At 72.7% G+C, this 56306-nt stretch carries 56 protein-coding genes (2 of these 56 only partly in view); 45 read left to right on the top strand and 11 right to left on the bottom strand.

Going from position 1 to position 56306, the window contains the following annotated elements:
• Window positions 1-945, bottom strand: partial view of a PAC2 family protein gene (locus ABT048_RS25770; RefSeq protein WP_350523859.1) — the 5' portion only. Its footprint begins 9 nt before the window's first position; the window shows 945 of its 954 coding nt (coding positions 1-945); its start codon is at window positions 943-945; its stop codon lies off the left edge, out of view.
• A gap of 356 nt (window positions 946-1301) precedes the next feature.
• Here ABT048_RS25770 and ABT048_RS25765 point away from each other — a divergent pair, with 356 nt between their 5' ends.
• Window positions 1302-1823: an SRPBCC family protein gene (locus ABT048_RS25765; RefSeq protein ID WP_350523858.1), complete on the top strand. Its 522-nt coding sequence runs from the start codon at window positions 1302-1304 to the stop codon at window positions 1821-1823.
• Between the two features lie 108 nt (window positions 1824-1931).
• On the opposite strand, the gene ABT048_RS25760 is transcribed toward ABT048_RS25765, so the two are convergent.
• Window positions 1932-3023 carry a glycoside hydrolase family 18 protein gene (locus ABT048_RS25760; RefSeq protein ID WP_402809498.1) on the bottom strand — a complete coding sequence of 364 codons (1092 nt, stop codon included), beginning with the start codon at window positions 3021-3023 and terminating at the stop codon, window positions 1932-1934.
• A 142-nt stretch (window positions 3024-3165) separates the two neighbouring features.
• Between ABT048_RS25760 and metH the strand changes: the two genes are divergently transcribed.
• The 3 genes from metH to ABT048_RS25745 all read left to right on the top strand — a co-directional run bounded on the left by metH (window position 3166) and on the right by ABT048_RS25745 (window position 9379).
• Window positions 3166-6678 (top strand): methionine synthase, encoded by a 3513-nt coding sequence (metH, locus tag ABT048_RS25755; RefSeq protein ID WP_350523857.1) that lies wholly within the window; start codon window positions 3166-3168, stop codon window positions 6676-6678.
• Between the two features lie 140 nt (window positions 6679-6818).
• Entirely contained in the window at window positions 6819-7523 is a 705-nt protein-coding gene (locus ABT048_RS25750) for an HAD family hydrolase (protein WP_350523856.1), read from the top strand.
• Window positions 7524-7780: 257 nt separating this feature from the next.
• The gene (locus tag ABT048_RS25745; RefSeq protein WP_350523855.1) at window positions 7781-9379 is read left to right on the top strand and encodes an ABC transporter substrate-binding protein; all 1599 of its coding nucleotides are present in this window, start codon (window positions 7781-7783) and stop codon (window positions 9377-9379) included.
• A gap of 97 nt (window positions 9380-9476) precedes the next feature.
• On the opposite strand, the gene ABT048_RS25740 is transcribed toward ABT048_RS25745, so the two are convergent.
• Together ABT048_RS25740 and ABT048_RS25735 are read right to left on the bottom strand one after the other, a co-directional pair.
• Complete coding sequence (locus ABT048_RS25740) at window positions 9477-10148, bottom strand: response regulator (protein WP_350523854.1); 672 nt, start codon at window positions 10146-10148, stop codon at window positions 9477-9479.
• The gene (locus tag ABT048_RS25735) at window positions 10148-11056 is read right to left on the bottom strand and encodes a RecB family exonuclease (RefSeq protein WP_350523853.1); all 909 of its coding nucleotides are present in this window, start codon (window positions 11054-11056) and stop codon (window positions 10148-10150) included. The genes ABT048_RS25740 and ABT048_RS25735 overlap by 1 nt, the downstream gene beginning before the upstream one ends.
• A 162-nt stretch (window positions 11057-11218) precedes the next feature.
• Between ABT048_RS25735 and ABT048_RS25730 the strand changes: the two genes are divergently transcribed.
• The 3 genes from ABT048_RS25730 (at window position 11219) to ABT048_RS25720 (ending at window position 14225) form a co-directional block, all read left to right on the top strand.
• On the top strand, window positions 11219-12436 hold the full coding sequence (locus ABT048_RS25730) for a site-2 protease family protein (protein WP_396553440.1): 1218 nt from the start codon (window positions 11219-11221) through the stop codon (window positions 12434-12436).
• A 57-nt stretch (window positions 12437-12493) separates the two neighbouring features.
• Complete coding sequence (locus ABT048_RS25725; RefSeq protein WP_350523851.1) at window positions 12494-13453, top strand: tRNA (adenine-N1)-methyltransferase; 960 nt, start codon at window positions 12494-12496, stop codon at window positions 13451-13453.
• Between the two features lie 160 nt (window positions 13454-13613).
• Complete coding sequence (locus ABT048_RS25720; protein WP_350523850.1) at window positions 13614-14225, top strand: hypothetical protein; 612 nt, start codon at window positions 13614-13616, stop codon at window positions 14223-14225.
• 13 nt (window positions 14226-14238) lie between these two features.
• On the opposite strand, the gene ABT048_RS25715 is transcribed toward ABT048_RS25720, so the two are convergent.
• Window positions 14239-14544, bottom strand: a complete 306-nt coding sequence (locus tag ABT048_RS25715; protein ID WP_350523849.1) for a ferredoxin — start codon at window positions 14542-14544, stop codon at window positions 14239-14241.
• 285 nt (window positions 14545-14829) lie between these two features.
• Between ABT048_RS25715 and arc the strand changes: the two genes are divergently transcribed.
• The 23 genes from arc (at window position 14830) to ABT048_RS25600 (ending at window position 38150) form a co-directional block, all read left to right on the top strand.
• On the top strand, window positions 14830-16596 hold the full coding sequence (gene arc / locus ABT048_RS25710) for a proteasome ATPase (protein WP_350523848.1): 1767 nt from the start codon (window positions 14830-14832) through the stop codon (window positions 16594-16596).
• A gap of 232 nt (window positions 16597-16828) precedes the next feature.
• Window positions 16829-18340, top strand: a complete 1512-nt coding sequence (gene dop / locus ABT048_RS25705) for a depupylase/deamidase Dop (protein ID WP_350523847.1) — start codon at window positions 16829-16831, stop codon at window positions 18338-18340.
• A 184-nt stretch (window positions 18341-18524) separates the two neighbouring features.
• Window positions 18525-18743, top strand: a complete 219-nt coding sequence (locus tag ABT048_RS25700; protein WP_031069167.1) for a ubiquitin-like protein Pup — start codon at window positions 18525-18527, stop codon at window positions 18741-18743.
• A 161-nt stretch (window positions 18744-18904) separates the two neighbouring features.
• Complete coding sequence (prcB, locus tag ABT048_RS25695; protein WP_350523846.1) at window positions 18905-19747, top strand: proteasome subunit beta; 843 nt, start codon at window positions 18905-18907, stop codon at window positions 19745-19747.
• A 31-nt stretch (window positions 19748-19778) separates the two neighbouring features.
• Window positions 19779-20534, top strand: a complete 756-nt coding sequence (prcA, locus tag ABT048_RS25690; protein ID WP_350523845.1) for a proteasome subunit alpha — start codon at window positions 19779-19781, stop codon at window positions 20532-20534.
• 120 nt (window positions 20535-20654) lie between these two features.
• Window positions 20655-22016 carry a Pup--protein ligase gene (gene pafA / locus ABT048_RS25685; RefSeq protein ID WP_350523844.1) on the top strand — a complete coding sequence of 454 codons (1362 nt, stop codon included), beginning with the start codon at window positions 20655-20657 and terminating at the stop codon, window positions 22014-22016.
• Window positions 22017-22152: 136 nt separating this feature from the next.
• Window positions 22153-23139: an FKBP-type peptidyl-prolyl cis-trans isomerase gene (locus ABT048_RS25680; RefSeq protein ID WP_350523843.1), complete on the top strand. Its 987-nt coding sequence runs from the start codon at window positions 22153-22155 to the stop codon at window positions 23137-23139.
• Between the two features lie 203 nt (window positions 23140-23342).
• Window positions 23343-24656 (top strand): FKBP-type peptidyl-prolyl cis-trans isomerase, encoded by a 1314-nt coding sequence (locus ABT048_RS25675; protein ID WP_350523842.1) that lies wholly within the window; start codon window positions 23343-23345, stop codon window positions 24654-24656.
• A gap of 173 nt (window positions 24657-24829) precedes the next feature.
• Complete coding sequence (locus ABT048_RS25670; protein WP_350523841.1) at window positions 24830-25213, top strand: FKBP-type peptidyl-prolyl cis-trans isomerase; 384 nt, start codon at window positions 24830-24832, stop codon at window positions 25211-25213.
• A gap of 199 nt (window positions 25214-25412) precedes the next feature.
• A complete protein-coding gene (locus ABT048_RS25665; protein WP_350523840.1) occupies window positions 25413-26393 on the top strand; it encodes a helix-turn-helix transcriptional regulator in 981 nt (326 codons plus the stop codon).
• Window positions 26390-27346, top strand: a complete 957-nt coding sequence (locus tag ABT048_RS25660; RefSeq protein ID WP_316520336.1) for a helix-turn-helix transcriptional regulator — start codon at window positions 26390-26392, stop codon at window positions 27344-27346. Before ABT048_RS25665 ends, ABT048_RS25660 begins: the two co-directional genes overlap by 4 nt.
• Before the next feature lie 3 nt (window positions 27347-27349).
• On the top strand, window positions 27350-27580 hold the full coding sequence (locus ABT048_RS25655; protein ID WP_350523839.1) for a hypothetical protein: 231 nt from the start codon (window positions 27350-27352) through the stop codon (window positions 27578-27580).
• 30 nt (window positions 27581-27610) lie between these two features.
• Window positions 27611-27787, top strand: coding sequence for a hypothetical protein (locus ABT048_RS25650; protein ID WP_350523838.1), 177 nt, complete (start codon window positions 27611-27613; stop codon window positions 27785-27787).
• Between the two features lie 192 nt (window positions 27788-27979).
• Window positions 27980-28258 (top strand): Sec-independent protein translocase subunit TatA, encoded by a 279-nt coding sequence (gene tatA / locus ABT048_RS25645; RefSeq protein ID WP_350523837.1) that lies wholly within the window; start codon window positions 27980-27982, stop codon window positions 28256-28258.
• Window positions 28259-28417: 159 nt separating this feature from the next.
• Window positions 28418-29362 carry a twin-arginine translocase subunit TatC gene (tatC, locus tag ABT048_RS25640; RefSeq protein WP_350523836.1) on the top strand — a complete coding sequence of 315 codons (945 nt, stop codon included), beginning with the start codon at window positions 28418-28420 and terminating at the stop codon, window positions 29360-29362.
• Window positions 29363-29495: 133 nt separating this feature from the next.
• Window positions 29496-30656 carry an NAD(P)/FAD-dependent oxidoreductase gene (locus tag ABT048_RS25635; RefSeq protein ID WP_350523835.1) on the top strand — a complete coding sequence of 387 codons (1161 nt, stop codon included), beginning with the start codon at window positions 29496-29498 and terminating at the stop codon, window positions 30654-30656.
• Window positions 30657-30735: 79 nt separating this feature from the next.
• Window positions 30736-31086: a (2Fe-2S)-binding protein gene (locus ABT048_RS25630; protein WP_350523834.1), complete on the top strand. Its 351-nt coding sequence runs from the start codon at window positions 30736-30738 to the stop codon at window positions 31084-31086.
• Complete coding sequence (locus tag ABT048_RS25625; RefSeq protein ID WP_350523833.1) at window positions 31067-32485, top strand: FAD/NAD(P)-dependent oxidoreductase; 1419 nt, start codon at window positions 31067-31069, stop codon at window positions 32483-32485. Before ABT048_RS25630 ends, ABT048_RS25625 begins: the two co-directional genes overlap by 20 nt.
• A 223-nt stretch (window positions 32486-32708) precedes the next feature.
• Complete coding sequence (locus ABT048_RS25620; protein ID WP_502894079.1) at window positions 32709-33572, top strand: dihydrodipicolinate synthase family protein; 864 nt, start codon at window positions 32709-32711, stop codon at window positions 33570-33572.
• Window positions 33573-33655: 83 nt separating this feature from the next.
• Window positions 33656-34660, top strand: a complete 1005-nt coding sequence (locus ABT048_RS25615) for a proline racemase family protein (protein WP_350523831.1) — start codon at window positions 33656-33658, stop codon at window positions 34658-34660.
• Between the two features lie 156 nt (window positions 34661-34816).
• Window positions 34817-36181 carry an aldehyde dehydrogenase family protein gene (locus tag ABT048_RS25610; RefSeq protein WP_350523830.1) on the top strand — a complete coding sequence of 455 codons (1365 nt, stop codon included), beginning with the start codon at window positions 34817-34819 and terminating at the stop codon, window positions 36179-36181.
• Window positions 36181-37209, top strand: a complete 1029-nt coding sequence (locus ABT048_RS25605) for a proline racemase family protein (RefSeq protein WP_350523829.1) — start codon at window positions 36181-36183, stop codon at window positions 37207-37209. The genes ABT048_RS25610 and ABT048_RS25605 overlap by 1 nt, the downstream gene beginning before the upstream one ends.
• A complete protein-coding gene (locus ABT048_RS25600) occupies window positions 37206-38150 on the top strand; it encodes an ornithine cyclodeaminase family protein (protein ID WP_350523828.1) in 945 nt (314 codons plus the stop codon). Before ABT048_RS25605 ends, ABT048_RS25600 begins: the two co-directional genes overlap by 4 nt.
• 4 nt (window positions 38151-38154) lie before the next feature.
• Here the strand turns inward: ABT048_RS25600 and ABT048_RS25595 are convergent, their stop codons facing one another.
• Together ABT048_RS25595 and ABT048_RS25590 are read right to left on the bottom strand one after the other, a co-directional pair.
• Entirely contained in the window at window positions 38155-38481 is a 327-nt protein-coding gene (locus ABT048_RS25595; protein WP_350523827.1) for a hypothetical protein, read from the bottom strand.
• Window positions 38482-38582: 101 nt separating this feature from the next.
• Entirely contained in the window at window positions 38583-39206 is a 624-nt protein-coding gene (locus ABT048_RS25590) for a TetR/AcrR family transcriptional regulator (protein WP_350523826.1), read from the bottom strand.
• 108 nt (window positions 39207-39314) lie between these two features.
• Between ABT048_RS25590 and ABT048_RS25585 the strand changes: the two genes are divergently transcribed.
• The 4 genes from ABT048_RS25585 (at window position 39315) to ABT048_RS25570 (ending at window position 42380) form a co-directional block, all read left to right on the top strand.
• Entirely contained in the window at window positions 39315-40247 is a 933-nt protein-coding gene (locus ABT048_RS25585; RefSeq protein WP_350523825.1) for an NAD(P)-dependent oxidoreductase, read from the top strand.
• A 168-nt stretch (window positions 40248-40415) separates the two neighbouring features.
• Window positions 40416-41126, top strand: coding sequence for a GntR family transcriptional regulator (locus tag ABT048_RS25580; protein ID WP_350523824.1), 711 nt, complete (start codon window positions 40416-40418; stop codon window positions 41124-41126).
• A 100-nt stretch (window positions 41127-41226) separates the two neighbouring features.
• Window positions 41227-41823 carry a Uma2 family endonuclease gene (locus ABT048_RS25575; protein ID WP_350523823.1) on the top strand — a complete coding sequence of 199 codons (597 nt, stop codon included), beginning with the start codon at window positions 41227-41229 and terminating at the stop codon, window positions 41821-41823.
• Window positions 41820-42380, top strand: coding sequence for a Uma2 family endonuclease (locus tag ABT048_RS25570; protein ID WP_350523822.1), 561 nt, complete (start codon window positions 41820-41822; stop codon window positions 42378-42380). Before ABT048_RS25575 ends, ABT048_RS25570 begins: the two co-directional genes overlap by 4 nt.
• Here ABT048_RS25570 and ABT048_RS25565 read toward each other — a convergent pair.
• A complete protein-coding gene (locus ABT048_RS25565; RefSeq protein ID WP_350523821.1) occupies window positions 42377-43060 on the bottom strand; it encodes an ABC transporter ATP-binding protein in 684 nt (227 codons plus the stop codon). The genes ABT048_RS25570 and ABT048_RS25565 overlap by 4 nt on opposite strands.
• The gene (locus tag ABT048_RS25560; protein ID WP_350523820.1) at window positions 43057-44133 is read right to left on the bottom strand and encodes an ABC transporter permease; all 1077 of its coding nucleotides are present in this window, start codon (window positions 44131-44133) and stop codon (window positions 43057-43059) included. The genes ABT048_RS25565 and ABT048_RS25560 overlap by 4 nt, the downstream gene beginning before the upstream one ends.
• Window positions 44134-44298: 165 nt before the next feature.
• Between ABT048_RS25560 and ABT048_RS25555 the strand changes: the two genes are divergently transcribed.
• From ABT048_RS25555 to ABT048_RS25535, 5 genes are all read left to right on the top strand, one after another.
• Window positions 44299-45528, top strand: coding sequence for a sensor histidine kinase (locus ABT048_RS25555; RefSeq protein WP_350523819.1), 1230 nt, complete (start codon window positions 44299-44301; stop codon window positions 45526-45528).
• Window positions 45525-46151 (top strand): response regulator transcription factor, encoded by a 627-nt coding sequence (locus ABT048_RS25550; protein WP_350523818.1) that lies wholly within the window; start codon window positions 45525-45527, stop codon window positions 46149-46151. Before ABT048_RS25555 ends, ABT048_RS25550 begins: the two co-directional genes overlap by 4 nt.
• 115 nt (window positions 46152-46266) lie before the next feature.
• Entirely contained in the window at window positions 46267-47292 is a 1026-nt protein-coding gene (locus tag ABT048_RS25545; protein ID WP_350523817.1) for a nitronate monooxygenase, read from the top strand.
• Between the two features lie 101 nt (window positions 47293-47393).
• On the top strand, window positions 47394-47765 hold the full coding sequence (locus ABT048_RS25540; RefSeq protein WP_350523816.1) for a type II toxin-antitoxin system RelE/ParE family toxin: 372 nt from the start codon (window positions 47394-47396) through the stop codon (window positions 47763-47765).
• Window positions 47762-48091 carry a helix-turn-helix domain-containing protein gene (locus ABT048_RS25535; protein ID WP_350523815.1) on the top strand — a complete coding sequence of 110 codons (330 nt, stop codon included), beginning with the start codon at window positions 47762-47764 and terminating at the stop codon, window positions 48089-48091. The genes ABT048_RS25540 and ABT048_RS25535 overlap by 4 nt, the downstream gene beginning before the upstream one ends.
• A gap of 28 nt (window positions 48092-48119) precedes the next feature.
• Here the strand turns inward: ABT048_RS25535 and ABT048_RS25530 are convergent, their stop codons facing one another.
• Window positions 48120-49574, bottom strand: a complete 1455-nt coding sequence (locus tag ABT048_RS25530) for an aminopeptidase P family protein (protein ID WP_350523814.1) — start codon at window positions 49572-49574, stop codon at window positions 48120-48122.
• 176 nt (window positions 49575-49750) lie between these two features.
• Here ABT048_RS25530 and ABT048_RS25525 point away from each other — a divergent pair, with 176 nt between their 5' ends.
• From ABT048_RS25525 to ABT048_RS25505, 5 genes are read left to right on the top strand one after another with little or no spacing between them, the layout of a single operon-like run.
• The gene (locus ABT048_RS25525; RefSeq protein ID WP_350523813.1) at window positions 49751-51502 is read left to right on the top strand and encodes an ABC transporter substrate-binding protein; all 1752 of its coding nucleotides are present in this window, start codon (window positions 49751-49753) and stop codon (window positions 51500-51502) included.
• Window positions 51503-51515: 13 nt separating this feature from the next.
• Complete coding sequence (locus tag ABT048_RS25520; RefSeq protein ID WP_350523812.1) at window positions 51516-52478, top strand: ABC transporter permease; 963 nt, start codon at window positions 51516-51518, stop codon at window positions 52476-52478.
• Window positions 52475-53461, top strand: a complete 987-nt coding sequence (locus ABT048_RS25515) for an ABC transporter permease (RefSeq protein WP_350523811.1) — start codon at window positions 52475-52477, stop codon at window positions 53459-53461. Before ABT048_RS25520 ends, ABT048_RS25515 begins: the two co-directional genes overlap by 4 nt.
• Window positions 53461-54459: an ABC transporter ATP-binding protein gene (locus tag ABT048_RS25510; RefSeq protein WP_350523810.1), complete on the top strand. Its 999-nt coding sequence runs from the start codon at window positions 53461-53463 to the stop codon at window positions 54457-54459. The genes ABT048_RS25515 and ABT048_RS25510 overlap by 1 nt, the downstream gene beginning before the upstream one ends.
• Window positions 54459-55526 carry an ABC transporter ATP-binding protein gene (locus tag ABT048_RS25505; protein WP_350523809.1) on the top strand — a complete coding sequence of 356 codons (1068 nt, stop codon included), beginning with the start codon at window positions 54459-54461 and terminating at the stop codon, window positions 55524-55526. The genes ABT048_RS25510 and ABT048_RS25505 overlap by 1 nt, the downstream gene beginning before the upstream one ends.
• Before the next feature lie 251 nt (window positions 55527-55777).
• On the opposite strand, the gene soxR is transcribed toward ABT048_RS25505, so the two are convergent.
• Window positions 55778-56230, bottom strand: a complete 453-nt coding sequence (soxR, locus tag ABT048_RS25500) for a redox-sensitive transcriptional activator SoxR (protein ID WP_350523808.1) — start codon at window positions 56228-56230, stop codon at window positions 55778-55780.
• A 65-nt stretch (window positions 56231-56295) separates the two neighbouring features.
• Between soxR and ABT048_RS25495 the strand changes: the two genes are divergently transcribed.
• Window positions 56296-56306: the start of an MFS transporter gene (locus ABT048_RS25495; RefSeq protein ID WP_350523807.1), read on the top strand. 1441 nt of this gene lie beyond the right edge of the window; only the first 11 of its 1452 coding nucleotides appear in the window; its start codon is at window positions 56296-56298; its stop codon lies off the right edge, out of view.

Below are 56306 nucleotides of genomic sequence, written 5' to 3'. Positions count from 1 at the left end.
CTCGGAGCCGTCCTGGCTCTCCCGGGCCGGGCCCGGCGCCTCCGGCTCGGCGGGCCGCTCCGCCGTGGCGTGCCCGGACACCGGCTTCTCGCCGGTCGGCCCGACGTTCTCCCGGCGGCGCAGGTAGCGCTCGAACTCGCGGGCGATGGCGTCCCCGGAGGCCTCCGGCAGCTCCGCGGTGTCCTGCGCCTCCTCCAGCTGCTGGACGTACTCGGAGACCTCGCTGTCCTCGGCGGCCAGCTGGTCCACGCCCAGCTGCCAGGCCCGGGCGTCCTCGCCGAGCTCGCCCGGCGGGATGCGCAGGTCCAGCAGGTCCTCCAGCTTGTTGATCAGGGCCAGCGTGGCCTTGGGGTTCGGCGGCTGCGAGACGTAGTGCGGCACGGCCGCCCAGAGCGTCACGGCCGGGACCCCGGCGTGCGTGCAGGCCTCCTGGAGCACGCCGACGATGCCGGTCGGACCCTCGTAGCGGCTCTCCTCCAGGTCCAGCCGACGGGCCAGATCCGGGTCGGAGGTGACCCCGCTGACCGGCACCGGGCGGCTGTGCGGGGTGTCACCGAGCAGCGCGCCCAGGATCACCACCAGCTCGACGCCCAGCTCGTGCGCGAAGCCCAGCAGCTCGTTGCAGAACGAGCGCCAGCGCATGCTCGGCTCGATGCCGCGGACCAGCACGACGTCCCGGGTCGTCGGCTCCGTCACCCGGATCACCGAGAGCCGGGTGGTCGGCCAGGTGATCCGGCGGATGCCGCCGTCCATCCAGACGGTGGGCCGGTTGACCTGGAAGTCGTAGTAGTCCTCCGCGTCCAGGGCGGCGAACACCTTGCCGCCCCATGTCTCGTCCAGGTGCGCCAGGGCCGCGGACGCGGCGTCGCCCGCGTCGTTCCAGCCCTCGAAGGCGCAGACCATCACCGGGTCGATCAACTCGGGAACATCTTCCAACTCGATCACCCAGCGTCTCCCTCCGGTCGGCGGCGGAGTCGGCACCGCCCCGGCTGGTCTGCCGGGGCGCCGACGGGCCGGCTGCCGACTGTCGAACCTCTCGTCTCCCATGGAACGCCTCGCCCCATGGTCCCTACCTGCCCAGCCTACGGGCTTTGATGCGCACCGCGGCCGGGCACCGGGACAGTCTGGGGGAGCCGGCCGCCCCGATCCAGCGGATATCGGCACCCCGCGGGCTGACGGCCCGTCAGGCGCGGATCGGGCGCGGACCGGGCCCGCCCGGTGGCGCAGCGCGACGGGCGTGCCGCGGCGGCCCGGCGGCGCGATGATGAACAGGCGGGGACCGGGCGGAAGGGGCCGGACCGATGAACCGATGGCTGTGGATCGGCGCGGGCGCGGGCGCCGCCGCGCTGGCGGGCGCCGTGCTGCTGGCGGCGGACCGGGCCGGCCGCCGACTGCCGGTGGAGCACGTCACCGAGGGCGGACTCGAACTCTCCCAGCCGCCCGGCGCGGTCTGGGACGTGCTCACCGACATCGACCTCTACCCGGCCTGGCGCCCGGGCCTCACCCACGTCGAGCGGCTGCCCGCCGCGGCCGGCGGCCGTGTGCGCTGGCGCGAGTACGACCGGCACGGGCACACCACGTACGAGGTGGTGGCCAGCGAGGCCCCGCACCGCCTGGTCACCGGCATCGCCGACCCGGACCTGCCGTACGGCGGCACCTGGACGTACGTGCTCACCCCGGTGGGGCCGGGCTGCTCGCTGACCGTGACCGAGCGCGGCGAGGTCCGCCTGCCGCTGTACCGGGCCGTCTCGCACTACGTGACCGGCGAGGACGCGACCGTGCACCGCTACCTGGGCGCGCTGGCCCACCGGCTCGCCCCCTGAGCCGGGGCCGCCGGCCGGCCCTCGCCGGACGGGGTGGCGCCGAGCGGGTCGGCGCCGCGTGCGCCGCCGCCGGGCGGGCCGCCGCCGGGTGCGCCGCCGCCGGGCGGGCTAGACGTTCACCCAGCCGCGCCGGTACGCCGCCCAGTTCTCGGGCGTCGAGGCGAAGTCGACGTAGAGCGCGACCCCGAAGTTCGGCCGCCGCAGGTCCTGCCGGCCCAGGCCCAGCCGGACGCCGCGGACGGCCGCGTCGACGGTCTCGGCGCGGCCCCAGTGGCCCCACTTGTCGTCCCAGTAGAACGGCAGGCCGATCAGCAGGTCCACGTCGGCCGGGGTGGCCTGCAGGGCGAGTTCGGTCTGCTGGGCGACGTAGCCGCCGTAGAGCGGCTCGGTCGGCATCGAGGTGTCGTAGGTCATCACGGCGATCTGGTCGACCCGGCGGGCGGTCGCGGCGAAGTACGCCTGGTCCCACCACTTGCCGTGGTCGGTGAGCAGGATCCCGGCCGTGTGCAGGTCCGGGACCGGGTCGATCTGCGGGGCCGCCACCGAGAGCTTCGCGCCGCGCGCCGCGGTGACCGGGCGGACCTGGTCGAGCAGGGCCAGCCAGCCGGCCGAACCGGGGCGGATCGGCTCCATGTCGAAGTGCACGCCGTCGAAGCCGAGGTCCAGCACCTGGCCGGCGGAGGCGGTGACCCGGTCCCGGGTCGCGGCGTCCTCCAGGTCCATGGCGTCCTTCTCCGGCTTGACCTCGTCACCCAGCCAGCCCTGCAGCCGCACGCCGGGCAGCGCCCGGTGCACGGCGTCGGTGAACCAGCGGGCCTGCGGGTGGACGGCGGGCGGCAGCGAGCCGTCGTGCTCCAGCGGGCCGGTGTGCACGTACAGGTCGCGAATGCCGGTCCCGGCAAGTTGCCGCGCGAGGGCCTCGACGTCGGCCTCGCTCTTGCGGCCGTCCACCCAGGCGTGGCCGAGCCAGACCGCGTCCCGCCCCCGGGTGCGGGCTTCGGGGGCCGGGTCACCCGCATAGTGCAGTCGGATGGAGATGAACAACGAGCCCAGCGCGGCGACCGGCACGGCCACCACCAGCGCCAGGACCAGCAGGGCCCGGCGCCACCGGGACCACCGTCGCCAGCGGTCGCGCAGCGCCCGGAACGGGGCCGCCAGGGCCTTGCCGGTTTGCCGCAGCACCGTCCTGATCTTCGTCACGCGGTTGCTCCCCCCTTGCGGTCGAGCGCTCAGGATACGAAACGGGTCGGCGCGCCGACCGGTCGGCCGGATACGCTGGCCACGTGCGTCCCCGAGCAAGCGGGGGTGCAAAGCCGACAGCCGTCGCACAGGGAGAAGCCCCATGGCCACTGCAGCCGATCCGTCCATCACTCAGCAGAGCCGCGCGAACGCGCTGCGTGAAGCGCTCGCCACCCGGGTGGTGGTCGCCGATGGTGCGATGGGCACCATGCTCCAGGCGCAGGACCCGACGCTGGAGGACTTCCAGAACCTCGAAGGCTGCAACGAGGTCCTCAACATCACCCGGCCCGACATCGTCCGCTCCGTCCACGAGGCCTACTTCGGCGTGGGCGTGGACTGCGTGGAGACGAACACCTTCGGCGCCAACTTCTCCGCGCTCGGCGAGTACGACATCCCCGAGCGGATCTTCGAGCTGTCCGAGGCCGGTGCCCGGATCGCCCGCGAGAGCGCCGACGCGCACAGCGCCGCCGACGGCCGCGTCCGCTGGGTGCTCGGCTCGATCGGCCCCGGCACCAAGCTGCCGACCCTCGGCCACGCCCCGTACGGGACGCTGCGCGACGGCTTCCAGCAGAACGCGGCCGGGCTGATCGCCGGCGGCGCCGACGCGCTGCTGGTCGAGACCAGCCAGGACCTGCTGCAGACCAAGGCCGCCATCCTGGGCTCCAAGCGCGCCCTGGCCGAGGCCGGGCTGGACCTGCCGGTGCTGGTGCAGGTGACGGTGGAGACCACCGGCACCATGCTGCTCGGCTCCGAGATCGGCGCCGCGCTCACCGCGCTGGAGCCGCTCGGCGTGGACTACATCGGCCTCAACTGCGCCACCGGCCCGGCCGAGATGAGCGAGCACCTGCGCTACCTGGCCAAGAACGCCCGGATCGGCCTGTCCTGCATGCCGAACGCGGGCCTGCCGGTGCTCGGCAAGGACGGCGCCCACTACCCGCTCTCCCCGGCCGAACTGGCCGACGCGCACGACGTGTTCACCCGCGAGTACGGCCTCTCGCTGGTCGGCGGCTGCTGCGGCACCACGCCCGAGCACCTGCGCGCCGTGGTCGAGCGCGTCCAGGGCCGCGAGATCGCCGTGCGCGAGCCGCAGCCCGACCCGTCGGCCGCCTCGCTGTACCAGGCGGTGCCGTTCCGCCAGGACACCTCGTACCTCGCGATCGGCGAGCGCACCAACGCCAACGGCTCGAAGAAGTTCCGCGAGTCGATGCTGGCCGGCGACTGGCAGGCCTGCGTGGAGATCGCCCGCGACCAGATCCGCGACGGCTCCCACCTGCTGGACCTCTGCGTGGACTACGTCGGCCGCGACGGCGTCGCCGACATGAAGGAGATCGCGGGCCGCCTGGCCACCGCCTCCACCCTGCCGATCGTGCTGGACTCCACCGAGCCGGACGTGCTGCGGGCCGGCCTGGAGGCCCTGGGCGGCCGCGCGGTGCTCAACTCGGTGAACTACGAGGACGGCAACGCCCCCGACTCCCGCTTCGGCCGGATCGCCTCGCTGGCCCGCGAGCACGGCGCCGGCCTGATCGCGCTGACCATCGACGAGGAGGGCCAGGCCCGCACCGCCGACCTCAAGGTGGAGATCGCCGAGCGGCTGATCACCGAACTCACCACCGACTACGGCATCGACGAGGGCTCGATCCTGGTCGACTGCCTCACCTTCACCCTGGCCACCGGCCAGGAGGAGTCCCGCCGGGACGGCATCGAGACCATCGAGGCGATCCGCGAGCTCAAGCGCCGCCACCCGAAGGTGCAGACCACGCTCGGCCTGTCGAACATCTCCTTCGGCCTGAACCCGGCCGCCCGCGTGGTGCTCAACTCGGTCTTCCTGCACGAGTGCGTGGAGGCCGGCCTGGACTCGGCGATCGTGCACGCCTCCAAGATCCTGCCGATCTCCCGGATCCCCGAGGACCAGCGCGAGGCCGCCCTCGACCTCGTCTACGACCGCCGCCGGGACGGCTACGACCCGCTGAAGCGCCTGCTGGAGCTGTTCGAGGGCGTCTCCGCGGCCTCGGTCAAGGCCTCCAAGGCCGAGGAGCTGGCCGCGCTCCCGCTGGACGAGCGGCTGCAGCGCCGGATCATCGACGGCGAGCGCAACGGCCTGGAGGCCGACCTGGACGAGGCGCTGGCCGGACGTCCGGCGCTGGAGATCATCAACGACACCCTGCTGGCCGGTATGAAGGTGGTCGGCGAGCTCTTCGGCTCCGGCCAGATGCAGCTGCCGTTCGTGCTCCAGTCCGCCGAGGTGATGAAGACCGCGGTGGCCCACCTGGAGCCGCACATGGAGAAGTCCGACAGCGAGGGCAAGGGCACCATCGTGCTGGCCACCGTGAAGGGCGACGTCCACGACATCGGCAAGAACCTGGTCGACATCATCCTGTCCAACAACGGCTACAACGTCGTCAACCTGGGCATCAAGCAGCCGGTCTCGGCGATCCTGGACGCCGCGCAGGAGCACAAGGCGGACGTGATCGGCATGTCCGGCCTGCTGGTGAAGTCCACCGTGATCATGAAGGAGAACCTGGAGGAGCTCAACCAGCGCAAGCTGGCATCCAGTTACCCGGTGATCCTCGGCGGCGCCGCGCTCACCCGCGCCTACGTCGAGCAGGACCTGCACGAGATCTACGAGGGCGAGGTCCGCTACGCCCGGGACGCCTTCGAGGGCCTGCGGCTGATGGACGCGCTGATCGCGGTCAAGCGCGGCGTGCCGGGCGCGGCCCTGCCGGAGCTCAAGCAGCGCCGGCACGCCCGGGTCGAGGTGGAGGAGCCGGAGCCGGAGGTCAACCTCGGCCAGATCCGCTCCGACGTCGCCGTCGACAACACCGTGCCCACCCCGCCGTTCTGGGGCGACCGGATCGTCAAGGGCATCCCGTTCGCCGACTACGCCTCCTGGCTGGACGAGGACGCGCTGTTCAAGGGCCAGTGGGGCCTGAAGGCCGCGCGCAACGGCGACGGCCCGTCCTACGAGGAGCTGGTGGAGACCGAGGGCCGGCCGCGGCTGCGGGCCTGGCTGGACCGGCTGCAGACCGAGGGCTGGCTGGAGGCGGCCGTGGTCTACGGGTACTACCCGGCGAACTCCAAGGGCGACGACCTGATCGTCTTCCACGAGGACGGCACCGAGCGCACCCGCTTCACCTTCCCGCGCCAGCGCCGCGGCCGCCGGCTCTGCCTGGCCGACTTCTTCCGCCCGGAGGAGTCCGGGGCGCGGGACGTGGTCGGCCTGCAGGTGGTCACCATGGGCAACCGGATCTCGGAGGCGGCCAACGAGCTGTTCGCCGGGAACTCCTACCGCGACTACCTGGAGCTGCACGGCCTCTCGGTGCAGCTGGCCGAGGCGCTGGCCGAGTTCTGGCACGCCCGGGTCCGCTACGAGCTGGGCTTCTCGGGCGAGGACCCGCAGGACGTCAAGGACATGTTCGCGCTCAAGTACCGGGGCGCCCGGTTCTCGCTGGGCTACGGGGCCTGCCCCGAGCTGGAGGACCGCGCCAAGATCGCCGACCTGCTGAAGCCCGAGCGGATCGGCGTGGTGCTCTCCGAGGAGTTCCAGCTGCACCCGGAGCAGTCCACCGACGCGATCGTGATCCACCACCCGGAGGCGAAGTACTTCAACGCCCGGTAATCCGTACGTTCCGCTCCGTTCGCGCTTTCCGGACGAAGCGGGCGTATCCTTGATGATCCTGAACGGGCCGGTCCGCTCACCAGCGGGCCGGCCTGTGCCATCCCCGGGCGCGTTCCGGGGCCTGCCGGAAGGATCCCGCCATGACCACCAGCCCCACCGCCACCCGTGTCCTCGACCACGGGGACGACCGCGGCCTGCAGGCGGTGCTGCTGGACATGGACGGCACGCTGGTGGACACCGAGGACTTCTGGTGGCAGGCCGAGGTCTCGCTCTTCGCCGAGCTGGGCCACGAGCTGGACGAGGCGGACCGCGCCCACGTGGTCGGCGGACCGATGACCCGGGTGATGGACTACCTGGTCGCCCGGACCGGGGTGGACATCGCCCCGGCCGACCTGGGCGTGCTGGTCAACCAGCGCTTCGTGGACCTGCTGGGCGGCGGAGTGCCGCTCATGCCGGGCGCCGAGCGCCTGCTCAACACCCTTGCCGCGCACGGGATCCCGGCCGCGATGGTGTCCGCCTCGCACCGGCACGTGATCGACATCGTGCTGCGCTCGCTGGGTGCCCACCACTTCGCCTTCACCATCGGCGGGGACGAGGTGCCGCGCACCAAGCCGTTCCCGGACCCGTACCTGGAGGCGGCCCGCCGGCTGGGCGCGGAGCCGGCCCGCTGCGTGGTGGTCGAGGACACCCCGACCGGGGTGAGCGCGGGCGAGGCGGCCGGCTGCCCGGTGATCGCGGTGCCCTCGGTGGCGGCGATCGAGCCGGCGCCCGGCCGGCTGGTGCTGCCCTCGCTGGAACAGGTCGACCTCGACCTGCTGCGCTCGCTGGTCGCCTCGCGGGTCTGAGCGGTGCGGCCCGAGGGCGGCCACCTCGGGTGTGATTGTCATCTCATTGCGACCTGGCCCTACCGGCCGGTACGTGGCTCGACACCGCTCCGACCCGGGGGGATCGGGGGAGAAATCGGGCATTGACTGACATCTCGTCGGGCGCGCGGTGATGCCCTGAACGGCCGTGTCCCAAACGTCATCTGCGCGGGTATCGGTCGTGCGTGTTCGATATGGCACGCTACTCGGGTTTCGTGCCACCGATAAGGACGCGCCCCGTGAAGACTTCAGCTGAACGCCTCGCAGTACTCGGCTGTGCCGGTCTCGTCGCCGTGACGGTGGCCGGCTGCGGATCGGTGACCGACGCCGTGAAGGGGGACAGCGGCAAGTCGATCACCATGGGCACCGCCCAGCTGACCGGCACGCTGGACCCGGCGACCTCCTACGACTCCGGCTCGTGGCTGGTCCTGCGCAACACCTTCCAGTCGCTGCTCACCTTCCCGGCCGCCGCCAGCTCGCCGACCCCGGACGCCGCGCAGTCGTGCGAGTTCACCGGCGGCGAGGCCACCGAGTACCACTGCACCCTGCGGCCCGGGCTGAAGTTCTCGAACGGCCACCCGCTGACCGCCGCGGACGTGGTCTTCTCGATCGAGCGCACCCGGAAGATCAACGACCAGAACGGCCCGGTCTCCCTGCTCTCCTCGATCAAGTCCGTCGAGGCCAAGGGCGACAACGAGGTGCTGTTCCACCTCTCCGCGCCCGACGCCACCCTGCCGGCCAAGCTGGCCACCCCGGCCGGAGCCATCGTGGACCACCAGGTCTACCCGGCCGACAAGGCGCTGGCCAACGACAAGCAGGTCGGCTCCGGCCCGTACCGCATCGACTCCGTCGACGCCGACGGCAAGCAGGTCGGCAAGGTCGTGCTGTCCGCCAACGACAAGTACGGCGGCGACGCCAAGCTGCGGAACAGCAAGTTCACCGTCCGGTACTTCGACAAGGCGGAGGACCTGAAGGCCGCGCTGGACAAGGGCGACGTCGACCTCACTGACAACAGCCTGGAGCCGAACACCGCGGCCCAGATCCGCTCCGACCAGCAGGGCGGCAAGACCGACCTGCAGGTGACCGAGGGCGACAGCAACGACACCCGCTCGCTGGTCTTCAACACCAAGGACGCGGTCGGCGGCAACGTCGCGATCCGCCAGGCCGCCGCGCAGCTGGTGGACCGCAAGGCGCTCGCCCGCGACGTCTTCGCCCGGACCGTCCAGCCGCTGTACGCGATGGTCCCGGCCGGTGTCACCGGCCACAACACCGCGTTCTTCGACCGCTACGGCGACCAGGACGCGACCAAGGCCAAGAAGATCCTCACCGACGCCAAGGTCCAGACCCCGGTCAAGCTGACCATCACCTGGTCCCGCTCGCGGGCCGGCAGCAACGAGGCCGACACGCTGAAGAAGCAGCTGGAGGCCGGCGGCCTCTTCCAGGTCACCGTCCAGCAGGAGCCGGACTGGGAGGCCTTCAAGAAGGGCTGGGCCGACGGCAAGTACCAGGCCTACGTCATCGGTTGGTTCGCCGACTACCCGGACCCGGACAACTACATCTCCCCGCTGCTGGTCAACGGCGGTGCCTACCACCACGGTTGGGACGACCCGCGGATCAGCGGCAGGCTGGTGCCGGACGGCCTCAAGCAGGCCGACCGCAGCGCTGCCGCCGCCGGCTACGGGCAGATCCAGCAGATCGAGGCCGAGAGCGTGCCGCTGATCCCGCTGTACCAGAACAAGTCCTTCTACGCGGCCCGTTCGTACGTCACCGGCGTCGAGTCCACCGTCGACACCACCGGCTTCTTCCGCTTCTGGGAGATCAGCCGCACCGCCAAGTAGCGCCTGCAGGACGGCGGCCCGTCCGCTCCTCCGTCACCGGGGGAGCGGACGGGCCGCCGTCACGTCCGCGCGCGCCCGTACGGGCGCCGGGGGCCCGCTACAGGGTGCCCGGGCGCACCAGCCCGCTCTCGTAGGCGTACACCGCCGCCTGCACCCGGTCGCGCAGCTGCAGCTTGGTCAGCACGTGGCCGACGTGGGTCTTCACCGTGGTCTCGCTGACGAACAGCTCGGCCGCGATCTCGGCGTTCGACAGCCCGCGCGCCACCAGCTTCAGCACCTCCAGCTCCCGCTCGGTCAGCGCACTGAGCGCCTGCGGCGGCGCCTCGTCGCCCGAGGGCAGCTTGGTGGCGTACATGTCCAGCAGCCGCCGGGTGATGCTCGGCGCCAGCATCGCCGCGCCGTCCGCGACCACCCGGATCGCCTGCACCAGCTCCTCGGCCGGGACGTCCTTCAGCAGGAAGCCGCTGGCGCCCGCGCGCAGCGCCTCCACCACGTACTCGTCCAGGTCGAAGGTGGTCAGCACCAGCACCTTGGCCGGGCCGTCCCGCCCCGGGCCGGCGATCCGGCGGGTCGCCTCGACGCCGTCCATCCGCGGCATCCGGATGTCCATCAGCACCACGTCGGGCTGCAGCGCCCGCACCTGGTCCAGCGCCTGCTGACCGTCGCCGGCCTCACCGACCACCACCAGGTCGGACTCGGCCTCCAGGATCATCCGGAAACCGGTGCGCAGCAGCGGCTGGTCGTCGACCAGCAGCACTCGGATCGTCACTAGGACTCCTTGATCATCGGATCCCCCGTGGGATCGTCTTCATCAGACGTACGGGCCAGCGGCAGGGGGTACGGCGGCGGAGTACCGCCGAACTCCGGGCAGCTGGCCTGGTGGTCGCACCAGTCGCAGAGGCGGTTGCGGGTGGCCGGGAAGTCCCCGGTGGCCACGGCCAGGGCGATCCGCTCCCACAGCGCCTTCAGCTTGCGCTCCACCGCGAGCAGATCGGCCTCGTCCGGGTCGTAGCTGACCACGTCCCCGCCGCCGCCGAGGTAGACCAGCTGGAGGCGCTTGGGGATCACGCCCTTCCACCGCCACACCACCAGCGCGTAGAACTTCATCTGGAACATCGCCTTGCCCTCGAAGTCCCGCGAGGGCGCCCGGCCGGTCTTGTAGTCCACCAGCCGGACCTCGCCGGTCGGGGCGACGTCCACCCGGTCGATGTAGCCGCGCAGCAGCAGCCCCGAGTCCAGGGCCGTCTCCACGTACAGCTCCCGCTCCACCGGGTGCAGCCGGGTCGGGTCCTCCAGCCGGAACCACTGGCCGACCAGCTTCTCGGCGTCCGCCAGCCAGCGGGTGAGCGCCGCACCGTCCGGGTCGTCCGGGAACAACGACCCCAGCTCCGGCCGTTCACCGAGCAGCCGCTCCCACTGCGGGCGCAGCAGGCCCAGCGCCCGTTCCGGCGTGCGCTCGGCCGCCGGACTGTCGAACAGCCGCTCCAGCACCGCGTGCACCAGCGTGCCCCTGGTGGCCGCGGCGCTCGGCGGCTCGGGCAGCCGGTCGATCACCCGCAGCCGGTACAGCAGGGGACAGGTGAGGAAGTCCCCCGCCCGGGACGGGGACAGGCCGGTCGGCGGCGCCGCCCGGCGCTCCGCGGCCCCGGCGGCGCTGGTGGTGTCGGTCTGCTGCATGGCTACGACCCTATTGCCCTTCGCTGTCATCCCGCTGCCACCGGGCTGCCACCAGGGGGCCCGGAACGGGTATGAAGGCACCAGGAGGGGCGCGCGGCACCGGAGTGCCACGATCACGTAGCGTGGGCGCACCGGGGCACGACGGGGGCGACGACCGAAGGGATCACGGTGAGCGACAACAGGGGGCAACAGACCTCCGACCAGCCACCGCAGGACGACCGAGGGCGCCCGGCCGGGCAGCCGCCGGAGCGCCGCGGCGGCCTCCTGATGGGCCGGCCCTTCGGCGTGCCGGTCTACGTCACCCCCTCCTGGTTCGTCATCGCCGCGCTGATCACCTGGGTCTTCGGCGGACAGCTGAACGACGTGCTGCCCGACCTCGGCGGCACCCGCTACCTGGTCGCGTTCTCCTTCGCCGTCGCCTTCTACGCCTCCGTCCTGGTGCACGAACTCGCCCACACCGTGGTCGCGCTGCGCTACCGGCTCGGTGTGCGGCGGATCCAGCTGCAGTTCTTCGGCGGCGTCTCCGAGATCGAGAACGAGGCCACCACGCCCTGGCGCGAGTTCTGGCTGGCCTTTGTCGGCCCGCTGCTGTCGCTGGTGCTCGGCGGCCTGTTCTACCTCGGGGTGCGGGCCGTCGAGCTGTCCACCGTGCCCGGCGTGCTGCTCACCGGCCTGATGGTCTCCAACTTCGTGGTCGCCGCCTTCAACCTGCTGCCCGGGCTGCCGCTGGACGGCGGACGGATGCTGCGCGCCGTCGTCTGGGCGGTCACCGGCAGGCCGATGACCGGCACGGTGGCCGCCGCCTGGGTCGGCCGGGCGCTGGCGATCGTCGTGCTGTTCGGCCTGCCCCTGGTCAGCGCCGCCCGCGGGGTCGAGCGCACCACCACCGACACCCTGGTCGACGCGGTGCTGGCCGCCGTCCTCGCCGCGATCATCTGGAACGGCGCCACCGGCAGCGTGCGCAACGCCCGGCTCAAGGAGGCGCTGCCCGGCCTGCGGCTGCGCGACCTCGCCCGCCGGGCCGTCGAGGTCACCGCCGACACCCCGCTCGGCGAGGCGATGCGCCGCGCCCGCGAGGCCCAGGCCGGCGCGGTGGTCGTGGTGGACGGCCGGGGCGAGCCGATCGCCATCGTGCGCGAGTCGGCCGTCCGGGCCGTGCCCGAGCACCGCCGCCCCTGGGTGGCCGTCGGCCCGCTCTCCCGCGACCTCGAACCCGGGCTGCGGCTGGACGCCGACCTGCGCGGCGAGGACCTGCTGAGGGCCGTCCAGGCCACCCCGGCGGGCGAGTACCTGGTGGTCGAGCCGGACGGCCGGGTGTACGGCGTCGCCGCGCTCAGCGACATCGAGCAGCGCCTGACCGCGGCCGTCGCCGGCCGGTGACGGCCGCGACCGGGCCCTGGTGAGGCGGGGCGGCCCGCTTCCCTTAGGATTGTCCGCATGTCCGAACCGACCGGTGCCGCCCGCCGACGCGGGCCCTTCCAGGTCGGGGACCAGGTCCAGCTGACCGACCCCAAGGGTCGCCACTACACGTTCACGCTCCAGGCCGGGAACCAGTTCCACACCCACAAGGGTGCGTTCCCGCACGACGAGCTGATCGGCGCTCCCGAGGGCACGGTCGTGCGTACCACGGGGAACGTCCCGTACCTCGCGCTGCGCCCCCTGCTCCCCGACTACGTCCTGTCCATGCCGCGCGGCGCCGCCGTGATCTACCCCAAGGACGCGGGTCAGATCCTGGCGATGGCCGACATCTTCGCGGGTGCCCGCGTGGTCGAGGCCGGCGTCGGCTCGGGCGCGCTCAGCATGTACCTGCTGCGCGCCGTCGGCGAACAAGGCATGCTGGCCTCCTACGAGCGCCGGCAGGACTTCGCCGACATCGCCCAGGGCAACGTCGAGCGCTACTTCGGCGGGCCGCACCCGGCGTGGAAGCTCACCGTCGGCGACCTCCAGGACAACCTGGTCGAGTCCGACGTCGACCGCGTGATCCTCGACATGCTCGCCCCCTGGGAGTGCCTGGACGTCGCCTCCAAGGCGCTCGTCCCCGGCGGCCTCATCTGCTGCTACGTGGCCACCACCACGCAGATGTCCAAGACCGTCGAGGCGCTGCGCGAGCACGGCACCTTCACCGAGCCGCAGGCCTGGGAGACCATGGTCCGCACCTGGCACCTGGAGGGCCTGGCCGTCCGCCCGGACCACCGGATGATCGGCCACACCGGCTTCCTGCTCACCGCCCGCCGCCTGGCGGACGGCGTCGAGCCGCCGCTGCGCCGCCGCCGTCCGGCCAAGGGCGCGTACGGCGAGGACTACGACAACGGTTCGGCCGAGCCGACCCTGCAGGAGCGCGCCGCCGCCCGCAAGGCCGCCCGCACGACCGACGGCGACCAGCCCGACCTGGGCTGAGCCCGCACACCACGGAGGGGTGGCACGAGCGATCTCGTGCCACCCCTCCCGTCGTGCCGGCGCGCGCCCGGCTCCCCGCCCGCAGGTCCCCGGGCACCGTGTGGGACGATGCTCGCGCACGCAGACAGACCAGCTCCTGGAGCTCTGGAGGGGACGCCTGGTGGAGACCGCGGTCGGGACGACGGCGACGGCCGGACAGCAGACACCGCAGGGCCGCACCCGGCCCGGGCACGTGCGCACCGCCCCCTGGCACTGGGCCCTGGCCCTGGCCGGCTGCGGCGCGGTGGTGGGCGCCGCCCTCGCCGCGTCCCCGGCGACCGGCACCCCGGTGCCCGTCCACGGCACCCCCGAGGCCCTCGCCGCGAGCGCCGCCCCCGACCCGGCCAAGGCCCAACTCCCGATCGACTGCGGCCCGTTCCCGGTCGCGACGGTGCTCAGCGTGCCCGCCCGGCTGGCCGACGGCCGCCCCGGCACCGTGGTCGCCGCGCACTGCGCCGCCGAGAACGGCACCCCGCCGGACGCCGTCTTCCTGCTCGGCTACGGCCCCGGCGACCGCCCCGCGGTGCTGGCCACCCTGCTCACCGAGCGCGAGAACCTGACCGTGAGCCGGCTCGCGGTGCGCTCCGACGGCGCCATCACCGGCCACGCGCAGGGGTATTCGAGCGAGGACGTACCGCGCTTCCGGCCCGACATCTCACTGGACCTCACCTGGACGCCGAAGGGCGGCGGCTGGGAACGCTCCCAGACCACCGCCCCGGTCGGCCAGGCCTGACGGGCCCGCGCGGCTACTCCGCGTCCGGCCCGTACACCTCGACCCGGTCCGCGGCCCGGCGCACGTGGATGCACTCGCCGGGGCAGTCCTTCACCGAGTCCACCACGTCCTGAAGGAGCGTCAGCGGCACCGGGACGGTCTCCCCGGGCTGCTGGCGCAGCTCGTCGTCCGGCCCCTTCACGTAGGCGAGGCCGTCGATGTCGAGCTCGAAGACCTCCGGTGCGTACTGGACGCAGATCCCGTCGCCGGTGCACAGGTCCTGGTCGATCCACACCTCCAGCTCTCCGGTCGCCGCGGCCGTCTGCTCGGTCACCGACATGGTCCCCTGCCGTTTCTGTCCCGGGTCGCCCATTTCTGGGTGCAATCCCGCCATTCGTACAACGATCGGACCTCGGGTAGTGGTCGCGATCGGATATCACTTCGCTCGACGATACATCTGGCCCGCTTTGGGTGGTGCGCGGTGGGTATCCCCCTTAGCAGAGGGGAAGCACGCTGGGGCGAAGATCGGACACGCCCGTTCCATCTTTCTTGATCTAGGGGTTTACGGACCCCTGGTCCCAGGTAGGGTCTGGAAGCGTCCAGCTCCCCGGAGGAGGTGAGGACCGTGGCAGCCCACGATGACGACTACAACCGCAGCACCGGCAGGCCCGCTCGTGGTTCCGACGAGGCCGCTCAGGTCTCGTACCTTGAGCAGGAAATCGCCGTGCTGCGCCGCAAGCTCGCCGACTCGCCGCGCAATTCGAGAATCCTCGAAGAGCGGATCGTCGAGCTCCAGACCAACCTGGCCGGCGTGACCGCCCAGAACGAACGGCTCGCCTCCACCCTGCGAGAGGCCCGCGACCAGATCGTGGCCCTCAAGGAGGAAGTGGACCGGCTGGCACAGCCCCCGGCCGGTTTCGGCACCTTCCTCGAAGCCAACGAGGACGGCACCGCGGACATCTTCACCGGTGGGCGGAAGCTCCGCGTGAACGTCAGCCCCAACGTCGCCCTCGACGAGCTGCGGCGCGGCCAGGAAGTGATGCTCAACGAGGCCCTCAACATCGTGGACGCGATGGCCTTCGAGCGCATCGGCGAGATCGTCACCCTCAAGGAGGTCCTGGAGGACGGCGAACGCGCCCTGGTTCTCGGCCACACCGACGAGGAGCGGGTGGTGCGCCTCGCCGAACCGCTGCGCGAGCTCACCATCCGGGCGGGAGACGCCCTGCTGCTGGAACCGCGTTCCGGCTACGTGTACGAGGTCGTGCCGAAGGCCGAGGTCGAGGAGCTGGTCCTCGAAGAGGTCCCGGACATCGACTACCGCCAGATCGGCGGCCTGAGCAACCAGATCGAGCTGATCCGCGACGCGGTCGAGCTGCCGTACCTGCACGCCGACCTCTTCAAGGAGTACGAGCTGCGCCCGCCCAAGGGCGTGCTGCTGTACGGCCCGCCCGGCTGCGGCAAGACGCTGATCGCCAAGGCCGTCGCCAACTCGCTGGCCAAGAAGGTCGCCGAGGTCACCGGCCGCCCGCAGGGGAAGAGCTACTTCCTCAACATCAAGGGCCCCGAGCTGCTCAACAAGTACGTGGGCGAGACCGAGCGGCAGATCCGCCTGGTCTTCCAGCGGGCCCGGGAGAAGGCGGGCGAGGGCACCCCGGTCATCGTCTTCTTCGACGAGATGGAGTCGCTCTTCCGCACCCGCGGCTCCGGCGTCAGCTCGGACGTGGAGAACACCATCGTCCCCCAGCTGCTCGCCGAGATCGACGGCGTGGAGGGCCTGGAGAACGTCATCGTCATCGGCGCCTCGAACCGCGAGGACATGATCGACCCGGCGATCCTGCGGCCCGGCCGCCTGGACGTCAAGATCAAGATCGAGCGCCCGGACGCCGAGGCCGCGAAGGACATCTTCTCCAAGTACCTCAAGGACTCGCTGCCGTTCCACCCGGACGACCTCAAGGAGCACGACGGCTCCGTCGAGGCTACGGTGGCCGCGATGATCCAGTCGGTGGTGGAGCGGATGTACTCCGAGACCGAGGAGAACCGCTTCCTGGAGGTCACCTACGCCAACGGTGACAAGGAGGTCCTGTACTTCAAGGACTTCAACTCCGGTGCGATGATCCAGAACATCGTCGACCGCGCGAAGAAGATGGCCATCAAGGACTTCCTCGACCACGGTCAGCGGGGCCTGCGCGTCTCCCACCTGCTCGCCGCCTGCGTGGACGAGTTCAAGGAGAACGAGGACCTCCCGAACACCACCAACCCGGACGACTGGGCCCGCATCTCCGGCAAGAAGGGCGAGCGGATCGTCTTCATCCGCACGCTGGTCACCGGCAAGCAGGGCGCCGAGTCCGGCCGCTCCATCGACACTGTCGCCAACACGGGGCAGTACCTGTAGGGAAGCACGCGGTTACCCGGGCCCGAAGCGGTCCCCGGAGCTGTACGCACACCGTCCGGCTGTGGCGCCTCGCGGCCCCGCAGCCGGACGGCGCGTCTCGGGGCCCGCCGGTCGGCGCCGGGTTCTAGGCTCGACCCACCGTCCGCGGGCAGATGGCCGGCGCCGGTGTTGTTCAGCGGTACGTCAGCGTGTTCCGCCCGCCGGGGGCGGCGCACCGGGCAAGGAGGGCCGCATGACCGTACGGCGCGTGATGGGCATCGAGACCGAGTACGGGATCTCCGTGCCCGGGCACCCCAACGCCAACGCCATGCTCACCTCGTCCCAGATCGTCAACGCCTACGCGGCGGCGATGCACCGGGCACGGCGGGCCCGCTGGGACTTCGAGGAGGAGAATCCGCTGCGCGACGCGCGGGGCTTCGACCTGGCGCGCGAGGTGGCGGACGCCAGCCAGCTGACCGACGAGGACATCGGCCTCGCCAACGTCATCCTCACCAACGGGGCCCGGTTCTACGTGGACCACGCGCACCCCGAGTACAGCTCGCCCGAGGTGACCAACCCGCGCGACGCCGTGCTGTGGGACAAGGCCGGCGAACGGATCATGGCGGCCGCCGCACAACGCGCGCTGGAGCTGCCCAACGGGCAGAACATCCACCTGTACAAGAACAACACCGACAACAAGGGCGCCTCCTACGGCACCCACGAGAACTACCTGATGAAGCGGGCGACGCCGTTCGCCGACATCGTGCGCCACCTCACCCCGTTCTTCGTCTCCCGCCAGGTGGTCACCGGCGCCGGCCGGGTCGGCATCGGCCAGGACGGCTCGGCGCACGGCTTCCAGATCAGCCAGCGCGCGGACTACTTCGAGGTCGAGGTCGGCCTGGAGACCACGCTCAAGCGGCCGATCATCAACACCCGGGACGAACCGCACGCCGACGCCGAGAAGTACCGCCGGCTGCACGTGATCATCGGGGACGCCAACCTCTCCGAGATCTCCACCTACCTCAAGCTGGGCACCACCTCGCTGGTCCTGTCGATGATCGAGGACTCCTTCATCGCCTCCGACCTCGCGGTCGACCAGCCGGTGCGCACCCTGCACCGGGTCTCCCACGACCCGACGCTCAAGCACCTGATCACCCTGCGCAACGGGCGCAAACTCACCGCCGTCCAGCTCCAGCTGGAGTACTTCGAGCTGGCCCGCAAGTACGTCGAGGACCGCTTCGGGACGGACGCGGACGAGCAGACGGTGGACGTGCTGGCCCGCTGGGAGGACGTCCTGGGCCGGCTGGAACGCGACCCGATGTCGCTGTCCAGGCAGCTGGACTGGATCGCCAAGCGGGAGATCCTGGAGGGCTACCGCAGCCGGGACGCCCTGGAGTGGTCGAACCCGCGGCTACAGCTGGTCGACCTCCAGTACAGCGACGTGCGGGCCGAGAAGGGCCTCTACAACCGCCTGGTGGCCCGCGGGCGCTTCGAGCGGCTGCTGACCGAGGACGAGGTCGAGCGGGCCGTCTCCAAGCCCCCGGAGGACACCAGGGCCTACTTCCGCGGGCGCTGCCTGGAGCAGTACGCGGACCACGTCGCCGCGGCCTCCTGGGACTCGGTGATCTTCGACCTGCCGGGCCGGGACTCGCTGCAGCGCGTGCCCACGCTGGAGCCGCTGCGGGGCACCCGCAACCACGTCAAGGAGCTGCTGGACCGCTGCCGCACGGCGGAGGACCTGCTCCGGGTGCTGTCCGGCGGGTAACTTTTCGATCACCACGGGTGAACGTCCGCCGAATGGGAATCATCCGGGGTGGCAGCGGGTGTTGGACAGGAAGCGCCACCGGCAAACCGGGAGCGGCAGTCGCACCTTGTGTATAGGGTCGGTGCCAACCGGCAACGACCCAACCGACCAAACCGTGCCAGACGAATCGAGCGGGGTGAGGGAAATGGCGAGCAAGGACACCGGCGGCGGCCAGCAGCGGGCAAACCGCTCCTCCGAGGAGGTCGAGGAGCAGGCCGCGGAAACGCAGAATTCCGACGACCTCAAGGAACGCCAGGAAAAGCTGAGCGACGACGTCGACGCGGTGCTGGACGAAATCGACGAGGTCCTGGAGTCGAACGCGGAGGATTTCGTGAGGGGCTTCGTCCAAAAGGGCGGGCAATAGTCCGTCCCCGGTATTCGGGAATTCACGGTCGCGACCGTCGAGGGCGGTCGGGCGGCGTTCGCCGCCCGGCCGCCCGGCACCTCCCCTCCTCGCTCCGCCGGTGATCGTCGGGCGGGTAGGGTGCGGGCAGCGCGCGCTTCAAGCTACCTGGAAGGAATCGTGTGGAAGCCAACACTCGTGGCACCGGGCGTCTACCGGCTGCCTTCCTGACCCCGGGATCGTCCTCGTTCCTCGACTTCCTGGCGGAGCACCAGCCGGAGCTGATCCCCGGTCGCCGCGGGCTCCCCGAGGGCGCCGTCGTCGAGGCCCCGCACGGGACGACGATCGTGGCCGCGGTCTTCGACGGCGGCGTGGTGATCGCCGGTGACCGCCGGGCGACGATGGGCAACGTGATCGCCCAGCGCGACATCGAGAAGGTGTTCCCGGCCGACGAGTACAGCGCGGTCGGCATCGCCGGCACCGCCGGCCTCGCGGTCGAGATGGTCCGGCTGTTCCAGCTGGAGCTGGAGCACTACGAGAAGATCGAGGGCACCACGCTCTCCCTGGAGGGCAAGGCGAACCGCCTCACCACCATGATCCGGGGCAACCTGGGCATGGCGATGCAGGGGCTGGCGGTCGTGCCGATCTTCGCCGGCTACGACCTGGACCGCGGCCGCGGCCGGATCTTCAACTACGACGTCACCGGCGGGCGTTCCGAGGAGCGCGGCTTCGCCGCCACCGGTTCGGGGTCGGTCTTCGCCCGCGGCTCGATGAAGAAGCTGTACCGCGAGGACCTGACGGCCGACCAGGCCGTCACCCTGGTCGTCCAGGCGCTCTACGACGCGGCGGACGACGACTCCGCCACCGGCGGCCCGGACCTCGCCCGCAAGATCTTCCCGATCGTCTCGCTGATCACCGAGGACGGCTTCCGCCGGCTCACCGAGGCGGAGGTCACGGAGGTCGCCGTCGCCATCACCGACGAGCGCCTGACCCGCCCCAACGGTCCGCAGGCCCCGCTGATCTAGCCATCACCTCACAGGAAAGGGACGACCGCCGGTGTCGACACCGTTCTACGTCTCGCCCCAGCAGGCCATGGCGGACCGCGCGGAGTACGCCCGCAAGGGCATCGCGCGCGGCCGCAGCGTGGTCGTGCTCACCTACGCCGACGGCATCGTCTTCGTCGCGGAGAACACCTCCAGAGCGCTGCACAAGGTCTCCGAGATCTACGACAAGATCGCCTTCGCGGCGGTCGGGCGCTACAACGAGTTCGAGAACCTGCGCATCGGCGGCGTCCGCTACGCCGACCTGCGCGGCTACTCCTACGACCGGGCCGACGTCACCGCCCGCGGCCTGGCCAACGTGTACGCCCAGACCCTGGGCACCATCTTCTCCTCGGTCGGGGACAAGCCGTACGAGGTCGAGCTGATCGTGGCCGAGGTCGGCCGCACCAGCGACAACGACCAGATCTACCGGCTCACGCCGGACGGCTCGGTCGTCGACGAGAAGAACTACGTGGTGGTCGGCGGCAACGCCGACTCGATCGGCAACTACCTGGGCCAGCGCCACCGCGTCGGCCTGAGCCTCACCGAGGCGGTGAAGGTCGCGGTCGACTCGCTCGCCCGCGACCCCAACGGCGGAAGCCCGCGCAGCCTCACCCCGGAGCAGCTGGAGGTCGCGGTCCTCGACCGCCAGCGGTTCCAGCAGCGCAAGTTCAAGCGGATCCTGGGCAACCAGCTCGGCCGGCTGCTCGACGGGGACCAGTCCGCCGAGGCGGACGACGAGGACAACCCGGCGGACACCGCGCCGGAGTAGCAGTGCCTGCGGAGTCCCGTACGGCGGCCGGACCGCCGACGTGCGGGACTCCGGTGCCCCTGCGGCGGCCCAGTCGTCGTGGAGGCGGTTTCGGACAGCTCCGACCAGAATGGAGTGCTCATGGACCGCCGGATTTTCGGGCTGGAGAACGAGTACGGCGTGACCTGCACGTTCCGCGGGCAGCGACGGCTGTCGCCGGACGAGGTCGCGCGGTACCTGTTCCGCCGGGTCGTCTCCTGGGGCCGCAGCAGCAACGTCTTCCTGCGCAACGGCGCCCGGCTCTACCTCGACGTCGGATCCCACCCCGAGTACGCCACGCCCGAGTGCGACGACGTGGTCGAGCTGGTGACGCACGACAAGGCGGGCGAGCGCATCCTCGAAGGCCTCCTGGTGGACGCCGAGCGGCGGCTGCACGAGGAGGGCATCGCGGGGGACGTCTACCTCTTCAAGAACAACACCGACTCCGCCGGGAACTCCTACGGCTGCCACGAGAACTACCTGGTGGCCCGGCACGGCGAGTTCTCCCGGCTGGCCGACGTGCTGATCCCCTTCCTGGTGACCCGGCAGCTGATCTGCGGCGCGGGCAAGGTGCTGCAGACCCCGCGCGGCGCGGTGTACTGCGTCAGCCAGCGGGCCGAGCACATCTGGGAGGGCGTCAGCTCCGCCACCACCCGCTCGCGGCCGATCATCAACACCAGGGACGAGCCGCACGCGGACGCCGAGCGCTACCGCCGGCTGCACGTGATCGTCGGCGACTCCAACATGTCGGAGACGACGACGCTGCTCAAGGTCGGCGCCACCGACCTGGTGCTGCGGCTGATCGAGGCCGGCGTGGTGATGCGCGACCTCACCTTGGAGAACCCGATCCGGGCGATCCGCGAGGTGAGCCACGACCTCACCGGCACCCACCAGGTGCGGCTCGCCAACGGCCGCGAGGCCAGCGCGCTCGACATCCAGGAGGAGTACTACAGCAAGGCCCTGGAGTTCGCCGACCGCAAGGGCATCAACACCGGCACGATCGCGCGGGTCCTCGACCTGTGGGGCCGCACCCTGGAGGCCGTCCGCTCCGAGCGGCTGGACGGGGTGGCCACCGAGATCGACTGGATCATGAAGTACAAGCTCATCGAGCGCTACCGCGAGAAGCACCAGATGAGCATGTCCAACCCGCGGGTGGCGCAGATCGACCTCGCGTACCACGACATCCACCGCCGCCGGGGCCTGTTCTACCTGCTCCAGGGCAAGGGCCAGGCGCAGCGGGTGACCACCGACCTCAAGACCTTCGAGGCCAAGTCGATCCCGCCGCAGACCACCCGGGCCCGGCTGCGCGGGGACTTCATCCGCCGGGCGCAGGAGCAGCGCCGGGACTTCACGGTGGACTGGGTGCACCTGAAGCTGAACGACCAGGCGCAGCGCACGGTGCTGTGCAAGGACCCGTTCCGTTCGGTGGACGAGCGGGTGGAGAAGCTCATCGCGGGCATGTAGTCCACGGTTCGTGAGCGAGGTGCCCTGATCACGGCACCGTCCGGCCCCGGTGGTGTCTACCGGGGCCGGACGCGTGCCGGGCATACGCTGTCCGTCGAGTCAGGAGAGCCGACTTCGACCGACAGTTAGGACCACCGTGCGCCGCACCGCCGGTTTGCTTCTCACCCTGCCGCTGCTGCTGGCCGTCGCCTGCAGCAGTTCCACCAAGGCGGCCGGACCGGCGACGCCGTCCGCGGCGAGCGCTGCCCCGACGGTGCCGGCGCCGGTCAGCGAGGCGCCGCCGATGCCCACTCTTTCGGGTGGCGGATTCGGCAGCAAGGCGACCATCACCATCCCCGAGGGCCAGCCCAGCGGTCAGTTCGTGGTGAACACGGTCACCGAGGGCGAGCGCCAGACCGTCAACAAGGGCGACTGGGTGACGGTCAACTACACCGCGAAGGACTGGACGACGGGGAAGGACCTGCCCAGCTCGTACGACCCGAACGGCAAGCCGCAGCTCTACCAGGCGGGCAGCGGGCAGCTGGTGCCGGCGCTGGACCAGAGCGTGATCGGCAAGAAGGTGGGCAGCCGGCTGCTGGTGGTGGCCCCGCCGGCGGCGGCCTTCGGCGAGCAGGGCTCCACCCAGCTGGGCGTCGAGAAGAACGACACCGTGGTGTTCGTGCTGGACATCATGGAGAGCCTGGCGCCGGACTCCACGCTGACCGGGACCATGACGCAGCCGCCCCCGACGCTGCCGCAGGTCAAGGACAACGGCAAGGCGCCGGTGACGATCACGATCCCGGCCGGGCAGCCCGCACCCACCGACCTGCAGCAGGCGGTGCTGATCAAGGGCGAGGGCAAGCAGGTCAAGAGCGGGCAGACCCTGGTGGTGCAGTACACCGGGGTGCTGTGGAGCAACGGCCAGCAGTTCGACTCCTCGTGGTCGCACGGCGGGGCGCAGGCGGTGCAGATCGGCACCGGCAGCGTGATCGAGGGGTGGGACAAGGGCCTGGTGGGGCAGAACGTCGGCAGCCGGGTGATGCTCGTGGTGCCGCCCGCGCTCGGCTACCAGGACAAGGCGCAGGGCGCCGTCCCCGCGAACTCCACGCTGGTCTTCGTGATCGACATTCTGGAAGCGGTCTAGGAAGTCACCCGGGGGATTCCGTACGCTTGGGCGGACGCTCGTACAACGAAGCGTCCGCCCTCATCCTGAGCTGTCATACTGCCCTCGCGCTGTGGCAGGTGCCGTCCGGCGCCGAGGTCCGGGGCGGGCGGTGCGACGGCAGGCCGGCGTTCAGCACGCCGGGCGCAGACCTGGAAGACCTGTGGCGAGATGGATGGGGAGTCATGACTGAGAAGACGCCGAGCCCGGGCGGGGCCGGCACCGCGGCGAACGACAGCTCTGCGGGTGACCCGGCCGCCTCCCGTCCCGGCGGCCCGCTTCCGGGGGACGGCGAGTCGATCGTCGTCCCGCCGTCGATCCTGAAGCAGCAGGCCGGCTGGGCGCAGCCCGGCGAGGCGCCGCGCGCCCCGGGCGGGACGACGACCGACGACACGCCGCAGATCTTCGCCTCCACCGTCCGCCGGGCCGACACCTCCGAGGCCGGGTACGACGAGAACCCGCCGAGCGTCGGCCGGCTCGGTGTGATCCTCGGCACGGTGCTGGCCGTGCTGCTGGCGGGCAGCGCCGTGACGCTGTACCTGGTCAACAAGGACGGTGGCGGCAAGGACGCGAGCGCCGCGAAGCCGGACGCCGCGACCGCGCCGCCCAAGCCGACCGCCGACCCGGTGCCGCCGATCAAGGACAGCGCCAAGGTGCTGCCGACCGTCACCGGCGACTTCGGCAAGAAGGCCGACATCCAGGTGCCGGGCGAGGCGTCGGACGGCTCCTTCGTGGTCAAGGTGCTCTCCGAGGGCACCGGCGCCAAGGTGGACAAGAACTCCTGGACCTCGGTGGACTACACCGCCAAGGACTGGAACACCGGCAAGGACATCCCGAGCTCGTACGACGCCAACGGCAAGCCGCAGATCTTCCAGGCCGGCACGGACTCGCTGATCCCGGCGCTGGACCAGGCCGTGATCGGGAAGAAGGCCGGCAGCCGGATCCTGGTGGTGGCCCCGCCGGCCGCCGCGTTCGGTTCCCAGGGCAAGGCCGACATGTCGATCGGGCCCAAGGACGACCTGATCTTCGTGATCGACGTCCGCAACGCCAACGCGCCGGACGCGGTGGTCAGCGGCACGGTCACCCCGCCGCCGGCGGACTTCCCGCAGGTCAAGGACAACGGCAAGAAGCCGGCCGAGATCACCCCGGTGGCCGGCGCCAAGGACCCGACCGAGCTGAAGTCCCACGTCCTGATCAAGGGCAACGGGCCGAAGGTGGAGAAGGGCGAGAAGGTCGTCGTCCAGTACACCGGCGCGCTGTTCAAGGACGGCAAGGTGTTCGACTCCTCGCTCAGCAAGGGCCAGGCGTTCACCTTCCCGGTCGGCGGCGGCCAGGTCATCCAGGGCTGGGACCAGGGCCTGGAGGGCCAGACCGTGGGCAGCCGGGTCGAGCTGGTGATCCCGGCGGCGCTGGGCTACGGCGACAAGGGCCAGGGCGACATCCCGCCCGGCGCGACGCTGGTCTTCGTGGTGGACATCCTGGACGCCGGTCAGGGCTGATCCACTTTCGGGTGACAATAGTGTCTGTGTGACCTTCGGGCCCGGCCGCGTGGCCGGACCCGTACGGGCGGCGGGCGCGCGTACCGTGGTCCGTCCCCGCTGTCGGGGCGGACCGGGTGCGGGCGCCCGCCGCTTGGTCGTGTACGGAACCGCCAAATGTGAGAAGAGGGACTGTGAGCGTCAACCTCAACGAGAAGCCCGAGATCGACTTCCCGATCGGCGACGCCCCGACGGAGCTGCAGATCCGCGACATCGTCGTCGGTGACGGCGCGGAGGCCAAGAAGGGCCAGAACGTCAGCGTCCGCTACGTCGGCGTGACCTTCGAGACGGGCGAGGAGTTCGACGCCAGCTGGAACCGGAGCCCGAACGAGTTCCGTTTCCCGCTGGGCGGCGGCCGCGTCATCAAGGGCTGGGACCAGGGCGTCGTCGGCATGAAGGTCGGCGGCCGCCGCGAGCTGACCATCCCGTCGCACCTGGCCTACGGTAACCAGTCGCCGACCCCGGCCATCCCGGCGGGCTCGACCCTGATCTTCGTGGTCGACCTGCTGGCCGTCTGAGCCTGCTCGCACCGTGGGCCGGACCCCTCCGGGGGCCCGGCCCACGGGCTTGTCCGGGTGCGGAGGACACCGCGCGGGAACCGGGTGCGGGAGGCCGCTTTTGCCGTGCGTACCGCTACCGGTACGGTCGGTCCCGCCGGGTGGTGATCGCCCGGTTGGCGCACCCCGCGCGCGGCGCGGCACACCGGAAGGGTCAGCGATGGCGATCGCCAAGGCAGAGCGGCTGATGAATCTCGCCCTGTGCCTGATGAACACCAGACGTCCGCTCTCCAAGAAGGAGCTGCGGGAATCCATCGAGGCGTACCGCGAGGCCTGGCAGGGCAGCAGCGAGGACGCCTTCAACCGGATGTTCGAGCGGGACAAGGACGACCTGCGCGAGCTCGGCCTGGTGATCGACGTCGACGAGAGCGCCCTGGACGGCGAGCTGGGCTACCTGGCCCGCGCCGACCGCAACCGGCTGCCCGAGATCGCGCTGGACGCCGAGGAGGCCGCCGCGCTGACGCTGGCGGCCCGGGTCTGGCAGCAGGCCAAGATGTCCGGCGCGGCCAGCGGCGCGCTGCAGAAGCTGCGCGCGGCCGGGGTGCCGTTCGCCGAGGCCGAGGGCCGTTCCGCCCTGGAGCCGCGCATCCCCGCCCGGGAGGCCGCGTTCGAGCCGCTGCTCACCGCCGCCCGGGACCGCCGCCCGGTCACCTTCGAGTACCGCAAGGCCGGCGCCGCCGCCGTCGAGCAGCGCAGCGTGGAGCCGTGGGCGCTGGAGTGTTGGCGCGGCCACTGGTACCTGGCCGGCTACGACCGCGACCGCGGGGACGCCCGGGTGTTCCGGCTCAGCCGGATCACCGGCAGGGTGAAGGCGCGGAGCGGGGCGTTCCTGGGCACCGTGCCCGAGCACGTGGACGTCCGGGCCACCGTGGCGAAGTTCGCGGGGGAGGGGGCCACCGCCACCGCGACCGTCCGGGTCCGCCGGGGCGCCGGCTTCCCGCTGCGCACCAAGGCGCTGAACAGCACCCGGGTGGACGAGGCCTGGGACGAGCTGGAGATCCCGTACGGCAACGGGCTGGGCGCCGATCTGGCCGAGTTCGGGCCGGACGTGGTGGTGCTCGGGCCGGAGGAGCTGCGGGCGGATGTGGTCGACCGGCTGCGGGCGGTCGCGGGGCTGGACTCGGAGGACGTACGGGCATGAGCAACGCCATTGACCAGACCAGGCGGATGCTGTCGCTGGTCACCTACCTGCGCGAGCGGCCGGGGGCCGAGGTCGCCGAGGTGGCCCGCGCCTTCGGGATCAGCGAGCGCGAGCTGATCGGGGACCTCAACGTGCTGCCGATGTGCGGCACCAGCTTCCGCGGCGGTGACCTGCTCGACATCGACACCGACGGCGAGCGGATCTGGTGGCACAACGTCGACGACGTGGCCCAGCCGCTGCGGCTGGCCGCGGACGAGGCGACCGCGCTGCTGGTGGCCGCCCGCGCGGTGGCCGGCCTGCCCGGACTGCGGGCCGGGGACCGGGAGGCGCTCACCCGGGCCGTCGCCAAGATCGAGAACGCGGCGGGCGAGAGCGCCGAGGGCAGCGCCCGGGTCGGCGTCACCTTCGAGGCGGAGAGCCACGTCTTCGCGGACATCGACCGCGCGCTCAGCGAGGGCCGCCGGCTCTGGCTGCGCTACTACTCGCACGGCCGCGGCGGGATGACCGAGCGCGAGGTCGACCCGATCCGGCTGCTCACCGAGGGCCACACCTACCTCGAAGCCTGGTGCCGCACCTCCGAGGACCACCGGATGTTCCGGCTGGACCGGGTCGCCGAGATCCGTGTGCTGGACGTCCCGGCCGACCCGCCCCGGCGCGAGCCGCGCGACCTGAGCGGCGGGCTGGTCAACCCGGCGGCGGACGACCCGGAGGTGGTGGTCGAGGTCTCCTCCGGCGGCCGCTGGGTGGCCGAGTACTACACCCACGACCGGGCCGAGGAACTGCCCGACGGCGGGCTGCGGATCACCCTGCGCAGCGCCGACCCCTCCCAGCTGCGCCCGCTGGCGCTGCGGCTGGGCCGGGACGGCCGGATCGTCTCGCCGCCCGAACTGGCCGAGCAGGCGCGCTCGGCCGCGCGGGAAGCGCTGGCCGCCTACGGGGAGGGGCAGGTCTGAGCGGTGGAACCCGGGACCAGATTCAAGGTGTACTGCTCGGAGTGCCGGGAGAAGGTCGAGCTCCCGGCCGAGGAGTTCCGCCTGACCCTCGGTCGCACCCCGGCCCAGGCGCACTACAGCTTCGGATGCCCGCTCTGCGGGGCCACGGTGCGCAAGCCGGCCGGGGAGAAGATCGTCGAGGCGCTCACCGGGGCCGGGGTCCGCACCATGCGGCTCGTCCCGGTCGAGGGATAGTGCCCGTGGTGCCCGTATAGGGTGGGGCGCATGTCCTGGATGCTCGTCGCCGCCGTCCTGCTCGCCACCGCGGGCCTGCTGGTCCTGGGGGTCCTCGCGATCCGGCTCTGGCTGGACGTGCGGGCGCTGGCCAAGGGCGTGGACACGGCCTCGCGGGCACTGGCCACGGCGGCCGAGGAGCTGGCCGCGGCGGTGCCGGGCCGGTAGCACACCGCGGACGTGGACGGTACGGGGGCTGCTGCGCGGACGTAGGGCCGGGTTACGCTCTCAGATGGCTCCCGAATCCGTGTGCCGGGGGCCGCTGTCCTGTTCGGGCGGCCGTCGTCGTGGCGTCACCCGCAGCGGTTACCATCCGCAGCGGGCGGCCCGGCGGGCCGCCATGACTGAAGGTGGTCGCGCATGCGCATCTCGATGACCGCGATCGTGGTGATCGTGGTACTCGCCATCGTGCTGTTCGGAGCCAAGCGGCTGCCGGAGGTCGCGCGGTCGCTGGGGAAGTCGCTGCGGATCCTGAAGAGCGAGGCCAGGGCGATGCGGACGGACGGCGAGTCCGAGCAGTCCGCGCGGCCCGCTCCGGCGCCGCTGGACGGCGCCGCGGGCCGGGCCGTCCCGGGAGCTCCGGGCGCGTCGGGCACGGCCCGTCCGGTGGCGGAGCCGGACGGCGAACGCCCGCACTGAGCGCGGCGCGCACGTGACACACGTGACGTACGCGGTGAGCGCGACACACGCCACGCACGCGAGGCACGCCACGCACGCGAGGCACGCGACGCACGCGAGGCACGCGACCATGGAGGCTCGTCGACCGGCGGGCCTCGACGCACGAGTTGAGGACCGGGGTTGAGCAAGCTCTCCAAGGCGCCGAAGGCGTCAAAGGATCCTGAGGGGCGGATGGCCCTCGCCGACCACCTGCGGGAACTGCGCAACCGCGTGGTCAAGTCGGTCCTGGCGATCGTGCTGATCACCATCGTGGCCCTGATCTACCACAAGCAGCTCGAAAGCCTCCTCCTCAAGCCGCTTCCGCAGTGCACCGAGGCGACCGCTGGCCAGTACCACGGCAAGTGCGCCCAGGTCTCCACCATCGGTCTGACCTCGGGTTTCACCTGGATGCTCAAGGTCGCGCTGACGGCCGGCGTGGTCGGTTCGGTGCCGATCTGGCTGTGGCAGGTGTGGGCGTTCGTGGCGCCCGGCCTGCACCGGCACGAGAAGAAGTACACCGTCATCTTCATGGTGTGCGGGGCGCCGCTGTTCCTGGCCGGTGTGGGTGTCGCGTTCCTGGTGCTGCCCGCCACGGTCGAGGTGTTGATCTCGTTCACGCCGGACAAGACCACGCCGATCCTGCCGCCGGACGACTACTTCGACATCGCCACCCGGATGGTGCTGGTCTTCGGCCTCGCCTTCGAGTTCCCGCTGCTGCTCGTGATGATGAACCTGGTCGGCATGGTCAGCGGCAAGCGGCTGCTCGGCTGGTGGCGCGGCATGGTCATGGGCATCACGGTGTTCGCGGCCTTCGCCACGCCGAGCGCCGACCCGCTGACCATGCTCGCGCTGGCCGCGCCGATCTGGGGCCTGTACTTCATCGCGGTGATCATCGCGCTGGCCTTCGACAAGCGCAAGGCGCGCCGCAACCCGGACGCCCTGCTGGACGACGAGGAGGCCTCGCACGTGGACCTCTCCGTGCAGCCGGTGGCCGGTGCGGAGAGCGTCCACGCCTCCGCGGCCCCGGCGGCGAGCAGCGCCCCGGTGCCGGCTGCGCGGCACGAGCAGATGGACGACATCACCTGAGCCGGTGGGTCCTGAGGGAGCCCCGGCCCGTCGCCAGCGAGCGACGGGCCGGGGCTTTCCGCTGGTCGGGGGCTTTCCCGGGTTTCGGCCGGGCGGTCTTGGCAGGGTGGATGGCATGTGACATATTACTGACGTGCTGAAGACCGAGAGACCTCCCCTGGACGTCGTCGTGGTCGGCGCCGGTGTGGTCGGCGCCGCCTGCGCCTACTACGCCGCCCGCGCCGGGCTCGCCGTCGCCGTCGTGGACCGCGGGCCGGTGGCCGGCGGCACCACCGGCGCGGGCGAGGGCAACCTGCTGGTCTCCGACAAGGAGCCCGGGCCCGAGCTCGACCTCGCGCTGCTCAGCACCCGGCTCTGGCGCGAACTCGCCGAGGACCTCGGCGCCGCCGTCGAGTACGAACCCAAGGGCGGCGTGGTGGTCGCCTCCACCGGCGCCGGCCAGGAGGCGCTGCGGGCCTTCGCCGCCGGTCAGCGCGCCGTCGGGGTGGTCGCCGAGGAGGTGCCCGGCGAACGGCTGCGGGAGCTGGAGCCGCACCTCGCCCCCGGCCTGGCCGGCGGCTTCCACTACCCGCAGGACGCCCAGGTCCAGCCCGCCCTGGCCGCCGCCCACCTGCTGCGCGCCGCCCGCCGGATGGGCACCGAGCTGATCACCGGGGAGACCGTGACCGCCGTCGACCGGGGGCCGGACGGCGCCGTGCGCGGCGTACGGACCGACCGCCGGCGACTGGCCGCGCCCGCCGTGGTCAATGCGGCCGGCACCTGGGGCGGCGAGCTCGCCGCCCTGGCCGGGGTGCACCTGCCGGTGATGCCCCGGCGCGGCTTCGTCCTGGTCACCGAACCGCTGCCGCGGGTCGTCCGGCACAAGGTCTACGCCGCCGACTACGTGGCCAACGTGGCCAGCGGCTCGGCCGGGCTGGAGACCTCCGCCGTGATCGAGGGCACCCCCGGCGGGCCGGTGCTGATCGGCGCCAGCCGGGAACGGGTCGGCTTCGACCGCACGCTCTCCCAGGAGGTGCTGCGCCGGCTGGCCGGTCAGGCCGCGGAGCTCTTCCCGGTGCTCGCGGACGTCACCGTGCTGCGCGCCTACCGGGGCTTCCGCCCGTACCTGCCGGACCACCTGCCGGCCGTCGGGGCCGACCCGCGGGTCCCCGGGCTGTATCACGCCTGCGGGCACGAGGGGGCCGGGATCGGGCTCGCTCCGGCGACCGGGCTGCTGATCAGCGAACAGCTCACCGGGAAGCAGCCGGAGCAGGACCTGGCGCCGTTCCGCCCGGACCGGTTCCCGGCGCCGTGACGCCCGGCCGCCGGGCCGCCGTGAGGCCCGGTGGGGTGGGACCCACCACCGCGCGGGGTCGCGCCCGCGATCGTTCCGCATGAGATTCCGTCCTGGATTGGAGACGCCGCCGATGCGCCGCCGCACCCCCGCCGGGCTGGTCGAGGCCGAGCCCGGGCCCGCCCACCACATCGAGTTCGACGGGCGGCCCGTCCCCGCGCTGCCCGGGCAGTCGATCGCCGCCGCCCTCTGGGCCGACGGCGTGCTCGCCTGGCGCACCACCCGGGTCGGCGGCAAGCCGCGCGGGGCGTTCTGCGGGATCGGCAGCTGCTTCGACTGCCTGGCCACCGTGGACGGCCGGCCCAACCAGCGCACCTGCCTGCTCCCCGCCGAGCCCGGCACCACCGTCACCACCCAGGAGGGCCACGGCCGTGCCGACCTCGCCGTCTGACCCCTCGTCCTTCGACCTCGCGGTGATCGGGGCCGGCCCGGCCGGGCTCGCCGCCGCCGTCACCGCCGCCGACCTCGGGCTGCGCTGCGTCCTGCTGGACGGCGGACAGCACACCGGCGGGCAGTACTACCGTCACCCGGCGCCCGGCCTCGGCGCGGCCCGGCCGGACCGGCTGCACCACCACTGGTCCGCCTACACCGGCCTGGCCGACCGGCTCGACGCCCACGAACGGGCCGGGCGGGCCGCCTTCCGGGCCGGGCACCAGGTCTGGGCGCTGGAGCGCGCCGCGGACGGCTTCGCGGTGCACGCCACCCGCGGGCCCGAAAGCACCGACCGGGCCACCGTCCGGGCCCGGTCGGTCCTGCTCGCCACCGGCGCGTACGAGCGCCAGCTGCCGTTCCCCGGGTGGACCCTGCCCGGGGTGGTCACCGCGGGCGGCGCCCAGGCGATGCTCAAGGCCGGGCTGGTCCTGCCCGGACGCCGGATCGTCGTCGCCGGGAGCGGACCGCTGCTGCTCGCCGCGGCGTCCTCGCTGGTCACCGCGGGCGCCGAGGTGCCCGCCGTGGTCGAGGCCACCGCCTACCTCGGGTACGCGCGGCGCCCGGGCGTGCTGGCGGGCGTCCCCGGCAAGCTGGTCGAGGGCGCCGGGCACGGCGGTGCGCTGCTGCGGCACGGCGTCCGGCTGCGCCCGCGCAGCGCGGTGGTCGAGGCGCACGGCACGGACCGGGTCACCGGTGTCACGGTGGCCCGCCTGGACGCCGACTGGCGGCCGGTGCCCGGCAGCGAGCGGCGGATCGACTGCGACGCCCTCGCGGTGGGCCACGGCCTGCTGCCGCAGATCGACCTGGCCACCGAGCTGGGCGCGCGGACCACGGCCGGACCGGACGGCGCGGTCGCGCTGGCGGTCGACGCCCGGCTGCGCACCAGCGTCCCCGGCCTCTGGTCGGCGGGGGAGACCAACGGCGTCGGCGGCGCCGACCTCGCGCTCGCCGAGGGCGAGCTGGCCGCGCACGCGGTGGCCGGGGCGCTGCCGACGGCCGCGCTGCTGCGCCGGCGCTCCCGGCTGCGGGCCTTCGCCGAGCTGATGGCCGCCGCCCACCGGCCGGGGCCGGGCTGGACCGGCTGGCTGCGCCCGGACACCGACGTCTGCCGGTGCGAGGAGGTGCCGGTCTCGGCGATCCGGGAGGCCGTGGACGAGCTGGGCGCGGGCGATCCGCGCACCGTCAAGCTGCTCACCCGGGCCGGGATGGGCTGGTGCCAGGGGCGGATGTGCGGTCCGGCCGTGGCGTGTCTGGCCGGACCGGCCGGGGATCCGGGCGGTCCGGGGCCCGACCGGCGGCCGCTGGGCTGTCCGGTGCCGCTCTCGCAGCTGGCGGCGGGGCCCACCCCGGAGTCGTGACGGGCGCGCCGTCGAACCGGCGCCCGCCGACGAACTGACGCCCGCCGTGGAGCCGACGCCCGCCGGCGAAGCGGCGCCCGCCGTGGAACCGATGCCCGCCGGCGAACGGACGGGCCGGGGACCTTGTCTCCGGCCTGTCCGTGCTTATAAAATGTCACACCTCACCAAGGAGTTCATCGTGTCCATCACCCCCCACGACACCGCCCGTCCCTGGCGCGGCATCATGGTCGCCACCACGATCCCGCTGCGCCCGGACCACTCCGTCGACTACGACGCCTACGCCGAGCACGTCCGCTGGCTGATCGACTCCGGCTGCGAGGGCGTCGTCCCCAACGGCTCGCTGGGCGAGTACCAGACGCTCACCGCCGAGGAGCGCGCCCGGGTCGTCGAGGTGGCCGTCGAGGCGGCCGGCGACGGCGCCCGGGTCATGCCCGGCGTGGCCGCGTACGGCAGCGCCGAGTCCCGCCGCTGGGCCGACCAGGCCGCCGAGGCCGGCGCCGGCTCCGTGCTGCTGCTGCCGCCGAACGCCTACCGGGCGGACCACGCCTCGGTGCGCGCGCACTACGCCGAGGTCGCCAAGGCGGGCCTGCCGATCGTCGCGTACAACAACCCGATCGACACCAAGGTGGACCTCGTCCCCGCGCTGCTCGTCCAGCTGCACGGCGAGGGCTCGATCGTCGCCGTCAAGGAGTTCAGCGGGGACGTCCGGCGGGCGTACGAGATCGCCGAGCTGGCCCCCGGGCTGGACCTGCTGATCGGTGCCGACGACGTGCTGCTGGAGCTGGCGCTGGCCGGTGCGGTCGGCTGGATCGCCGGCTACCCGAACGCGCTGCCGGAGGCCTCGGTGGCGCTCTACGACGCCGCGGTCAAGCACGACCTGGAGACGGCGCTGCCGCTCTACAAGTCGCTGCACTCGCTGCTGCGCTGGGACTCCAAGACCGAGTTCGTCCAGGCCATCAAGCTCTCCATGGACCTCGCCGGGCGCCCCGGCGGTCCGGTCCGGGCCCCGCGTCAGCCGCTCACCCCGGAGATCGAGGCGGCCGTGCGGGCCGCCACCGAGAAGGCCCTGGCCGAAGGCCTCGCCTAGCCGTGCCGCCTCCCGGCCGGCTGCCCGCGCAGCCGGCCAGGCCCCCCCATCAACCACCAGAACCTGTACGGGAGTTGTGACCCATGCGCAGCCGTCACGTGTTCCACGCCGTCGACTCGCACACCGAGGGCATGCCGACCCGGGTGATCACCGGCGGCTTCGGCGTCATCCCCGGCGCCACCATGGCCGAGCGCCGGGTGCACTTCCAGCAGCACCTGGACCACTTCCGCACCCTGCTGATGTACGAGCCGCGCGGCCACGCGGCGATGAGCGGCGCCATCCTGCAGCCGCCCACCCGGCCGGACGCCGACTTCGGCGTGCTCTACATCGAGGTCTCCGGACTGCTGCCGATGTGCGGGCACGGCACCATCGGGGTCGCCACCGTGCTGGTGGAGACCGGGATGGTGCCGGTGGTCGAGCCGGTCACCACCGTACGGCTGGACACCCCGGCCGGGCTGGTGGTCGCCGAGGTGCACGTCGAGGACGGCGCCGCCAAGGCGGTGACCATCCGCAACGTACCCTCCTACTCCGTCGCCCTGGACAGCAAGATCGAGGTGCCCGGCTACGGCACGGTGACCTACGACCTCGCCTACGGCGGCAACTTCTACGCCATCCTGCCGCTCGCCGAGTTCGGGCTGCCCTTCGAGCGCGAGCGCAAGCAGGAGATCCTGGACGCGGGCCTCGCGATGATGGACGCGATCAACGCGAGCCCCGACCGGCCGGTCCACCCCGAGGACCCCTCCATCCACAGCTGCCACCACGTCCAGCTGCTCGCCCCCGGCTCCACCGCCGAGCACTCCCGGCACGCGATGGCCATCCACCCCGGCTGGTTCGACCGCTCGCCCTGCGGGACGGGCACCTCGGCGCGGATGGCCCAGCTGCACGCGCGCGGGGAACTGCCGCTCGGGCAGGACTTCCGCAACGACTCCTTCATCGGCACGACCTTCATCGGGCGGCTGGTCGAGGGGACCGAGGTGGCCGGGCGGCCCGCCGTGGTGCCCACCGTCACCGGGCGCGCCTGGGTCACCGGCACCGCCCAGTACTTCCTCGACCCCAGTGACCCGTTCCCGGCGGGCTTCCTGCTCTGAACCGCTGGGCCGCCTGTTCCGGCCGGGCCTCCTGCCGCTGCGGCCGGGCGGGCCTGCCGTTCCGGCCGGGCGGGCTCCCGGCTCCGACCGCGGCGGGCTCCCGGCTCCGAACCCGGCGGTCTCCTGCTCCGCACCTCCCCTGAAGGGCTGCAAGTCGTGACCATCACCTCGTACAACCCCGCCGATCCGGACGACCTCGTGGTCGCCGTCGAGGAACCCGGCGCCGAGGCCGTGCGGGCCGCCGTCGGGCGGGCGCGCACCGCGCAGGTCGGCTGGCTCGCGGCCGGCGCGGGCGCCCGGTCGGCGGCGCTCGGCCGGATCGCCGACGCGGTCGAGGCGCACGCGGAGGAGCTGACCGCGCTGATCGTGCGCGAGGTCGGCAAGCCGCTCGCCGAGGCGCGCGGCGAGGTCGCCCGGACCGCGGCGATCTGGCGCTACTACGCGCAGGCGCCGTACGCGGCCTCCGGGGCGGTGCACGAGACCGCCGCCGGGCCCGGACTGCTGCTCACCCGGCGACGCCCCTACGGGGTGGCCGGGCTGATCGCGCCGTGGAACTTCCCGCTGGCGATCCCGACCTGGAAGGCCGCGCCGGCGCTGGCGGTGGGCAACACGGCGGTCCTCAAGCCCGCGCCCGAGGCGACGGCGTGCGCGCTGCGGCTGGCGGAGCTGGCCCTGGGGGCCGGCCTGCCCGAGGACGTGCTCACCGTGCTGCCCGGTGGCGCGCAGGAGGGCGCGGCGCTGGTCGAGGCGGCGGACGTGGTCTCCTTCACCGGCTCGACCGGCGTCGGCCGGGCCGTGGTGCGCGCCGCGACCGAGCGGGGGGTGCCGGTGCAGGCCGAACTCGGCGGGCTGAACGCCGCGTTGGTGCTGCCGGACGCCGACATCGCGCAGGCCGCCGGCCACATCGCGGCCGCCATCGCCGGGTACGCCGGCCAGAAGTGCACCGCCACCAGCCGGGTGATCGCGGTCGGCGCCGCGTACGAGCCGCTGCGCGAGGCGCTGGTCAAGGCGCTGGCGGCGGTGGACGACTCGGTGTGCGGGCCGGTGGTCAACTCCGCCGCCCGGGAGCGGCTGACCCTCGCCGTCGGCTCGGCCGCGGCGGCCGGCGCCGAGGTGCTCACCGGCGGCGGGGTGCCCGAGCGGGCCGGCTGGTACGTCGAGCCGACCCTGCTCGCCGGCGTACCGGCCGAACACCCGCTGGCCCGCGAGGAGTTCTTCGGCCCGGTCGCCGTGCTGCACGCGGCCGCCGACCTGGACGAGGCGATCGCGCTCGCCAACGACACCCCGCACAGCCTCTCCACCTCGGTGCACACCCGCAGCCTGGACGTGGCGCTGGCCGCCGCCGACCGGCTGGACGCGGGCATGATCCGGGTCAACGCGCCGTCCAGCGGCGTCGACTTCCACCTGCCCTTCGGCGGGGCCAAGGGCGCGAGCCACGGCGAGCGCGAACAGGGCCAGGCGGCACTGGACTTCTACACCGTCAGCCGGACCGTCAGCGTGCTGCCGGGCGGAGGCGCCTGATGTACGTCCGCACCGTCGACTACCACACCGCCGGCGAGCCGTTCCGGATCGTGCTGGACGGCGCACCGGCGATCCCCGGCGAGACCGTCGCCGAACGGCGGGCCATCGCGCTCGGCGCGGGCGGCAGCGCCACCGCGCCCCGACCCAGCGCGCTGGACGACGTCCGGCAGCTGCTCACCCGGGAGCCGCGCGGCCACGCCGGGATGTACGGCGGGTTCCTGGTGCCGCCGGACGACGACGGGGCGCACCTCGGCGTGCTGTTCTGGCACAAGGACGGCTACTCGACGGCCTGCGGGCACGGCACCATCGCGCTCGGCGCCTGGGCGGTGGACTCCGGACTGGTCGCGTCCCCCGAGGACGGCGTGGCGCCGGTGCGGATCGACGTGCCCTCCGGCCGGGTCACCGCGCTGGTCCACCGGGCCGGCGGGCGCACCACCGGGGTCACCTTCCGCAACGTGCCCACCCGGGTGAGCGCGCTGAAGCTGCCGGTGCGGACCTCGCGCGGCACGGTCGAGGTCGCCGTCGCGCACTCCGGCGCCTGCTACGCCTCCGTGCCGGCCGCCGCGCTGGGGCTGGCCGTGGAGCCGGCGCAGCTGGCCGAACTCACCGCCGCGGGGCGGGAGATCAGGGCGGCCCTGGCGGACTCGGAGGCGGTGGCGCACCCGATCGACCCCCGGCTGTCCGGGGTGTACGGCGTGATCCTCCACGACGAACTCCCATCGGAGGGAGGGGTGTTGAACCAGCGGAACGTCACCGTCTTCGCGGACGGGCAGATCGACCGCTCGCCCTGCGGCTCCGGAACCTCCGCCCGACTCGCGGTGCTCGCCGCCGAGGGCCGGCTGGCCCCGGGCGAGCCGCTGCGGCACGAGTCGGTCATCGGCACGGTGTTCACCGGCCGGGTGCTCCCGGGCGGCGACCCCCTGGGCGAGGGCGTCGTCACCGAGGTCGGCGGGACGGCCTGCCGCACCGGCGAGCACGGCTTCGTGCTGACGCCGGACGACGAACTGGGGACGGGGTTCCTCCTGTGAAGCCGACTGCCCGGCCCGGTACGGCGGTTGTGCCGCTCCAGTACGCCGTGAAGGGCACCGGCGGCGTCGGGCCCGCCGGGGCAGTGGGGGCGATCGAGCGGGTGCTGCTGGACGGGTTCGACCCGGAAGCGGCACCCGCCCGGTCGGCCGTGCCGGTACCGGCCGGCGAGCTGCTGATGATGCCGGCCGCCGCCGGGCCGTACGCGGGCGTGAAGATCGCCGGGGTGGCGCCGGACAACCCGCGGCACGGGCTGCCCCGGATCACCGGCAGCTACCTGCTGCTGGACGGGCCCACCCTGCAGCCGATCGCCCTGCTGGACGGTGCCGCGCTCACCGCGCTGCGCACGCCCGCCGTCACCGCCGCCGCACTGCGCCGGCTGGCGGTGCCGGAGGCCGCGCACCTGGTGCTGTTCGGCTCCGGACCGCAGGCGTACGGGCACCTCGACGCGCTGCTGGCCGTCCGGCCGCTGACCCGGCTCACGGTGGTCGCTCGCGACGCCGGGCGGGCCGGGGCGCTGGTGGCGTACGGGCAGCGGCTCGGGCTGGCGGCCGCCGTCGGCGGGCCGGAGGCGGTCGCGGAGGCGGACCTGGTGGTCTGCTGCACCACCGCGCGCACACCGCTGTTCGACGGGGCGCTGGTGCCCGCGCACGCGGCGGTGGCGGCGGCCGGCTCGCACGAGCCGGACGCGCGGGAGGTGGACGAGGCGCTGGTCGAGCGGGCCGAACTCTACGTGGAGGCGCGCTCGGTCGCGGCCCGGGAGGCCGGGGACCTGCTGATGGCGGGCGTGGCCGGGCGGCAGCTGTGGAACCTGGCCGAGCTGGTGCGCGGCGACGCGCTGCTGCCGACCGGGCGGCCGCGGTTCTTCAAGAGCGTCGGGATGGCCTGGGAGGACCTGGCGGTCGCGGCCGAGGTGCACCGGGCGGGTGCCGCGTTGCCGTAGCGGCTCAGTCGCCGATGAAGCAGATCCGACTGCCCGGTGTCGCGGCGCATTCGGCGAGCAGGTTGCGCAGGTCGCGGACGGCGGCCCGCTGCGCCTCGGTGGTGCAGCGGGCGAGCAGCGCGGTGGCTTCCTCGAAGGCGGCCGCCGCGTCCTGCTCGTCGAGGTGGGTGTCGCGGTACGGGTCGATCCGGCCGAGCCGGTGGTCGGCCGGGCCGGTGTGCGCGGCCAGGGCTTCGGCGAGCGCGCCGCCGTGGTCGACCGACAGGTGCAGCAGGCCGGTGGTCCGGCCGCGGTTCGGGCGGCCGTCGTACAGGGCGATCTCGATGCCCAAGTCCGTTGCTCCTGGCAGTGGTCGGGGGTCGTGGGGCCGGAGCCGGCCCGGTGGGAAGGGATCCCCCGCCGGGCCGGCTCCTTTTGCGTGCCGCGGTGCGGTCAGCGGTAGGTCGCGAGCAGCCGGGCCAGGTGCCTGCCGCTGACCAGCAGCGGCTCCTCGCTGCGGGCGATCTGGGCGGCGAGCTCGGCGCCCTCCAGGGTGCTGATGACCGTGCCGGCCAGTTCGCCGGCGTCCTGCCCGTCGATGCCCGCCGCGACCAGGTGTTCCACCACGACGGCCCGCCAGTTGGCGAAGGCCTCGGCCACGGCCTGCTCGATCCCCGGCGCGCGGCCGACCGTTTCCAGGGCGGTGCTGCTGATCGGGCAGCCGTCCTGCCAGTCGGAGGCGCGCAGCTCCCGCGCGAGCATCGTGGTGCAGGCGACGATCGCCTCGCCGAGGTCCGCCGAGGAGCCGAGCCCGGCGCGCAGCAGGACGGCGAACTCCTCGTCCCCGTGCCGGATCGCCTCGGCGGCCAACTCCTGCTTCCCGCCGGGGAAGAAGTGGTAGACGGAGCCGAGGGTGGCCCCGGCCTCGCGGGAGATCTGCTTGATCCCGGTGCCCTCGTACCCCTGGCGCTGGAGCAGCCGGGAGGTGGCCCGGACGATCCGCTCGCGGGTGCCGACGGGGGCGGCGGTGGTCTTCGCGGGGGTCTCGGGCGCATCGGGCGCATCGGGCGTCTTCACGGCGTGATCCTAGCCGATGAAATGAATAGAGCGTTCGTTCCAGAGCCGTGTTAGCGTCGGCCCCGGCGTTCTGGATAGAGCGTTCGTTCCAGTGGAGGGGGTAGGTGCATGTCCGTCGAGCGGCAGCAGAAGTCGAAGCGGTCGGAGCCGTCGGAGCCGTCGAAGCGGTCGGAGCCGTCGGGGCGGTCGGTGACGGTGATCGGGCTCGGCCCGATGGGGCGGGCCATGGCCGGGGCGTACCTGGACGCCGGGTACGCCGTCACGGTGTGGAACCGCACGGCTGGGCGGGACGGTGAACTCGTGGCCCGGGGTGCGGAGTCGGCGCCGAGCGCGCAGGCGGCGGTGGCGGCGAACGAACTGGTCGTGCTCAGCCTCACCGACTACGACGCGGTGTTCGCGGTCCTGGACGCCGTGGCACCGGTCCTCAAGGGCAAGGCCGTCGTGAACCTCAGCTCGGACACCCCCGAGCGGGCCCGCGAGGCCGCCCGCCGGCTCGCCGGGCTCGGCGCCGGGCACCTGACCGGCGGTGTGCAGGTGCCGCCCTCGGGCATCGGCAGCCCCGGGTCGTCCACCTTCTACAGCGGGCCGGTCGAGCTGTTCCAGCGGCACCGGGCCGCCCTGGAGGTTCTCACCGGCGCCGACTACCGGGGCGACGACCCCGGACTGGCGCAGCTGTACTACCAGATCCAGATGGACCTGTTCTGGACCTCCCTGGTCGGCTACCTGCACGCCACGGCGATCGCCGAGGCCAACGGGATCACGGCCGAGCAGTTCCTGCCGTACCTGAGCTCGACGGCCGCCTCGCTGCCCGGCTTCCAGGCGTTCTACGCGCCGCGGATCGCCGCCGGCGACCACCGCGGGGACGTCGACCGGGTGACGATGGCGCTCGCGAGCATCGAGCACGTCCGGCACACCGCGGAGGCCTCCGGGGTCGACGGCGCGCTGCCCGCCCTCCTGGCGGAGGCGTTCCGGCGGGGCGCGGAGTCCGGGAACGGCGCGGCGAGCCTGACCACGCTGGTCGGGCAGTTCCGTCGGGCATAGCCCCGACCGCAGTGGCAGATCGTGTGCCGTCGGCCGTTGTCACGGCCGACGGCCGCTGCCACCATGAGCGTCGGCGGGCTTGACGGGCCGTTCGAACCACGGACAGTTGCGCACGCAACGTAACGTGACATTGTACGCTGGTGTTCTGCACCCATCCGGAGGAACACCATGGCCGACCTCAAATCCCGCACCCTGATCTCCGTCCAGGAGCGGCTTCGCGACCAGGTCGCCCACGCACTCCGGGCGGCCCTGATCTCCGGCGAACTGCGCCCCGGCGTCGTCTACTCGGCGCCCGCCCTCGCCGCCGACTTCGGCGTCTCCGCGACCCCGGTCCGCGAGGCCATGCTCGACCTCGCCCGCGAAGGCCTGGTCGAGGCCGTCCGCAACAAGGGCTTCCGGGTCACCGAACTCACCGAGCGCGACCTGGACGACTACACCGAGATCCGCGCCCTGATCGAGGTCCCGACGGTCGGCCGGGTGACGCGCTCCGCGACCAAGGACCAGCTGGAGCAGCTGCGCCCGCAGGCCGAGGCGATCGTCGCGGCGGCGCGCAAGCACGACCTGATCGGCTACCTGGAGGCCGACCGGCAGTTCCACCTCGACCTGCTCGGCCTGGCCGGCAACGCGCGGCTGGTCGACGTCGTCGGCGACCTGCGCAAGCGCTCGCGCCTGTACGGCCTCAACCGCCTCGACGAGCGCGGCGAGCTGGTGTCCTCGGCGGAGGAGCACCTGGAGCTGCTGGACCTGATGATCTCCGGCGACGCCGAGGCGGCCGAGGCCTGCATGACGCGGCACCTCAGCCACGTCCGCTCACTGTGGGCGGGCCAGGACGAGGCGGCCGAGGCGGAGCGCCCCGCGCTGCGGCTGCGGGCCCGCTAGCGATCAAACCACTCGTCCGGGTGAAGGCCGACGGTCGGGCGTCGGAGGGCGCCCGGGTTCTACGATGATGCTCTCGACACCGGCAGTCAGGAGGAAATCCATGTCCGCCGCAGCTGTGGAAGAGCCCATGGAGCAGCCGACGCTGCTCGAAGCCGCTGAGCTGATCTCTCAGCAGCTGGTGGGCCACAGGGTCGAGATCATCGGAGGCCAGATCACCGTGACACCGCCTCCCGACGGGCCGCACGCGGAAACGCTCACCGACCTCATGATCCCGCTGTGGGCTGCGGGACTTCACGGTGAGACATCCCGACTGGTTCAGGGCATGGGAATGTGGCTCCCCGGAGGCGCATCCGACTACGCGATTCCCGACCTGTCTCTTGTCGACGCCGATTACCAGGATCACCTGATCGAGCACAACTGCTATGACCCGGTGATTTTTCGACTGGTTGCAGAGGTCACGTCGTCCAACCATCTGTCCGACGTCAAGATCAAGCCCGGGATCTATGCCGAAGCGGGAGTGCCCGTTTACGTCATCATCGATCGCAAGAACCAGAAGGTCATGGTCCTGACTGAGCCACGAGGCGGCGAGTACCGGGTGCACGCCGTCCACCACCCGGGGCAGACGTTCACCTTGCCGGAGTCGATCGGGGCCGGTGTGACGCTTGCCGTGGACGATTTGCTCATCGCCAAGAAATGACGATCCCTGTGCAGAGCAGTGCGCTCTTCATGGCCGAGGCTCTTTTCGAGCGCTTTCCCGGACACCGGGTGGAGGTGCTCGGCGGTGAGGTGTCCGTCGAGCCCGCCCCGGACATGCGGCATGCCCGAATCCTGAAGCGCGTGGTGCGCGCCTGCCACGACGCCGGCCTGGACGACGGGATCGTAGAGGTCTTCCAGCGGCTCGCGATCCGGCTGCCCACCGGCCCGGACGACTTCGCGATGCCCGATCTGTCGATCGTCGACGCCTCAAGCGACGATCACGTGGTCGCGTACGACTGTTACGACCCGAAGGTCTTCCGCCTGGTGCTGGAGGTGACGTCGGCCGCGCTGTGCAGCGACCTCACCAGGAAGCCCGCCGCGTACGCGCTGGCCGGGGTGCCGGCCTACGTGATCGTGGACCGGACCGATCGGCAGGTGGTGGTGCTGACCGAGCCCGAGGGCAGCGGGTACCGGCAGCGGGTCGTCCGCCGGCCCGGGCAGGTGTTCACGCTGCCCGGGACGGCGGTGACCTTGGACGTCGGCGGTCTGCTGTCCTAGCCGACCGCGGTCGGCAGGGTCAGCTTCCCGTCGTGGACCTCGGCGATCCGGTCGACGGCGGTCAGGTGCGTCCGGTCGTGGGTGACCAGGACGGTGGCCGTCGCCCGGCGGTGGGTGAGCTCGGTGATCAGGTCCAGGACGGCGGCGCCCCGTTCGTGGTCGAGGGCGCTGGTGGGCTCGTCCACCAGCAGCACCGTGGGGTCGTTCATCAGGGCGCGGGCGATGTTGACGCGCTGGCGCTGGCCGCCGGAGAGCTGGTGCGGGCGGCGCCCCGCCTGGTCGCGCAGGCCCACGGCGTCCAGCAGTTCCAGGGCGCGGGGGAGGGCTTCGCGGGGGGCGCGGCCGTCGAGGTGGGCCATCACCTGGAGCTGTTCGACGGCGGTGAGCGAGGGCAGCAGGTTGGCCTGCTGGAACACGATGCCGATCTTCGTACGACGCAGTGCGGTGAGGTCCGCCCGGCTGAGGCCCGCGGTGTCGGTGCCGTCGATGACGACCCGCCCCGAGTTCGGGGTGATCAGGGTGGCGGCCACCGCCAGCAGACTGGACTTGCCGGAGCCGGACGGGCCGACGACGGCGGTGATCGAGCCCTCGGGGACGGTCAGCGAGACGTCGTCCAGGGCGGTGAGGCGGCCGTCGCCGTCCGGGTAGGTGAGGGTGATGCGGTCGAGGGCCAGGGTCATCGGGCGCTCCCCAGGGCGGTCAGCGGGTCGACGGAGGTGATCCGGCGGATGGACAGGGCCGCGCCGATCGCACCGAGGGCGATCATGACGGCGGCGGGCAGCAGGACGGTCGGGGCGTCCAGGACGAAGGGGACGGCGGAGCCGATCAGCGCGCCGAAACCGGCCGCGACCGCGGTGCCCAGCAGGGTGCCGAGCACCAGCAGCAGGACGGCCTGGCCGAGCGCGTCGCGCAGCAGGTAGCGGGTGGAGGCGCCGAGGGCCTTGAGCACGGCGACGTCGCCGCTGCGCTGGATCGTCCAGACGGTGAAGAACGCGCCGATCACCAGTGCCGAGATGGCGAACAGGAAGCCGCGCATCAGCTGCAGGGAGCCGTTCTCCGAGGTGTACGAGCCGATCGCGGCGAGGGCGTCGTCGCGGGTGCGGGTCTCGGTGCCGTGGCGGGCGTCGGCGCCGGCGAGGTCGGCGCCCTTCGCGGTGGTGAGCGCGATGACGGTGGCGTGGCCGGCGCCGCCCGGGGCGAACTGCTGCCAGTCGGTGAGGCCGGTCCAGATCACCGGGGTGTGGCTGTAGGCGGCATCGCCCTCGACCGCCGCGACCCGCAGCGGGTGCCCGGCCATCGTGAAGTCGGCGCCGGGGGCGAGGCCGCCCAGGTTCTCGGCGGCGGTCTTCGACAGCACCGCCTGGCCGGGGGCGATCCGGGAGCCCTGCGGGGCGAGCCCGGAGCCGTCCGGGACGCCGAAGGCGGAGAGCGCGGCGGTGCGCTGCCCCGCGGCGGCCTTGGTGGTGGTGATGCCGAGCGGCTGGGCGGAGGTGACGCCGGGCTCGCGGGCCCAGGCCTGCCACTGCTCGGGGGTGACCTGGGAGTCCGTGAAGGACAGCTCCTGCCCGTCGGCCGGCTTGGAGAACACCAGGTGGTCGGCGGGCAGGCCGGTGATCGCGGAGATGTTCTGGCGGCCGAGGCCGGCGGTCAGACCGGACAACAGGCCGACCAGGACGGTGATCAGGACGATGACGGTTCCCATCAGGGCGAACCGCCCCTTGGCGAACCTCAGGTCCCTCCAGGCGACGAACACGGTGGGCCTTCCTCTGCACGGGTGTTTTCCGACGCTTCCACCGTCGTGGACCGGGGGGCCCGGAGGCATCGAGCCGGGGATTGCATCCTGGGCATCAAAGGGCAGAAGCGGAGCTCAACCTTTTGATTGATGCCGGGCCCGGCGGGTGGAACTTAGGCTGGAGGGATGGCGACCGAACGAACCAGAACCACCCCCGTCGCCCGCGTCCTCCAGGTCTGCCTGCACCTGCTCGTGGCGGGCCTCCTCGCACTCGCCGTCGCCCGGGCCGTCTTCGCCGACCGCGGCGGCGACCCGGCGGCGGTCGCCGCCGCGGCCACCGCGATGGCCGCCGTCTACGCCGTCGGGCCGCAGCTGGCCGCCGTCCGCCGCTCGCGCCGGGCCGCCGCGCTGTGGCTGGTCCTGCTCGGCGTCACCTGGGCGGGCGTCCTGGTCGCCACCCAGGACGGCGTCTGGCTGGCCTTCCCGCTGTACTTCCTGGAACTGCACCTGCTCGGGCGGCGCGGCGGGCTGGTGGCCGTCGCCCTGACCGCCGCCGCGGCCATCGCCGCGTGGTCCTGGCACCAGCACAGCTTCAGCCTCGCCGCCTCGATCGGGCCCGCCCTCGGCGCGGCCGTCGCCACCGCCACCGTGCTCGGCTACCAGGCGCTCTACCGGGAGAGCGAGGAACGGCGCCGACTGATCGACGAACTCACCGCCGCCCGCGCCGACCTCGCCGCCGCCCACCATGCCGCCGGAGTGACGGCCGAACGCGAGCGCCTCGCCCGGGAGATCCACGACACCCTCGCGCAGAGCCTCAGCTCCATCCAGCTGCTGCTGCGGGCGGCCCAGCGGGCCCTGCCCGAGCGCACCGAGGCCGCCGCCGGCTACGTCGAACAGGCGCGGCAGGCCGCCCAGGACAACCTCGACGAGGCCCGGCGCTTCGTCCGCGCGCTCACCCCGCCCGCGCTGGACGGCGATCCGCTGCCGGTCGCGCTGGAGCGGCTGTGCGCGACGACGACGGCGCAGACCGGCCTGGCGGTGAAACTGCACGTCTCCGGCGACCCGGTCCGGCTGCCGGCCGCCCACGAGGTCGCGCTGCTGCGGATCGCGCAGTCGGCGCTCGGCAACACCGTCCGGCACGCGAAGGCCTCGTGCGCCGAGGTGACACTCAGCTACATGGAGGGCGAGGTGGCGTTGGACGTGTTCGACGACGGGGCCGGGTTCGAACCGGCGGCGGTCGCCGGCCGCACCGGCGGGGACGGCGGGTTCGGACTGCCCTCGATGCGGGCCCGGGCCCGGGCCCTCGGCGGCACCTTCACGGTGGAGTCCGCGCCGGGGGAGGGCACGGCGGTGGCCGTGCAGCTGCCCGCCGGGCCGGCCGGGCCCGCCGTGCCGGAGCCGGAGGCGGCGTCGTGATCCGGCTGCTGATCGCGGACGACCACCCGGTGGTGCGCGCCGGACTGCGGGCCGTGCTGGAGAGCGAACCGGACTTCGCGATCGTGGCGGAGGCGGCGACCGCCGAACGGGCCGTCGAACTGGCCGCGGAGGCGGGCGTCGACGTGGTGCTGATGGACCTGCAGTTCGGGCCCGGCTCGGCCATGAACGGCGCACAGGCCACGGCGGCGATCACCGCCCGCGCGGGCGCGCCGCGGGTCCTGGTCGTCACCACGTACGACACCGACGCGGACACCCTGCCCGCCTTGGAGGCGGGCGCCACCGGGTACCTGCTGAAGGACGCGCCCCCGGAGCAACTGGCCCAGGCCGTACGGGCGGCCGCGGCCGGGCGCTCCGCGCTGGCGCCCAGCGTCGCCGACCGGCTGCTGGAACGCATGCGGACGCCGGCGGCGGCACTCAGCGCCCGGGAGACCGAAGTGCTCGGGCTGGTCGCCGACGGGCTCACCAACCAGCAGGTCAGCCAGCGGCTGCACCTGAGCCAGGCCACGGTGAAGTCGCACCTGGTGCACGTCTACACCAAGTTGGGCGTCGACTCGCGCACGGCCGCGGTGCGGGAGGCACGGGGGCGGGGACTGATCCGGTAGGGGGCGCGGCAGGTGCTTCCGGGGCGGGCTGCTTCCGTTGGCGGGGGCCGGAGTTGAACGGGCGGGCGTAGGGTGGGAGGTCGGTCCGTACCCGCAGCAGTGTGAGGAGCCCCTGATGGCCGTGCGTCTCGACGAGCTTGCCGTGCCGGTGATCGCCGCGCCGATGGCGGGCGGGGCCTCGACCCCCGAGCTGGTGGCCGCGGTGAACCGGGCCGGCGGACTGGGCTTCCTCGCGGCGGGGTACCGGAGCGCCCCGGCGATGGCCGAACAGATCGCGCTGGTACGGAAGTCGAGCGACCGGCCGTACGGGGTGAACCTCTTCGTCCCCTCGCCTCCCGGGGACCGGGCGGCCGTCGCCGCCTACCGGGAGCGGCTGCAGCCCGAGGCCGAGCGGTGGGGAGTGACGCTGCCGGAGGAGAGCGGACAGCCGGACCGGGACGACTGGGAGGCCAAGATCGCCGTGCTGCTCGCGGACCCGGTGCCGGTGGTCTCGTACACCTTCGGCCTGCCGACGGCGGAGGAGGCCTCGGCGCTCCGGGCCGCCGGGACACTGCAGGTCGGCACGGTCACCACACCGGAGGAGGCGCGGGCGGCGCAGGCCGTCGGGATGGACGCGCTGTGCGTGCAGGGCCCGGAGGCGGGCGGGCACCGGGGCACCCACCGGGTCGCGGACGTGCCGGGGGAGGTGCCGCTGCTCCGCCTGCTGCCCGCGGTGCGGGAGGTGACGGGGCTGCCGCTGGTCGCCGCCGGCGGGCTCGGCGACGGCGCGGCCGTCACGGCGGCGCTGCGGGCCGGGGCGGTCGCGGTGCAGCTGGGGACGGCCCTGTTGCGCTCCGACGAGTCGGGCGCCTCGGCGGCACACCGGGCGGCGCTCACCGAACTCCCGGAGACGACCGTCACCCGCGCCTTCACCGGCCGCCCGGCCCGGGGCCTGCGCAACGCCTTCATCGACCGCCACGGCCCGTACGCCCCGCCCGCCTACCCCGAGGTCCACCACCTCACCGCCCCGCTGCGCGCCGCTGCCACCCGCCGTGAGGACACGGAAGCCATGCACCTCTGGGCCGGCACGGCCCACCACCTGGCCCGTTCCGGCCCGGCGGAGGCGATCGTCACCGACCTCTGGCGCTCCGCACAGGGGTAGTGCGCCCGGCGCACGCCGGACGGGGAGTGTCGTCCCTCGCAGGGGTGGATTGGGCGGGAAAGCACGCGGTAACGTATAAGGGACGCCTTAATTTTTCATCCATGTGGGAGATCACGCTCTTCGATGCGGTGAATGACTGGTTCCTGGACATCTGTCGCAAGGATCCGGATACGGCGAACCAGATTGCCGACGCGATCATGATGCTGGCGCGGCGAGGACCGCTGCTGGGGCGTCCGCTGGTGGACCGTATTCACGGAAGCAAGCTGCACAACCTGAAAGAACTGAGGCCTGGCTCGGCTGGGCGTACGGAGATTCGGATGCTCTTCGTCTTCGACGCCGAGCGGGCGGCGATCATCCTCGTCGCGGGAGACAAGGGCGGGGAATGGTCCCGATGGTATGACGTCAACATCCCGCTGGCGGAAGCCCGCTATGAGCAGTACGTCGACGAGAAGGACAAGGGAGAGAGCGCGTGAAGGGTCGTAGTTGGACCGAGGTGTGGGCTGAGGCTCAGCGCATCAACCCGTGGCTGGCCTCGCCCGAAGCGGAGGCCGATCGGGTGCGGATCCGGCAGGAGACGCTGGCGCGGATTCGCGGCCACGAGCTGGCTGAGCTGCGGAAGGCGGCTGGACTGACCCAGAAGCAGGTAGCAGGACTGATGGGGGTGAGCCAGGCGCGGGTGTCGCAGATCGAACACGGCCAGGTGGACAGCCTGGACAACCTGCGCGCGTACGCCGCCGCGATCGGCGGTGAGGTCGAGGTGGCGGTTCGCCAGGGCGAGCGGACGATCAAGGTGGCCTGATCGTCCGCTCCGGCCCCGGCCTGCGGCCTCACGCCAGCAGGGTGGCCATCCAGGCCTCGATGTCCCTGACCGTCCTCGGGAGGGCGCCCGACATCAGGTGGGCGCCGTCCTCCGTGATCACGAGGTCGTCCTCGATGCGGATGCCGAGGCCGCGGAGCTCGACGGGGAGGGTCTCGTCGTCGGGTTGGAGGTAGAGGCCGGGTTCGACGGTGAGGACCATGCCCGCCTCCAGGACGCCGTCGAGGTAGCGGTCGGCGCGGGACGCGGCGCAGTCGTGGTAGTCGAGGCCGAGCATGTGGCCGCTGCCGCAGAGGGTGTAGCGGCGGTACAGGCCGTTGTCCTCGGCGAGGGCCTGGTCGGCGGGGACGCGCAGGACGCCCCAGCCGGCGAGGCCCTCGGCGATGACCCGCATCGCCGCGCGGTGGAAGTCGCGGAAGCGGGCGCCGGGGCGCAGGGCGGCGATGCCGGCGCTCTGGGCGGCGAGGACGAGCTCGTAGGCCTGGCGCTGGACGGGGGTGAAGGTGCCGCCGAGCGGGAGGGTGCGGGTGATGTCGGCGGCGTAGAGGGTGTCGGTCTCGACGCCGGCGTCCAGCAGGAGCAGGGAGTTCGGGTCGAGGGCGCCGTCGTTGCGGATCCAGTGCAGGACGCAGGCGTGGGCGCCGGAGGCGGCGATGGTGGTGTAGGCGGTGCCGTTGCCCTCGGCGCGGGCGCGCAGGTCGAAGACGCCTTCGATCCAGCGTTCGCCGCGGTGGTGGCGCAGTGCGGTGGGCAGGGCGCGGACGACGTCCTCGAAGCCGGTGACGGTGTGGTCGACGGCGAGCTGTAGCTGGCCGACCTCCCACTCGTCCTTGACCAGGCGCAACTCGGAGAGCACGGCGGCCAGTTCGCCGTCCGGGTGGGCGTAGGGGCCGGGACGCCCGGTGGCCTCGTCGACCAGGGCGTCGGTGCCGGCCAGGACCCGGGTGGGCGGCTGGGGGCCGGCGAGCAGGGTGTCCAGGTCGTCGAGGTGTCGGGTGCGCACCCCGGTGAGCCGGGCGGCTTCGCCGAGGTCGGGCCGGGGGCCGACCCAGAACTCGCCGTAGCGGCGGTCGCGGTAGAACTCGCCGCCGTCGCGGGGGGAGCGGGGGCGCAGGTAGAGGACCGGCTCGTGGCCCTCGGGGCCGGCCGGTTCGAGGACGAGGACGTGGTCGGCCTGGTCCTCGCCGGTGAGTCCGGTGAGCCAGACGTAGGCGCTGTGCGGGCGGAAGCGGTGGTCGAGGTCGTTGCAGCGGACCTTGAGCCGGCCGGCCGGGACGATCAGCCGTTCGCCGGGGAAGGCGGCGGAGAGGCGGGCTCGGCGGCCGGGGAAGCGGTCGTGTCCGGGGACGCGGCGGTCGGCGGGGAGCGGGGTGGCGGCCCATCGGGTGCCCATGAAGGCGGCGAGGGCGGGGGTGACCGGGAGGTCGTGGCTCCCGGTGGCGAGGCCGGTCTGGCGGAGGGTCACCGGTGAACTCCTAGGTGGGGCTGGGGAGATGTGTGGCGCGGGCACGGGCGGGGCGCGAGCACGGACACAGCTCGGTAACGGGCGGCGTCACCTCTTGTGCAGTGCAATTTCACATTACTATGTTACGGGTCACACAGCGGAGCGGCCGGATCAGGCCCCCCACAGCGGAGTTGCACATGACCAGGCGCACCCACGCCGCCCTCGCGGCGGCCCTCGCGGCGACCCTCACCCTCGGCCTCGGGGCCTGCACGAACGACAAGAGCGACAGCGGCGGTGACGCGGCCCCGTCGAGCACCAAGGGCCCGGGCGCGGAGAGCGGCTCGATCATCGGCGGGACGCCGGCCAAGGGCGGCACCCTCACCGTCCTGACCAACCAGGACTTCGCCCACCTCGACCCGGCCCGCAACTGGACCGTCCCGCACATGGACTTCGGGACCCGGCTGCTCTACCGCACCCTGACCACCTTCAAGTCCGAACCGGGTGCCGCCGGCAGCGAGATCGTCCCGGACCTCGCCACCGACCTGGGCAAGTCCTCCGAGGGCGGCAAGGTGTGGACCTTCACCCTCAAGGAGGGCCTCAAGTACGAGGACGGCAGCCCGATCAAGTCCGCCGACATCAAGTACAACGTCGAGCGGTCCTTCTCCCCGGACCTCACCGGCGGCCCCGACTACGCGATCCAGTACCTGGCGGGCGGCGAGAACTACAAGGGCCCGCTGACGGGCGAGCACCTGGCGAGCATCGAGACGCCGGACGACAGGACCATCGTCTTCCACCTGAAGCGCCCGGTCGCCGAGTTCTCGGACACCGTCACCCTGCCGACCTTCTCCCCGGTGCCGCAGTCACAGGAGAAGGGCACCCAGTACGACTCCCGGCCGTTCTCCTCCGGCCCGTACAAGATCGAGAGCTACGACCGCGGCAAGCAGCTGGTGCTGGTCCGCAACACCAACTGGGACCAGGCCACCGACACCGTCCGCAAGGCCTACCCGGACAAGGTCGTGGTCACCCAGGGCATCAAGGGCGGCCAGGCCGACGACCGGATCATCGCCAGCGACGGCGCCGACGCCAACGCCATCAACATGCCCTGGATGCAGCACGAGACCGTCGCCAAGGTGATGCCCAAGGCGGACGTCAGGGCCCGCATGGCGGCCGAGCGCACCGGCTGCACCGACATGCTGTTCATGAACACCGCCAAGGCGCCCTTCGACGACCCGAAGGTGCGCGAGGCGATGATGTGGGCGGTCGACCGCGAGGCGCAGGTGACGGCCTTCGGCGGCCCGGCGGTGACCGACGTGGCGACCTCCTACCTGCCGCCGTCGCTGACCGGCGGCGTCAAGGCCGACCCGCTGAAGATCCCGGCGGCCGGCGACCCGGAGAAGGCCAAGGCGCTGCTCAAGGAGGCGGGCAAGACCGACCTGAAGGTCACGCTCACCGTCTCGCTCGGCGACAAGACCCGCGCCGAGGCGATCCAGCAGTCGCTGGCCAAGGTCGGCGTGCAGGTCACCGTCAACACCACGGACCCGTCGGCCTTCACCGACACCGTCGGCGACATCAAGAACGCCCCCGATCTGATCATCCAGGGCTGGTGTCCGGACTACCCGTCCGCCGCCACCTTCTTCCCGTTCCTGTTCGACGGACGGACCATCAAGGAGAAGGGCAACCAGGGCAACTGGAGCCAGTTCCGCGACCAGGCCACGATGGACCGGATGGACCAGATCGCGGCCATGACGGACGTCAACGAGGCCAACAAGGCCTGGCAGCAGCTGGACGAGGACCTGATGAAGAAGGCCCCGGCCGTGCCGCTGATGTGGCAGCGCCGCCCCCTGCTGGTGGGCACCAACGTGGCCGGTGCGTTCGGCAACTCCGGCTACGCCGGCATGATCGACCTCGCCGTGGTCGGCCTCAAGGACCCCGCCAAGGGCAAGGGCTGAGGGGCCGGCAGCGATGAGTACCACCACTGAGCCCGTCGCCGTGGCCGACGCCACGGCGGCGGGCGCCGCGAAGAGCGCCGGGCGCGGGCCGTGGCGGCAGGTCGGGGACCAGCTGTGGGCCAGGGGCTCGGCCCGGTTCGGGCTGATCACGGTCGGCGTGCTGGTCCTGGCCGCCGCCCTGGCCGGGCCGCTGGGCTCGCTCGGCGGCTGGTCCCCCGAGGAGTTCGACAAACGCGCCGTGGACCCGTACCTGGGCGGCCTGCCCCGGGGCGACTTCGGCGGCATCAGCACCCGGCACTGGCTGGGCGTCGAGCCGATCACCGGGCGCGACCTGTTCGCCCGGGTGCTGCACGGCGGGCAGGTGTCCCTGCTGATCGCCTTCACCGCGACCGCGGTCGTCGTGGTCGCCGGCACCCTGGCCGGGATCGCCGCCGGCTACTTCGGCGGCCGCACCGACGCGCTGCTGTCCCGGCTGATGGACCTCACGATGTCCTTCCCCTCGCTGATCTTCATGATCGCGATGATGTCGGTGGCCAAGGACGTCAACCGGATCCTGCTGATCACCCTGGTGATCGGCCTGTTCACCTGGCCCGGCATCGCCCGCGTGGTCCGCGGCCAGACGCTGTCGCTCAAGCACCGCGAGTACGTCGAGGCCGCCAAGGTCGGCGGCGCCCGGTCCTGGCGGATCCTCACCCGGGAGATCCTGCCGAACGTCTCCGGCCCGATCATCGCCTACACCACGCTGCTCGTCCCCGGCATGATCGCCACCGAGGCCGCGCTCAGCTACCTCGGCGTGGGCGTCCGCCCGCCGACCCCGTCCTGGGGCCAGATGATCGCCGAGAGCATCGTGCACTACGAGACCGACCCGACGTACTTCCTGATCCCGACCGCTTTCCTGTTCCTCGCCGTGCTCGCCTTCACCCTGCTCGGGGACGCGCTGCGCGACATCCTCGACCCCCGGGGAGGCCGGTCGTGATCCTCTACCTCGGCCGCCGGCTGCTCGGCGTGGCGGGCATCCTGCTCGCCATCTGCGCCATCACCTTCACCATCTTCTACCTGCTGCCCAACGACCCGGCCGCGGCGGCCTGCGGCAAGACCTGCAGCCCCGAGCGGCTGGCCGACGTCAAGGCCGCGATGGGCCTGGACAAACCGGTCTGGGACCAGTTCCTCGCCTACCTCGGCGGCATCTTCGCCGGCCGCGACTACGGCTCCGGGCCCAGCGCCGTGCACTGCGGCTTCCCCTGCCTCGGCTACTCCTACGAGTACGGGCTCCCGGTGTGGGACCTGCTGACCGACCGTCTGCCGGTCTCCGTCTCGCTGGCCCTCGGCGCGGCCGTGCTCTGGCTGGTCCTCGGCCTCGGCGCGGGCGTCACCTCGGCGCTGCGCAAGGGCCGGCCGGTCGACCGGACGCTGATGGTGCTCTCCGTCGGCACCGCCTCGCTGCCGGTCTACTTCACCTCGATCATGCTGATCTGGGGCGTCGTCAGGACGGCCGGGCTGCTGCCCTACCCCTCCTACCACCAGTTCACCGAGAACCCCTTCACCTGGGCCTCCAACCTGCTGCTGCCGTGGACCGCCCTGGCCCTGCTGTACGCGGCGATGTACGCCCGGCAGAGCCGCAACTCGATGATCGAGGCGATGGCCGAGCCGTACATCCGCACCGCCCGGGCCAAGGGCCTGCCGGCGCGGACGGTCACCGTCAAGCACGGGCTGCGCGCCGGGATGACGCCGATCCTCACCCTCTTCGGCATGGACCTCGGCGGCCTGCTGGCCGGTGCCGTCATCACGGAGTCCATCTTCGGCCTGCCGGGCGTCGGCCGGCTGTTCTACGACGGCCTGGGCCGTTCCGACCAGCCCGTCATCCTCGGCGTCACCCTGCTCGCGGCCTTCTTCATCGTCGCGGCGAACCTGCTGGTCGACCTGCTCTACGCGTTCGTCGACCCGAGAGTGAGGTACTGATGACCGCATTGCTGGAGGTCGAGGACCTCAGGGTCGCCTTCGCCACGCCCCGGGGGACGGTCCGGGCGGTGGACGGCATCTCCTTCGCCGTCGAGGCCGGGCGCACCCTCGGCCTGGTCGGTGAGTCGGGCAGCGGGAAGTCCGTCACCTCGCTGGCCGTCATGGGCCTGCACCGCGGCGCCGCCGTCACCGGCTCGATCCGGCTGCACGGGCAGGAGCTGAACGGGCTCGGGGAGAAGGAACTCGGCGCCGTCCGGGGCCGTCGGATCGCGATGATCTTCCAGGATCCGCTGTCCAGCCTGCACCCCTTCTACACCGTCGGCGAGCAGATCGCCGAGCACTACCGGGTGCACTTCAGGGCCAACCGCAAGGCGGGCCGGGCCCGCGCGGTGGAGATGCTGGCCGAGGTCGGCATCCCCGAGCCGGCCCGCCGGGTCGACGAGTACCCGCACCAGTTCTCCGGGGGCATGCGCCAGCGCGTCATGATCGCCATGGCACTGGCCTGCGAACCCGACCTGCTGATCGCCGACGAGCCCACCACGGCGCTCGACGTCACCGTCCAGGCGCAGATCCTCGACCTGATCGCCCGGATCCAGCAGGAGCGCGGCCTCGGTGTCGTGATGATCACCCACGACCTCGGCGTGGTCGCCCGGGTCGCCCACGAGGTGCTGGTCATGTACGGCGGCCGGGCGGCCGAACAGGCCCCGGTGGACCGGCTGTTCGCGCAGCCCGCGCACCCGTACACCCGCGGTCTGCTGGACTCGCTGCCGCGCCTGGACGACACCGACGACGCCCCGCTGCGGGCCATCCCCGGCAGCCCGCCGTCGCTGATCGCCCCCGCCCCCGGCTGCTCCTTCGCCCCGCGCTGCGCCCGCACCACCGCCGCGTCCGCCGAGGAGCACGCCCGCTGCCTGGCCGAGCGTCCCACGCTCGGCCCGCTCGCCCCCGGCCACCAGGCCGCCTGCCACCTGCCGCTGGTGCCGGAAGGGGTGCTGTGATGACCGGATCCGCCGGGACGACCGGAACCGGAGGGACGACCGGACCCGCCGGCACGACCGGAGCGAGGGGGACGACCGGAACCGCCGGGACGAAGGAACCGCTGCTGTCCGTACGGGACTTGGTGAAGACCTTCCCCGGCCGGCGCAGCCGCACCGGGCGGCCCGGAGCGCCGGTCCGGGCCGTGGACGGCGTCAGCTTCGACGTCGGCGCGGGGGAGACGCTCGGCCTGGTCGGCGAGTCCGGCTGCGGCAAGTCCACCACCGGCCGGATGATCGTCCGGCTGCTCGACCCGACCTCGGGCACCGTCACCTTCGACGGCACCGAGATCGGCGGGCTCTCCCAGGCCCGGCTGCGCCCGCACCGGCGCGACCTGCAGATGGTCTTCCAGGACCCGTACTCCTCGCTCAACCCCCGGCAGACGGTGTCCCGGATCATCTCCGAGCCGCTGCTCGTCCAGGGCGAGAGCGCGGCGGCCGCGCGCAAGCGGGCCGCCGAGCTGATGGAGCTGGTCGGGCTGATCCCCGAGCACCTGGACCGCTACCCGCACGAGTTCTCCGGCGGTCAGGCACAGCGCATCGGGATCGCCCGCTCGCTGGCCACCTCGCCGCGGCTGGTGATCGCCGACGAGCCGGTCTCCGCGCTGGACGTGTCCATCCAGGCCCAGGTGGTCAACCTGATGGAGCGGCTCCAGCAGGAGCTCGGCCTGGCGTACGTGTTCATCGCGCACGACCTCTCGGTGGTCAAGCGGGTCTGCGACCGGGTCGCGGTGATGTACCTGGGCCGGATCGTGGAGATCGGCGACAAGGCCGACGTCTACGGCAGCCCCGCGCACCCGTACACCAGGGCGCTGCTCTCCGCGGTCCCGCTGCCGGACCCGGAGGCGGAGCGGACCAGGGAGCGGATCGTGCTGCTCGGCGACCCGCCGAGCCCGGCCGCCCCGCCGCCCGGGTGCACCTTCCACCCGCGCTGCCCCAAGGCGCAGGAGCTGTGCCGGACGGAGCGGCCGCTGCTGCGGATCGCCGGCCCGGGTACCCGGGAGGCGGCCTGCCACTTCCCGGAGGTGTGAGCCGGGGCCGCCCGGCGGTGTGAGCCGGGCACCGAGACCCCCGGTCGGGCGCGGCGGGGAACCCTACGAGGGCCGCGTCCGACCGGGTTCCAACCGGTCCCGCCCGCTCGCCCGCTCACGCGCCCGCCCGCTCGCCCGCTCACGCGCCCGCCCGCTCGCCCGCTCACGCGCCCGCCCGCTCGCCCGCTCACGCGCCCGCTCGCCCGGCCGCTCGCCCGCCCGCTCACGCACGTGCTCACCAGCCCGGTCCCTCACTCCTCCGGCAGCAGGAGGCGCGGGCCGGGCCCCTCGGCGGCCAGTTCGTCGCCGGGGTTGAGCACCCGGCAGCGGCGCAGCGACACGCAGCCGCAGCCGATGCAGCCGGTCAGCTCGCCCTCCAGCCGCTCCAGCTCCAGCCGGCGGGCGCGCAGTTGCTCGGCCCAGCGGAGCGAGATGCGCTCCCAGTCGTGCTTGCCGGGCATCCGGTCCTCGGGGAGGCCGGTGAAGACCTCGGCGACCTCGCTGAGCGGGATGCCGAGCCGCTTGGCGACCAGGATGAGCGAGATCCGGCGCAGCACGTGCCGCCGGTAGCGGCGCTGGTTGCCGGCCGACCGCTCGGAGGAGATCAGCCCCTGGTCCTCGTAGAAGCGCACCGCCGAGGTGGCGATCCCGGCCCGCCGGGCCACCTCCCCGACGCTCAGCAGGTCGACCGGTGCGGTGGTCATGGCGACTCCTTGACTTCAAGTTCTCTTGAAGTTCTACGGTACCGGACATGACCCGATCATCTGCCGTGAAGACTGA

The sequence above is a fragment of the Kitasatospora sp. NPDC096140 genome, assembly GCF_040303045.1.
Classification (GTDB): Bacteria; Actinomycetota; Actinomycetes; order Streptomycetales; family Streptomycetaceae; genus Kitasatospora.
Note: the sequence above shows the minus strand (reverse complement) of the source record. Positions and strands in the feature narration are given on the sequence as shown.

Excerpts from the sequence above, each read along its gene's own strand:
- ABT048_RS25665 (WP_350523840.1), top strand. The coding sequence starts at position 25,413 with ATGGCGATCGCCAAGGCAGAGCGGCTGATGAATCTCGCCCTGTGCCTG.
- ABT048_RS25545 (WP_350523817.1), top strand. The coding sequence starts at position 46,267 with ATGGCCGTGCGTCTCGACGAGCTTGCCGTGCCGGTGATCGCCGCGCCG.
- ABT048_RS25520 (WP_350523812.1), top strand. The coding sequence starts at position 51,516 with ATGAGTACCACCACTGAGCCCGTCGCCGTGGCCGACGCCACGGCGGCG.
- ABT048_RS25505 (WP_350523809.1), top strand. The coding sequence starts at position 54,459 with ATGACCGGATCCGCCGGGACGACCGGAACCGGAGGGACGACCGGACCC.
- ABT048_RS25565 (WP_350523821.1), bottom strand. The coding sequence starts at position 43,060 with ATGACCCTGGCCCTCGACCGCATCACCCTCACCTACCCGGACGGCGAC.
- ABT048_RS25630 (WP_350523834.1), top strand. The coding sequence starts at position 30,736 with ATGAGATTCCGTCCTGGATTGGAGACGCCGCCGATGCGCCGCCGCACC.
- soxR (WP_350523808.1), bottom strand. The coding sequence starts at position 56,230 with ATGACCACCGCACCGGTCGACCTGCTGAGCGTCGGGGAGGTGGCCCGG.
- ABT048_RS25540 (WP_350523816.1), top strand. The coding sequence starts at position 47,394 with ATGTGGGAGATCACGCTCTTCGATGCGGTGAATGACTGGTTCCTGGAC.
- ABT048_RS25605 (WP_350523829.1), top strand. The coding sequence starts at position 36,181 with ATGTACGTCCGCACCGTCGACTACCACACCGCCGGCGAGCCGTTCCGG.
- ABT048_RS25750 (WP_350523856.1), top strand. The coding sequence starts at position 6,819 with ATGACCACCAGCCCCACCGCCACCCGTGTCCTCGACCACGGGGACGAC.
- ABT048_RS25585 (WP_350523825.1), top strand. The coding sequence starts at position 39,315 with ATGTCCGTCGAGCGGCAGCAGAAGTCGAAGCGGTCGGAGCCGTCGGAG.
- ABT048_RS25725 (WP_350523851.1), top strand. The coding sequence starts at position 12,494 with ATGTCCGAACCGACCGGTGCCGCCCGCCGACGCGGGCCCTTCCAGGTC.
- ABT048_RS25700 (WP_031069167.1), top strand. The coding sequence starts at position 18,525 with ATGGCGAGCAAGGACACCGGCGGCGGCCAGCAGCGGGCAAACCGCTCC.
- tatA (WP_350523837.1), top strand. The coding sequence starts at position 27,980 with ATGCGCATCTCGATGACCGCGATCGTGGTGATCGTGGTACTCGCCATC.
- ABT048_RS25660 (WP_316520336.1), top strand. The coding sequence starts at position 26,390 with ATGAGCAACGCCATTGACCAGACCAGGCGGATGCTGTCGCTGGTCACC.
- ABT048_RS25525 (WP_350523813.1), top strand. The coding sequence starts at position 49,751 with ATGACCAGGCGCACCCACGCCGCCCTCGCGGCGGCCCTCGCGGCGACC.
- ABT048_RS25510 (WP_350523810.1), top strand. The coding sequence starts at position 53,461 with ATGACCGCATTGCTGGAGGTCGAGGACCTCAGGGTCGCCTTCGCCACG.
- ABT048_RS25675 (WP_350523842.1), top strand. The coding sequence starts at position 23,343 with ATGACTGAGAAGACGCCGAGCCCGGGCGGGGCCGGCACCGCGGCGAAC.
- ABT048_RS25715 (WP_350523849.1), bottom strand. The coding sequence starts at position 14,544 with ATGTCGGTGACCGAGCAGACGGCCGCGGCGACCGGAGAGCTGGAGGTG.
- ABT048_RS25765 (WP_350523858.1), top strand. The coding sequence starts at position 1,302 with ATGAACCGATGGCTGTGGATCGGCGCGGGCGCGGGCGCCGCCGCGCTG.
- ABT048_RS25735 (WP_350523853.1), bottom strand. The coding sequence starts at position 11,056 with ATGCAGCAGACCGACACCACCAGCGCCGCCGGGGCCGCGGAGCGCCGG.
- ABT048_RS25650 (WP_350523838.1), top strand. The coding sequence starts at position 27,611 with ATGTCCTGGATGCTCGTCGCCGCCGTCCTGCTCGCCACCGCGGGCCTG.
- pafA (WP_350523844.1), top strand. The coding sequence starts at position 20,655 with ATGGACCGCCGGATTTTCGGGCTGGAGAACGAGTACGGCGTGACCTGC.
- ABT048_RS25575 (WP_350523823.1), top strand. The coding sequence starts at position 41,227 with ATGTCCGCCGCAGCTGTGGAAGAGCCCATGGAGCAGCCGACGCTGCTC.
- ABT048_RS25570 (WP_350523822.1), top strand. The coding sequence starts at position 41,820 with ATGACGATCCCTGTGCAGAGCAGTGCGCTCTTCATGGCCGAGGCTCTT.
- ABT048_RS25615 (WP_350523831.1), top strand. The coding sequence starts at position 33,656 with ATGCGCAGCCGTCACGTGTTCCACGCCGTCGACTCGCACACCGAGGGC.
- ABT048_RS25580 (WP_350523824.1), top strand. The coding sequence starts at position 40,416 with ATGGCCGACCTCAAATCCCGCACCCTGATCTCCGTCCAGGAGCGGCTT.
- ABT048_RS25620 (WP_502894079.1), top strand. The coding sequence starts at position 32,709 with ATGGTCGCCACCACGATCCCGCTGCGCCCGGACCACTCCGTCGACTAC.
- ABT048_RS25555 (WP_350523819.1), top strand. The coding sequence starts at position 44,299 with ATGGCGACCGAACGAACCAGAACCACCCCCGTCGCCCGCGTCCTCCAG.
- metH (WP_350523857.1), top strand. The coding sequence starts at position 3,166 with ATGGCCACTGCAGCCGATCCGTCCATCACTCAGCAGAGCCGCGCGAAC.
- dop (WP_350523847.1), top strand. The coding sequence starts at position 16,829 with ATGACCGTACGGCGCGTGATGGGCATCGAGACCGAGTACGGGATCTCC.